Genomic DNA, 47,897 nt, shown 5'->3' with positions numbered 1-47,897 from the left:
CCCCTACCCCCCCCCCCCCCCCCCCCCCCCCCCCCCCCCCCCCCCCCCCCCCCCCCCCCCCCCCCCCCCACGCCTCTTTGCCACAACGAGCGAAAATGCTTGGCTTACCGGCACGGCTTTTGTATTGAGTTCAGCCAGTGGTCCCGTAGCTCAGCAGGATAGAGCATCAGATTCCTAATCTGAGGGTCACGCGTTCGAATCGCGTCGGGATCACCATCTTCGGCACAATCGCTGTTCAATGGCGTCCGGAACCGGGCCTGGCAAAAGCGGCAAGGGTTTCAAGATCCTGCTGGTATCGGCGACGGTCGCTACCCGCCATCTCCGCCTGCCACAGATTATCTTCGAGATCTGCCTGCTTGACGGCAGACGAGAGCGGATTGCCGGCGGCACGGCGTAGGAACTCCTCTTCCGCCTCACCAGGGCGACGCGTCAAAGCATCGACGGCGGCCACGATCGCCGCCGCGAAACCCTCCTCCCTCAGCCGGTCAAGCGTCCAGCCCCGCCCTTTCTCACAAGTGTCGTGCAGGTAGGCCACGATCTTCGGCTCCTCCCCGGACACCGCGCCGGCGACCCGCTGGCAGTGCTCGAAATAGGGCCGGCCGAGTTTGTCCATCTGACCTTCATGGGCGCCGGCAGCGACGTCGATCGCATGCTGGAGGTGTGCGGTCTTCTGCATGGCAGTTTTCCCAGATTGCGTTCTCTTCCGAGCCTGAACGGCCGCCCCGTCGGGTGCTCCGCTGCCGGCACGCGGCCCGGGAGAGGTAACCGCCGGACGGGGGTCCGGGTTCCGAACAGGATCGATGGAACGGCAAGACCATCCGGACGTTCCCCAATTCCAACTATGGAGGATATCATGATCGAGAAGGAAGAACTGCAGATCTATCGTCTGTTGCCGTCCGCGCCGCTCACCGACCCCAACTGGCAGAATGTATCGCTTCAGGGTGAAGTCGTCGTGCGCGCCCGCTCGACCGGTGACGCGCGCCTTGTGGCGAGTGAGGCGGAGACGGACTTTCGCGACATCGGCGCCAAACCAGCGGAAGACGTATCGACGAGCTTCGCCAGCGCTTTCCGCAATGAGAAACTCTACGCCGTGGTACTCGATACCAGCGGACGATATCCCGCCGACGGCGAGCGAGGTATCGTTGCCGGGCACCCCCTGCAGAATGCGATTGCTCCGCTGCAGCGATGAATGGCGGGGAAAGGTGTCAGACTTTCTTGCGTCTGGCGTTCAGCGCGCGCTGAACCTGGCTTGCCAGCCTCGCCATCTCGTACGGAACGGCGGTACGCTGCAGTTCGGCATACAGCCGATCGAGTCTGGATCTGAGATCGTCGTTTCGGGGATCATGCTTTCTTCCACCTGCCACCGCGTCGCCTTTCTTCTCAAGTCGCCATCATCTTGTCCGAGCATTGCGCGCCGGCCTCACTAAGATCGGGCGCACCTACTTTTTGTCGGCTTCCAACACCAACGGAAGGCCTGATGTTCCAAAAGGACCAAAAAAGACTCTGGAACATCGTGCAACCCAGCGGCCCGAAGGCAAAGGTAGCCAGCTACCTTTGCGCTCGAACATGTCGCCACTCGGCATCCACGAAGAACACGCAGTGGCTGCGAACCGGGGGAACCATGCAACGACAGCTGCGTTTACGAGCTGTTGTTCACGCGCCAACGATGATGGAGGTGAGGTCTTGCCGACCATGAACCCCGAACATGTGACGCAGTCGGAAGTGGTCGATCTCATCCCCGCGCTCCGAGCATTCGCCCGCACTTTCTGCCCCAAGCCGGAAGAGGCGGACGATCTCGTGCAGGAGACACTCACCAAGGCGCTCGCCCATATCGATCTTTTCGAACCGGGCACGCGACTGAAGTCCTGGATGTTCACCATCATGCGCAACACCTTCTGCACGCGTTTCAAGCGACGTGGCCGAGAGACGGTTGGGCTTCCGGACGGGATAGCCGATCGGTTGAGCGTGGAGCCGAACCAGGACTGGATCATGCAGGCCGACGATGTACGCCGCGCGCTATACCGCCTGCCGCATCATCACCGGGAAATGCTGATCCTGATCGTCATGCTGGGCGAACGCTACGAGGACGCCGCCGAGATCTGCGGCTGCAAGATCGGCACCGTGAAGAGCCGCCTCAACCGCGCACGACGCCAGTTGCGGCGCGAGCTCGGCGAAACTTTCGGCGAACTGAAAGACTGACGACCGCGTCAGCTGACCGTCGCCTGGTCAGAGGAGCATCACCCGGTTTCGTCCGTGGCGCTTCGCTTCGTAGAGCGCCGCATCGGCCCGCGAGATCAGCGGCGACAGGGACTTTTCCTTGCGGTTCAATCCAGTCACGCCCGCGCTTACCGTCACCTTTACCGGAGCGCCGTCGGCCGGCAGCAGACACTGCTCCTCGACGTCTTGCCGAACCGCCTCGGCAATCTCCGCCGCCCGGTCGAGCGACGTGTTGGCCACCACGGCGACGAATTCCTCGCCTCCCCAGCGGCCGACGAGATCATATCCCTCCATCACCTTGCGCACGGTGCAGGCAAAGTTGCGAATGACATCGTCGCCGGCGTCATGGCCGAAGGTATCGTTGATCATCTTGAAGTTGTCGATGTCGAACAAAATGGCCGAGACATCGTGCTCTTGGCTGAGGCTCTGGGCGATTTCGTGCTCGGCTTTCGACTTGAAGGCGCGCCGGTTGAGAAGTCCGGTCAGCGGATCGGTATCCGCAAGCCGCTGAAGTTCGCTCTGGTAGCGCCGGACCTCGGTGATGTCGCGAACCACTGCGACCATCATCGTACCGGCCTCCGTCTGCGTCCTGAGGATCGTGATGCCGAGATTGATCTCGCTCCCATCGGCGCGCCGGCCAATCGTGTTGGCGAGGCGCTGCCCCATGTAGCGGGCATCGACCGCTCCCGACTGGAAATCAGCAATGTGATGATGATGGTGCGGCCGAACCTTTTCCGGCAACAGCACATCGAGCGGGCGGCCGATGAGTTCACCCGGCTGCCATCCGAACATGACCTCTGCGGAGGGATTGCATAGGCTGATGATGCCGTTTTCGTCGATCCCGACAATACCGTCGGCGACCTCGTAGAATATCTTGCGGTAGATGTCATCCGACTGGACTTCACAGGACTGGACGGCATGCGCAGCAAACATAGGCTGCAATCCCCAAATAATGACAATACTTATAAAAAACAAACGTAATTGAGAATTGTTAATTAATCTTTCTCCCCACGACGAGCCCGCCGTCGGAGGGGAAGCCGAACCGAGCATAGCGAGCGGAGCTGTAGCGCGGAAAGAAAAACGCCAGGGACGTCGCCCGGAAATTCCGGCAACGCCCTTGGCGCATGATCATCCGATCAAGGGCTGTGTCACGCAGCCTTCTTCTCGGTCGCGGCCGTATTGACGGCCGAAACGGCAATCTTCGACAGAGCTTCGTCAGTCTTGGTTTCTTCTGCAAGTGTCTCGTCGAGAAGCTTCGCGGCGTCCTTCAGCCCGAGCTGCTTGGCCCAGGCACTGAGGGTGCCGTAACGGCTGATCTCGTAGTGTTCGACCGCTTGGGCGGCGGCAAGCAGGCCGGCATCGAGCGCCGCCGTGCCCTTGAATTCCTCCAGGATTTCCTCGCCCTCTTCGACGATGCCGTCGATTGCCGGGCAGGTCTTCGCGCGGGGGCGCTTGCCGATGATCTCGAACACCTGCTGCAGGCGCTCGATCTGGCCCTCGGTTTCTTCCCTGTGCTTTTCGAAGGCCGCCTGGAGCTTCGGATCCTGAGCACCGCGCGCCATCTTGGGCAGGGTCTTCAGGATCTTGCGCTCGGCATAGTAGATGTCCTTGAGCGTTTCATGGAAAAGGTCGTCCAGAGTCTTCTGTGCCATTTCAGGTGTCTCCTGGTTTGAAAGCATTTGCACCGGTCAAACCACTACACCCGGGCTTTTGTTCCTGATCAGCGACCAATTCCGCCGCTCGGCAGTCCTTCTGCTGCCCTCGCCTCCCCAGTGGGTACGCTCAAGGCCCGCAACGCATTGAGGATCACGGCCACATCGATCACCTCCTGCAGGACGGCACCCTCGACGGGCGGCAGGTAGCCGAGTGCCGCCGCGACCATCGCGACGATCGAAAGACCCAATCCGACGGCCACGCTCTGGAATGCGATGTGGCGCGTTCGACGGGCAATCGAAAGGGCCGCGGGCAATCTCCCCAGGTGATCGACGAGCAGCACGACGTCGGCTGATTCGGAAGAGGCTGCAGCGCCCCGCGCACCCATGGCGACCCCGACATCGGCTGCGGCAAGGGCAGGTGCGTCGTTGACGCCGTCACCGATCATCATCACCGGGGCATCGCGTCGTTCGGCGATCACCACCTCGACCTTTTCGCTCGGCTGGAGGGCGCCACGGGCCAGGTCGACCCCGAGCAGCGCCCCGGTTGCCTGCACGGCATCGGCCTGGTCGCCTGAGGCAAGGACGAAGCGACGGATCCCGGCACGGCGAAAGGCCGCAATGGCGGCGCGGGCATCGTCGCGCAGCCGGTCGGAAAGCAGGATGATGCCGGCGACCACGCCATCGATCCCGACCGCCACGACAGCCGTTCCGGGCGGCAGATCCCGGCCGAGATCACGCGGATCACCGGACAGACAGCGCCCGCGGACGAAATCGCTGCCGCCGACGGCCAGCCGATTGCCGTCGACCTTGCCCTCGATGCCACTTCCCGGTGCCTCGACGATATCGGACGGGTAGGAGAGCACCATGCCACGCTCGTGCGCCGACTGGACCAGAGCCTCGGCGCTGACATGGTTGGAGGCCTGGTCGAGCGATGCGGCAAGCCGCAATACCTCATCCGGCTCCACGCCGTCGGCGGTGCGGATCTCGACCACGCCGGCCTTGCCGCTGGTCATCGTACCCGTCTTGTCGAGCACGGCGGTCCGCACCCGGGCGAGCGTTTCGAACGCTCCGCCACTCTTCACCAACACGCCGAGCGAGGCGGCCCGCGACATGCCGGAGATGATGGCGACCGGAACCGCGAGGATCAGCGGACAGGGCGTTGCGACGACCAGAACCGCCAACGCCCTCAGCGGATCCGACGTCATCCACCAGGCGGCCCCGGCGATCGAGACGGTGAACAGCAGGAACCAGAGGGCGAAGCGGTCGGCAATCCGCACCATCGGCGCCTTGCTCGCCTGGGCACTTTCGACGAGCCGCACAATGCCGGCATAGGTGCTTTCCGCAGCCGTGCGCGAGACTTCGAGATCGAAGACGGCGCCGATCGACGTGCCGCCACTCGGAATGTCGTCATCCTGTCCAAAACGCGCCGGCAGGGACTCTCCCGTGAGGGCCGAGAGGTCGATATCCGCCCGTGCCGCGAGCAGCCTTCCGTCGACCGGCACCACTTCGCCGCGGCGGATCAGGATGCGGTCTCCGGGCGCCAGCACTTCGATCGGCACCTCCTCGAGCGCACTACCGGCGTGGCGCACGGCCGTGCGCGCCGTGCGTCCGAGCAAGGCCGTCATTTCGCGCCGGGCACGGCCTTCCGCAAAGTTTTCGAGCTGCTGTCCGCCCGCATACATCAGGGCGACGATGTTGCCGGCGAGCGGTTCGCCGAAGGCAAGGGCCGCGCCCATGGAGAGCCCCGCGATGATGTCGAGGCCGAACTGCCCTCGCGCCAGCGACCGGACGATCTCGATGAGAAGCGCGACAAGAACCAGCGCGGTGCCTGTCGACCACAGCCGATAGGCCCAGGCCACCTGATCGGAAAAGGACGCCAGACCGCCGCCGGCAAGCGTCATCAAGGCAAGAAGCGCCAGAACCGGCAAACCAAAACGGCGCAGGCTCTCGTATTCACCGACCATGGGACCTCCAGACAGTCTCCTGATGCGGCATGCGGTCACCGAATGGGAAGCTTGCCGCCTTCAGCAATCCCTTGTAGACGCATCTGCAGATGAAGCAATCTTCCGGACAGCCCGTATGACCATCGAAAAGCAACAGCCGCGCCGCCTGACGATCCTCGGCTCGACCGGCTCGATCGGGGTCAACACGCTCGACGTTGTCCGGCAACTCGGTGGCCGCGACGCGTTCGAAATCGGTGCGCTGACCGGCAACGGCAATATCGAGCTTCTCGCCGAGCAGGCCCGCGCCACCGGCGCGAAACTGGCCGTCACCGCGGACGAGAGCCAGTACATGACCCTGAAGGACGCCCTTTCGGGCAGCGGCATCGACGTCGCGGCCGGCCGATCCGGCCTCCAGGAGGCGGCAAGCTTGGAGGCCGACTGGGTGATGGCGGCAATCGTCGGCACGGCGGGACTTGGCCCCACCCTGACAGCCGCCGCACGCGGCGCCGACATCGCGCTCGCCAACAAGGAATGCCTCGTCTCGGCGGGCGAGTTGTTCGTCGAGGCGGTCAAGGCAGGCGGCGGGCGCCTGATCCCGGTCGACAGCGAACACAGCGCGATCTTCCAGTGCCTCGACAACGGCCAGCGCCACGCGCTGGAACGCATCATCCTGACGGCCTCCGGAGGTCCGTTCCGCACGTTCACCCGTGAGCAGATGGCCGGCGTGACGGTGCAGACGGCACGCACCCATCCGAACTGGTCGATGGGCCTGAAGATCTCGGTCGGCAGCGCCTCGATGTTCAACAAGGCGCTCGAAATGGTCGAGGCCAAGCATCTCTTCGGTGTCGCGCCGGAACAGATCGAGGTGGTGGTTCACCCGCAGTCGATCATTCATTCGATGGTCGGCTACAGCGACGGCTCGGTGATCGCCCAGCTCGGCGCTCCCGACATGAGGACCGCAATCGGCTACGCGCTCACCTATCCGAAGCGGCCGTCGCTCAACGTCGATCGCCTCGACTTCGCCAAGCTCGCCCGCCTCGACTTCGAGGCACCGGACGAGGTGCGCTTCCCGGCCATCCGCCTTGCCCGCACGGCGCTGACCCGCGGTGGCCTTCAGGCGGCGATCATGAACGCCGCCGAGGAAACGGCCTTCGACGCCTTCGTCGAGGAAAAGATCGGCTTTCTCGATATGGCCGATATCGTCGAGGCGACCATGGATCGCCTCATCGACTGCGGATCGGCGGGCAGCATAGATGCCGTCTTCGAGGCCGACGTCGAGGCGCGCCAGATGGCGTCCGCGATCATCGAGCACGAAAAAACCGCCTGAAGGACAGGCGGCTTCTTCAATCTCTGACGATTTCGATGGGAGACCGCCGACTCAGGCGACCGCGCGAGCCAGTGCGCAACGCGACCACAGCTGGTGCAGCGCGCCGACCAGATGCTCCATGTCGCCGTCCGAATGCAGCGGCGTCGGCGTGATGCGCAGGCGCTCGGTCTTCTTCGGAACGGTCGGATAGTTGATCGGCTGGACATAGATGCCGAAATTGTCGAGCAGCAGGTCGGAGATCCACTTGCACTTGGCCGCATCGCCGACCATGACCGGCACGATATGGCTCGGGTTCGGCATGTGCGGAATGCCGCGGGCGTCGAGCATCGACCGGAGGCGGCGCACGCGTTCCTGATGGGCGAAACGTTCGATCTGGCTGGACTTCAGGTGGCGGATCGAGGCGACCGCACCGGCAGCCAGCGCCGGCGGAAGCGCCGTCGTGAAGATGAAGCCAGAGGCAAACGAACGGACGAAGTCGCAGAGTGCGGTAGAGCCGGTGATATAGCCGCCCATGACACCGAATGCCTTGCCGAGCGTGCCTTCGATGACCGTCAGGCGGTCCATCAGGCCCTCGCGCTCGGCGATACCGCCGCCGTGCGCGCCATACATGCCGACGGCATGCACTTCATCGAGATAGGTCATCGCGCCATACTTATCGGCGAGATCACAGATTTCCTTGATCGGCGCGATGTCGCCATCCATCGAGTAGACTGATTCGAAGGCGATCAGCTTCGGCGCCTTCGGATCGGCGGCTGCGAGCTTGGCTTCGAGGTCCTTGACGTCGTTGTGCTTCCAGATGACCCGCTCGCACTTTGCGTAGCGGATACCCTCGATCATCGAGGCATGGTTCAGCGCATCGGAGAAGATGATGAGGCCCGGGATCTTCTGGCCGAGCGTTCCGAGCGTCGCCCAGTTCGAGATATAGCCCGAGGTGAAGATCAGCGCCGATTCCTTGCCGTGCAGGTCGGCCAGTTCGCGCTCGAGAAGGACGTGATAGTGGTTGGTGCCGGAAATGTTACGGGTGCCACCGGCACCCGCACCACAGTGATCGATGGCGTTCTTCATCGCCGCGATCACCTCGGCATTCTGGCCCATGCCGAGATAGTCGTTCGAGCACCAGACGGTGACATCCTGCTGGCCGTTGTCGGTGTATCGCGTGGCGCGGGGGAAATTGCCCCTCTGTCGCTCAAGATCGGCGAAGATCCGGTATCGGCCTTCTTCGTGAAGACCTTCCAACTCGCCCTTGAAAAACGCCTCGAAATCCATCGTCCAACTCCAGTCCGTTCCGTCCCTTTTGAGATCCAACGCGTTTGCGGTCAACCCCGGCACAGTAAATTCATTCTAAACTGCGACAAAAGGCGCAATTCAAGAATCTTTCCAGAAAATTGCTAACCGATTGCCCACGATGCAAACTTGATCTGCGTCAAGCTGAATCGAAAAAGGACGGCCGCGGCCGCCCTTTCCCGGAACAGGCGGTCAGCCCGCGATCACGAGGCCGCAACGGCCCGCTTGGCCATCACTTTCACGAGATTGGCGCGATACTCGGCCGTCGCATGCAGATCGGACATCAGGTCCGTCGGATCGACGTTGACCCCGGCCAGAGCCCCGGGCGACCAGTCGCCGGCAAGTGCCGCTTCAAGGCCTTCATGGCGGAAAACACCGCCCGAACCCGCCCCCGTCACGGCAACCCGAACGCCCGCAGCCCCCTTGGACACGAAGACACCCGTCATCGCGAATCGCGAGGCCGGGTTGGCGAACTTCGCATAGCCAGCCCTTTCCGGCGCGGTAAAGCGCACGGCGGTGATGATCTCGTCTTCGTCGAGCGCCGTCTCGAACAGGCCGACGAAGAAATCGTCAGCCGCGATCTCGCGGCGGTCGGTGACGATCGTCGCCCCGAGGCCGAGCATGGCGGCCGGATAATCGGCGGCCGGATCGTCATTGGCGATCGAACCGCCGATCGTGCCGAGATGGCGGACATGCGGATCGCCGATCAGCGAGGCGAGATGGCAGATCGCCGGGCAGACCGCACGGATAGCAGCCGAGCCGGCAACCTCCGCATGGGTGACCGCGGCACCGATCGTCACGGTGCGGCCTTCGACCGAGATGGTCTTGAGGGCCGGAACATGACGCAGGTCGATGAGGTCGGAGGGCTGGGCGAGACGCTGTTTCAGCGTTGCGATCAGCGTCTGGCCGCCGGCGACATACTTGCCGTCGGCAGCACCCGACAGCAGCTTGCCGGCATCTTCCACCGAGGATGCACGATGATAGGTGGTCGAATAGGGATACATGGTCGTCCTCCCGTTACTCGGCGGCCTGCATTGCCGACCAGACGGCAAGCGGGGTGGCTGGCATATTGAGGTTGTTGTTGCCGATGGCGTCGGTGATGGCATTGATCAGCGCCGGCGGAGAGCCGATGGCACCGGCCTCGCCGCAGCCCTTGATGCCGAGCGGGTTGCCCGGGCAGGGTGTGTTCTGGTGCGACACCTGGAAGGACGGCAGATCGTCGGCGCGCGGCATGGCATAATCCATGTAGCTCGCCGTCAGCAGCTGACCGTTGGAGGGATCGTAGCGCACCCCTTCGAGCAGCGCCTGGCCGATGCCCTGGGCGATGCCGCCGTGAACCTGGCCCTCGACGATCATCGGATTGATGATGTTGCCGAAGTCGTCGGCCGCGACGAACTGGATGATGTCGGTCTTGCCGGTCTCCGGATCGACCTCCACTTCGCAGATGTAGCAGCCGGCGGGGAAGGTGAAGTTGGACGGGTCGTAGAAGGCCCCTTCCTTCAGCCCCGGTTCCATGCCGCCCGGCAGGTTGTGGGCGGTGTAGGCGGCAAGGGCAACCTGGAACCACGGCACCGTCTTGTCGGTGCCGGCGACCTTCAGCTCGCCGTTTTCGATGACGATGTCGCTCTCGTCCGCTTCCATCAGATGCGCGGCGATCTTCTTCGCCTTGGCCTCGACCTTGTCGAGCGCCTTGACGATCGCCGACATGCCAACGGCGCCGGAACGGGACCCGTAAGTGCCCATACCCATCTGCACCTTGTCGGTGTCGCCATGGACGATCGAGACATTGTCGATCGGCACGCCGAGGCGGTCCGATACCAGCTGGGCGAAGGTGGTCTCGTGGCCCTGGCCATGGCTGTGCGAGCCGGTCAGAACCTCGACTGTGCCCACGGCATTGACCCGGACCTCGGCCGATTCCCAGAGACCTACCCCGGCACCGAGCGAACCGACCGCCGCCGACGGAGCAATACCGCAGGCCTCGATGTAGCAGCTCATGCCGATCCCGCGCTTGCGGCCGCGAGCGGCCGCTTCCGCCTTGCGCGCGGCAAAGCCCTGCCAGTCGGCCGCCGACATCGCCGCCTCGAGCGAAGCGTCGTAATTGCCGGCGTCGTAGCACATGATGACCGGCGTCTGGTACGGGAAGGAGCGGATGAAGTTCTGGCGCCGCAACTCGGCCGGCGACACACCGAGTTCGCGCGCCGCAGTCTCCATGGTTCGCTCAAGGAGATAGGTGGCTTCCGGACGCCCCGCACCGCGATAGGCATCGACCGGCACCGTATTGGTGTAGACCGTGCGGACGTTGCAATGGATGGCCGGGATCGCATACTGGCCGGATAGCAGCGTCGCATAGAGATAGGTCGGGACCGACGACGAGAAGAGCGACATGTAGGCGCCGAGATTGGCGATGGTGTCGACCTTCAGCCCGATGACATTGTTGTCCTTGTCGAAGGCCATCTTCACCTTCGACACGTGATCACGGCCATGGGCGTCGGTGAGGAAGGCTTCGGTGCGGTCGGAGGTCCACTTGACGGGCACGCCCGTCTTCTTCGAGGCCCACAGGCAGACGATCTCTTCGGGGTAGATGTAGATCTTCGAGCCGAAGCCGCCACCGACATCCGGTGCGATGACACGCAGCTTGTTTTCCGGCGCGACATTGTAGAAGGCGCTCATCACCAGCCGCGCAACATGCGGATTCTGCGACGTGGTATAGCAGGTGTAGTGATCCTCGGCCGCGTCGTAGATGCCGAGCGTGGCGCGCGGCTCCATCGGGTTGGGCGAAAGGCGGTTGTTGTGGATCTCGATTTCGGTGACGTGCGCGGCAGAGGCAATCGCCCGGTCGGCAGCGGAACTGTCGCCGATCTCCCAGTCGAAGATCAGGTTGCCCGGTGCCTCGGGATGGATCTGCGGCGCGCCAGACTTGAGAGCCTCGGTCGCCTGCGTCACGACCGGCAGTTCCTCATAGTCGACCACCACCGCTTCAGCGGCATCGCGCGCTTCGCCGACGCTGTCGGCGACGACGATTGCCACCGCATCGCCGACATAGCGGACGGTGTCGTGCGCCAGCGGACGCCAGGCACCCATCTTCATCGGCGTACCGTCCTTGGAATGGATCATCCAGCCGCAGATGATGTTGCCGATCCCGTCGGCCAGCAGCTGCTTGCCCTCGAGCACGTCGATCACGCCGGGCATGGCCTTGGCGGCGGAGATGTCGACATTCTTGATCTTGGCGTGCGCATAGGGCGACCGCACGAAGTAGGCGAATTTCATGCCCGGAACGACCATGTCGTCCGTATACCGGCCCTTGCCGGTCAGGAAGCGCTTGTCTTCCTTGCGCGTGACGCGCGCACCGATTCCTTCAACACCCATGATTTCCTCCCGATGGGGTTTCGGTCCAGCATCCAGTCGCAACAAGTCCTCTGTCGCGACGTCAAGCCGGAGGACGACTGGTTATTCGGCAGCCTGGCGTCCGCCATGCATCTCGGCATTGGCGGAAAGGACGGCCTTGACGATGTTGTGATAGCCGGTGCAACGACAGATGTTGCCTTCGAGCTCGTGGCGCACGGTGGCTTCGTCGAGATGTCCGCCGTGACGGTTAATCATGTCGACCGCCGCCATGACCATGCCGGGCGTGCAGAAGCCGCACTGCAGGCCGTGATGTTCCTTGAACGCCGCCTGGACCGGGTGCAGCTCGCCATTACTGGCAAGCCCTTCGATCGTGGTGATCGCCGAGCCGGACGCCTGGACGGCCAGGATCGAACAGCTCTTCACGGATTTGCCGTCCATGTGCACGACGCAGGAACCGCATTGCGTGGTATCGCAACCGACGTGGGTTCCGGTCAGTCCAAGCTTTTCGCGAATGAAATGGACGAGCAGGGTACGATCCTCGCACTCTCCGCTCACTGTCCGGCCGTTCACCGTCAGCGTTACTTTTGCCATATTGTTCCTCCTCGTGTCTCTCCCGGACACATGAGCTATCATTTGACTTTTTCACTGCACGATCAACCGGTACTTTGGGGTCGGACGGAATTTTTATCTTTCGCGCCGCAGCATAGATTCCGCCTCTACTGTGACGCAGCGCACAGTCCTTTCTGGAGCGGCGCATTCGACTTTCAATTCCGTGGACTTTCCCGAATTGCCGGCTATTCTGGGCGCGCGACCGCCCAGTGGAGACGCACCCGGCGTCCTGGCGGAGAAAACATGGACCGGCGAACCCGGCCGCGTAAAACAGTGGAGAGAAAAATCATGAAGAAAGCTCTTGTGCTCGCTCTGATCGGCCTGTCGGTCGCCGGCTGCACCCAGACCGAAAAAGGCGCCGCGATCGGCGCCGCTTCGGGCGCGATCATCGGCGGCGCCATCACCGGCGACGTCCGCGGTGCGGCTGTCGGCGCGGCAATCGGCGGCGTCTCCGGCGCCGTGATCGGCAACGTCGCCGACCAGCCCGGCCAGTGCTACTACCGCGACCGCTACGGCCGCCGTTACGTCGACAGCTGCCCGCGCGGCTACTGATTTCCGGCCGAAATACGGTCCCGGCGTTCGCGCCGGGACTCGTTTCGCGAGCATCTTTCTAAATAAAGATATCCCTTTTGGCGCGTTTGCGTTTAAACTCGGTCCAGCTGGCGGGATGCCCTGCCGAGCTACCGATTGCAACGAGCCAAGCTGCGCATGCCGTGTAAACCGATAGCACCGAAGATCAGTACTGCGTTTCGGCGATCCGGCACCGCACTCGGGCTCGGCCTCGCGCTCGCATTGTCCCCCGCCCTCGCCCATCAGGCCTTCGCCTTCAAGATTTTCGGCATCACGCTCTTCGGCGAAGACGAGACGGCGAACGACATCATTGACCCCGTCCGATACGATGTCATCCTCGACACCGACGGCGCCGACAAGGATCTCGCCGAGGCGCTCGAACGGACTTCGCTGCTTGTCCAGGGAGAGGAAGCCCCGGTCTCCGGCGATCTCGGCCTCGTAATCAAGGCACGCGACGATCGCGACCGGCTGATCGCCACGCTCTACGAAAACGCACGCTATGCCGGCGTCGTCCGGGTGCTCGTCGACGGTCGCGATATCGACAATCTTCCGCCCAACCCGACCTTTCCCCGCTCCGGCCCGATCCCGGTGACGGTTCGCGTCGACCCCGGCCCCGCCTTCACGCTCGGCAAGGTGACGCTCGAAGGCGATGCGGCGGGCATCGATCCCGGCACCTACGATCTCGCGCCCGGCTACCCTGCAGGTTCGCTGGTGATCCTCAAGGCGGGCGGCAGGATCGTCGACGACCTGAAAGCGGAGGGGCGTCCGCTTGCCGAACTGACACGGCGCGATGTAGTTGCCGATCACGAGACGAACACGGTCGACGTCGTGCTCGCGGTCGACGCAGGCCCGGTCGCCCCGATCGGCGAGGTGACGGTCAAGGGCGCTCGCAAGGTCGACGCCGAATTCATCCGTCGCTATTCCCGCCTGCGTGAAGGACAGCCCTACTCCACGGAACAATTGAAGAAGGCAGCCGAACGCCTCCGCGCGCTCGGCGTCTTTTCCAGCGTGACGATCAACGAGGCAGACGCCCTCTCGGCCAACGGGGACCTGCCACTCGGCATCGTGGTGGCGGAAGGCAAGCAGCGCTATTTCGGCATCGGCGCCAGCGTCTCCTCGATCGACGGACTGGGCCTCGAGGGCTATTGGGGCCACCGCAATCTCTTCGGCCAGGCGGAATCGCTGCGGCTGGAAGGCAAGGTCGGCGGGTTGGGTGATTTCAGCAGCGTCCAGGATCTCGACTATTCGGCAGGTGTCACTTTCATCAAGCCGGGCGCCTTCTTCCCGTCTGCGACCCTGGAAGCGAGCATCAAGGGCGCGACGCTCACCACCGATTCCTATGATGCCGCATCCGTGATCGGCAAGGTGGCCCTCGCCTACGAGATCACCGACTATGACAAGGTCAGCGCGGGCGTGTCACTCTCCTACGATGACATCGACGACGCCTTCGGCAACAACAATTACTTAACCTTTGGCCTGCCGATCACCTATGCGCGGGACACCCGCGACAACAAACTCAATCCGACCGAAGGCCTGAACGCGACGCTCAGCGCCATCCCGAGCTACGAGATCCTCGGCGAGACCTTTTTCTCCTCCTTCGAGGGATCGGTCTCCGGCTATTACGGGATCGGCACCGAGGACCGCATCGTTCTCGCCGCCAAGGTTTCCGCCGGGGTGCTCGTCGGTGCGGGCGATCTCGAGGCCCTGCCCGCAACTCGCCGGTTCTTTGCCGGCGGCGGCGGCTCCGTGCGTGGCTATGCCTATCAGGAAATCTCGCCCTACAACGCGGCCGGCGACGCGACGGGCGGACGCGCCTATGCGCTCGGCTCCTTCGAGGCGCGCATCGCCGTCACCGACAAGATCGGCATCGTGCCCTTCCTCGACATTGGCTCGGTGACTGCCGCGAATTATCCCGATTTCTCGGATATGCGCATGGGCGCGGGCCTCGGCCTGCGATACCAGACGCCGTTCGGCCCGCTGCGCCTTGATGTCGCCATGCCGCTCGACCGCTACGAAGGCGGCAGCACCTATGGCATCTATGCCGGCATTGGCCAGAGCTTCTGAGCGTAGACCGGAAAGACGACGGGAGCCCGCATGCAGCTGCTGAAACGCCTCATCAAACATGCCTTGCGCATTGTCGCCCTGGTGTTCGGCGGCGCGCTGTTTGTTGGCGTAGCGGTATTCCTGATTGCCGGCTTTACGGCGGCCGGCGGCAATTTCGTCGCCCGCCAGGTGGCCGCCGTGCTGTCGACCCCCGACCGCCGCATCACCATCGAGAACGCCGGGCCGCTGCTCGGCGGCGAACTGCGCGTCGGTGCGATCGCGCTCGCTGATACCGAGGGGCGCTACGCGGAAATCCGCGACCTGGCCATGGACTGGTCACCCCTCGACCTACTGGACGGCCGCCTGACGGCGTCACGCTTTGCCGCCGCTTCCGTCCGGATCGATCGCCCTCCCGTCACGACCGCCGTACCGGCCGAGACGGATGGAAGCGGCTTCTCGTTACCGGTCGAACTGGACATCGGCGCAATCGACCTGCCGCGCGTCGAATTGAGCGCTGCTCTCGCCACCCGCGATATGCTGCTGTCCGTGACAGGTGCAGGCCAAGCCGTGAGCGAACGCATCGCGGCGCAGATCGCCATCAAGCGCGCCGATGCACCGGAAGCCGGAGTGACCGCGGATCTCGTCTATGCCCCGGCGGACAACCGCCTTCGGCTAACCGGTGAACTGAACGAACCGCAGGGCGGCATGGTCGCCGGTCTTCTCAAGCTGCCCGGCGCACCTGCACTTCGTATCGGCGTCGATGGCGACGGTCAGCTGAACGACTGGAAGGGCACGGTGACGGCCGACGTCGGTGGTCAGCCGACCCTTGCCGTCGAAGCAACCCACCGCCTCGCCGCCGGGCTTCGCAGCATCACCGCAAGAGGCGGCGGCCGCTTCGACGCGCTGCTACCGCCGACCGTTCGCTCGCTCTTCGACGGAGAAACCCTCATCGATCTCGCCGCGAGCATCGACCGCAACGGCGCGGTGACGATCGAGACCGGCAACGTCGCGACCGCGGCGCTCGATCTTGCGGCGTCGGGACGGTACGATCCGAAGGGCAACAACGACCTTAAGGCCCGTCTCGTCGCCAAGACGGAACCGCTGCCTATCAGCTGGAAGAGCGGCGAAAACACGATTTCCGCCGCCATCGAAAGCCTCTCGCTCGCGATTAGCGGCCCGGCCAGGTCGGCGGCCCTTGACCTGAAGGCACGGCTTGCCACGCTGGCGCATCCGCAGGGCGAGCTTTCGGGTGTCAACGTCGCGGTGGCAAGCAACACCTTCGACCTCTCGACTCGAACCGGTCCCCTCGCAGCGACCATCGCGATTGCCGGTGGAGCACTTGCCAATCCCGAACTCGATCGAATCGTCAAGGCTCCACTGACGGTCAAGGCGCCCCTGTCGATCGCCAGCGACAGCCTTGCCTTCGACGGCGCCACCATCGAAAGCCCGACCATCGGCGGCACGGCGAGCGGCCGTTACGGGCTGGAGACAAAGGCTCTCGAAACCACGTTCGAGTTGTTTGCCGTACCGGCGGTGCTGCCGGACAGCCTGGCTGCCAAGTTCGAGGGCATGATCGGCCTTTCCGGCAAACTCGACTACGCGTTGCCGCGCCAGATAGCGCTCAGCAACCTCAAGATCACGACCGGCCTCGGCGACGTTACCGGATCCGCAAACCTCGCGGCCGACGACACGCTGGTCGCCGACCTGAAGGGTCACATCGTCAAGCTGGAAGCTCTTGCCGCCAATATCTCGGGCAGCGCCGATTTTGCCCTCACGGCGACCGGTCCGCTCGACGCACTGGCGGCCAAGCTCTTCCTTCGTTCGGAGAACGCCGTTGCGGCAGGGCGCAAGCTTGAAGATCTGTCTGTCGAAATCGCAGGAACCGCAGACAGGACTGCGCCGAAGGGTACCCTCCGCATGTCCGGTAAGCTTGACGGCCAGCCGATCGAAGGCACTGCGGACCTCGTCGCGGAAGGCGGCCGTTCGGCCATTCCTGCGCTGACGATTGCTGTCGGAACAAACCGGATCGAAGGCGCCCTTGCCTTTTCACCGGCCTTCCTGCCGAGCGGAAAGCTCACCTTCGACCTGCCCGAGGTCGGCCTCCTTGCCGCCCTTGTGGGCCAGACTGCGGCAGGCGACCTGAAGGGCGACATCTTGCTCACCGAATCCGACGGCAGGCTTTCCGCCGATGTGAAAGCGAGCGGCTCGGCCCTGACGCGCGACACCCTGTCCGTCATCGAGCCGAAGATCGGCCTTTCAATCTCGGACCTCGCCCGTTTTTCCGCCGAAGGAACGATCACGGCCTCCGCCGTTTCGGTCGGGAACAACCGCGTCGAAGCCCTGAAACTCGGCTTCACGCGCGAGGGTTCGAACACGGCTTTTTCCCTTGACGGACGTTATGACGGAGCACCGCTCGTCGCGAGGGGACGGTTGGAGCAGGATGCCGGCGCGATGCGGATTGCGCTCGACCAGCTTTCGGCCGCTCCCCGCCGCATTCCCCTGAAGCTCGCCAAGCCCGCCGCGGTCAGGGTCGCAAACGGCAAGGTGGACGTCGAGACAGCAACGATCACGGCTGGGTCGGGCACGGTCGACATCAAGGGCGGCGCCGGCGAGACCCTGGACCTCGTCGCGACGCTACGAAACCTACCGGCATCGCTGGCCTCCGCCGTCGCACCGTCCATCGCGCCCGAAGGCGCGATCTCAGGCGATATCACCATCAAAGGCACGCCCGCGGCTCCCGTTGTCACCTACAATCTCGACTGGGCGAACGCCGCTGCCGCACCGACCCGCTCGGCAGGGTTGGAGGCTTTCTCGATCACGGCCAAGGGCGATTTCCGCGACGGCAGGCTTTCGCTCGACGGGCGCGCCAGCGGACAATCGGGTCTGGCGCTCTCCGGCGGGGGGACGCTTGCCCTCTCTGGCGATCGACCGATCGCGATGAAATTCTCCGGAAACCTGCCATTCGCGGCGCTGAACGGGCTCCTGGGCCGACAGGGTTTCGTGCTCGAAGGCAAGGCCAATGCCGATGTCACCCTATCGGGCGGGCTCGGCAAGCCGCAGATCACCGGCACCGTGCGCACCGCAGGAGCACGCCTCATCGACGTGCGCCGCAACCTCGCAATCGAGGAATTGACCGCGACGGTAACGCTCGAGGGCAACCGCGCCTCGGTCACGGGACTGGCCGGCAAACTCGCTAGCGGCGGACGGATTTCCGGCGGCGGAACGATTGACATCCTCTCGCCGGGCATGCCGGCAGACATTGCGATCACGCTGGACAAGGCCGTCTATGTCGACGGCACGATGGTCGCCAGCACCGCCGACGGCCAACTGACCTTGAAAGGCCCCCTCTTGTCGGCACCCGTGCTTGCCGGCACGGTAAACTTGTCCAAGACGGCGATCACCATTCCCGAACGCCTGCCGACGAGCCTCTCGGAACTCGACATCAAGCACCGGAACGCTCCCGGCAAGGTGCGAACCCAGATGGCCAGGATCACCAAGACCGAGCGCCACGGCAGTCAGTCGACGATCGGCCTGGACCTGACCGTATCGTCGCCGACCCAGATCTTCGTGCGCGGCCGAGGTATCGATGCGGAGCTGGGCGGGACTGTCAGCGTCACGGGCAATGCCCAGTCGCCGAACGTCGCCGGCGCGTTCCAGCTGAGACGCGGCCGCCTCTCGGTCCTGACCAAGCGCATGCAGTTCACCAGCGGCACGATCACCTTCGGCGGCGGCCTGATTCCGATCCTCGACATGGAAGCAACGACGACCTCGGGCTCGGCGACGATCACCATCACCATCTCGGGCTTCGCAAATGATCCGACGGTTTCCTTCTCCTCCTCGCCCGCGCTGCCTCAGGACGAAATCCTCGCACAGCTGATCTTCGGCCAGTCGATGTCGCGTCTGTCGGCACTGCAGATCGCCCAGCTCGCCGACGCCGCAGCCCAGCTCGCCGGCGGCCGTTCGACGTCGCTGTTCGAGGCCCTGCGCTCGACGCTCGGCGTCGACGACCTCGACATCTCGACCGACGAGACCGGCCAGGCCAAGGTGAGCGCCGGCAAGTATCTCAACGACCGCACCTATATAGAGCTGCAGCAGGGTGGAACCGGCCAGACGAAGGCGGTGATCAACCTCGACATCGGCCGCGGCGTGAAGCTCAAGGGCGAGGCCGGCGCCGAAGGGGCCGGCGGCGGGATCTTCTACGAGAAGGAATACTGAGCCCCGCCAGCGGGCTCCGCTGATCATCAGCTGACCTTGCTGGTCTTCAGCAGAATGCTGGACTCCGTCGTATTGATCCCCTCGATCAGGCGAATGCGCCGCAGCGTCTCGTCGAAGGCCGCGAGATCGCGATCCTCAAGCTCGGCAATGAAGTCCCAGCGCCCGTTGGTGCTGTGCAGTGCCCTCACCTGCGGCAGGCCGCGCAGCTGGTGGGCGACGCGGTCGGCGAATTTGCCCACCACCTCGATCATCACGATGGCCTTGACCCCTGCGGGGCGAATCTCGCTGCCGGTGCGGATGGTGAAGGCGGCAATCGTTCCGTCGGCCACCATCCGCTCGATGCGTGCGGCAATCGTCGCGCGTGAGGCGCCGGTCATCGCTGCGAGCGAGGAGGCGGGAATGCGCGCATTGTGGCGCAGGGCACTGAGGATATCGCGGTCCAGATCGTCCATATCTACACTTCGTCAGAACATGCCGGCGTTTTGCGCAATTTAGCTGACTTTCCGATTATTTTCCATCTTTTTGCAGACGCGTGCTTTGAAGATGATCCTCGCTCATGCACGAGGAGATCTTGATGAAAGAGAAGACGAAGGCCGCCACCCTGATCGGCGTTCCGCTGGAAGAGGGCTCCGGCCGCGGTGGATGCGCCATGGGTCCGGCAGCCCTGCGCATTGCGGGCATCGGTCAGGCACTCGGCGAACTGGGTTATCGCGTCTCCGACGCCGGCGACCTGCGCCCCGCGCCGGCCACCGACCTCGAACAAAACCCCAAAGCCCATCATCTTCCGATCGTCGGCGCCTTTACCCGCGCGATCGAAGAAGAAACCTATCGCGCGGCAAGCGGCGGTTCGATGCCGGTATTACTCGGCGGGGACCACAGCCTGTCGATGGGCAGTGTATCCGGAATGGCGCGCCACGCCCAAGACCTTGGCCGACCGCTCTTCGTCTTGTGGCTTGACGCCCATGCCGACTTCAACACCCCGGTGACGTCGCCCTCCGGCAACATTCACGGCATGCCTGTCGCGTTCTACTGCGGCAAGGCGGAATTTGCGCCCATCCTGCCGGCCGACCGGCCCTTCGTCGACCCCCGCCACGTCTACCAGGTCGGCATTCGCTCGGTGGACGAAGAGGAGCGTCAGGCAATCGCCGAGAACGGCGTCAACGTCTTCGACATGCGCGCTATCGACGAGGACGGCATGGGCGCGATCATGCGGCGGATCATCGCCGACGTCTCCCGGGTCAACGGCCTGCTGCATGTCAGCCTCGACGTCGATTTCCTCGATCCGGATGTCGCGCCCGGCGTCGGCACCACCGTGCCTGGAGGCGCGACCTTCCGCGAGGCGCACCTGATCATGGAAATGCTGCATGACAGCGGCCTTGTGTCGTCGCTCGATCTCGTCGAACTCAACCCCTTCCTGGACGACCGCGGCAAGAGCGCCCGCGTCATCGTCGAGCTGGCCGCGAGCCTCTTCGGTCGCCGCATTCTCGACCGCCCCACCCGCGCCGCCTGAAACAACCGAGGATCAAACGATGTCGAACGCAGCAGACCTCATCGCCACCGAACAGCGCCTCGGCGCCCACAACTACAAGCCTCTCGACGTCGTCCTGACCCGTGGTCAGGGCGTCCATGTCTGGGACAGCGAGGGCAAGCAGTATCTCGACTGCCTGTCAGCCTATTCCGCCGTCAACCAGGGGCATTGTCATCCGCGCATCCTGGCCGCAATGACCGAGCAGGCATCCAAGCTGACGCTCACCTCCCGCGCCTTCCGCAACGACCAGCTCGCGCTGCTCTACGAGGAACTGGCGGCGCTGACGGGCTCGCACAAGATCCTGCCGATGAATTCCGGCGCGGAGGCGGTCGAAACCGCCATCAAGGCCGTGCGCAAATGGGGTTACGAGACGAAGGGCGTGCCGGAAGGCAAGGCCGAGATCATCGTCTGCTCCGGCAACTTTCACGGCCGCACGCTGAGCATCGTCTCCTTCTCGACCGATCCTGATGCGCGCGGCGGCTTCGGCCCCTTCACGCCCGGCTTCCGCACCGTGCCCTTCGGCGATGCTAAGGCCTTCGAGGAAGCGATCAACGAGAACACGGTCGCGGCACTCATCGAGCCGATCCAGGGCGAAGCCGGCGTCGTCATTCCGCCGGCCGGCTATCTGCGGCGCGTCCGCGAACTGTGCACGGAAAAGAACATCACGCTAATCCTCGACGAGATCCAGACCGGTCTCGGCCGCACCGGCAAGCTGCTCGCCGAAGAGCATGAAGGCATCGAGGCCGACGTGACGCTGATCGGCAAGGCCCTGTCCGGCGGCTTCTATCCGGTCTCGGCGGTGCTTTCGAATTCGGAGGTTCTCGGCGTGCTGAAGCCGGGCCAGCACGGCTCGACCTTCGGCGGCAACCCGCTCGCCTGCGCGATCGCCCGCGAGGCCCTGAAGGTCCTGGTCGAGGAGAAGATGGTCGAGAATTCCGCGGAAATGGGCGCTTATTTCCTGGAAGGGCTGAAATCAATCCGTTCGAACATCATTCGCGATGTCCGCGGCCGCGGCCTGATGCTGGCCGTAGAACTCGACCCACAAGCCGGCGGGGCGCGCCAGTACTGCTATGCACTGAAAGATGCCGGCCTGCTCGCCAAGGACACCCATGTCGACACGATCCGCCTCGCTCCGCCGCTGGTGATCACCCGCGACCAGGTCGACTGGGCGCTGGAACGGATCGACACGGTGCTGGCGAAGGGCCCTGCGACACATTGATGCGACGCTTGCCATCGATCACTTGATAAGAGGCCGGCACCGGCCGGCCTTAAATCCCCAGAGAATCGGCGTTGTATTCACTATTGCTTTAGGCTGAACTGTGAAAGTACTTCGCGCTATAAGACGCAGAAATGCGTTTCTTCAATATCGTTTATGACCCCTTAACTCTTCCCCCCTAAATTTGGGGGGAAGCAAGCGCTCTAGACCGTTTCGGCAAAACGACGCTCGGCTTTGCGAAGATTTGGCAACGAACGGCGCGGGTATCGCTTCGAGAACCGAGCGCAAATTTGGGGGTGAACGTGAGCATGACACTATTTGGCTCGGATGCAAAGGCGATCTTGGCCGCTATGAGCAAATCACAAGCAATTATCGAGTTCGATCTGAGCGGCAATATTCTGACCGCCAATGAGAATTTCTGTCGTGCGCTGGGTTATGAACTGTCAGAGATCAAAGGCAAGCATCACCGGATGTTCTGCGATCCTGCCTATACTGCGACGCAAGAATACAAGGATTTTTGGGCCTCGCTGGCCGCCGGCCAGTTCGACGCCCGCGAGTACAAGCGGATTACCAAGACCGGCAAGGACGTCTGGATCCAGGCCTCCTACAACCCGGTCTTCAGCGGGGGAAAACCTTACAAGGTTATCAAGTTCGCAACCGACATCACCGCGGCTAAACTCAAGGCGGCCGAGGATGCGGGTAAGCTCGCCGCAGTGTCCAGAGCTCAAGCCGTGATCGAGTTCACCACGACGGGCGAGGTCCTGACGGCGAACGACAATTTCCTCAATACGCTCGGCTACAGCCTCGGGGAGATCCAAGGCAAGCATCATGCTATGTTCTGCGAACCGGCCTACACACAGAGCGCCGACTACCAGCGCTTCTGGCAGAAACTCGCCGGCGGCGAATTCGTCGCTGAGGAATTCAAGCGCATCGGCAAGGGTGGCAAGGTGGTCTGGATCCAGGCTTCCTACAATCCGATCTTTGACATGAATGGCAAGGTCTTCAAGGTCGTGAAGTTCGCCACCGATGTCACCGAGCGCGTCCGCTCGGTCGATGATGTGGCGGTCGGCCTCACCGCGCTTGCAGACGGCGACCTCACGGTTCGGATCGATCACCCGCTCCTGCCGGGCCTGGATCGCCTGCGCATCGACTTCAACAACTCGCTGGACAAGCTCCAGGCGACGATGAGCACGGTCGGCGACAATACCAATGCGATCGCCGCCGGTTCGCGAGAAATCCAGTCAGCCTCCGACGACCTGGCCAAGCGCACCGAGCAGCAGGCCGCAGCCGTGGAAGAAACCGCAGCCGCACTGGAAGAGATCACCCAGACGGTCAGCGACAGCTCCAAGCGCGCGGAGGAAGCAGGCTCGCTCGTGGCGAGAACCAAGGCCGGTGCGGAGAAATCCGGGGAAGTGGTCAAGAGCGCAATCGACGCCATGGGCCAGATCGAAGCGTCCTCCCGCGAGATATCCAACATCATCGGCGTGATCGACGACATTGCCTTCCAGACCAACCTGCTGGCGCTGAATGCCGGTGTCGAAGCCGCCCGCGCTGGAGAAGCCGGCAAGGGCTTTGCCGTCGTCGCCCAGGAGGTTCGCGAACTGGCCCAGCGGTCCGCCAATGCGGCGAAGGAAATCAAGGCGCTGATCACCACGTCCGGCGAACAGGTTCGCAACGGCGTCACCCTGGTCGGCCAGACCGGCAAGGCGCTCGAGCAGATCGTCACAGAAGTTAAGGACATCAACCTTAACGTCATCGCCATCGTCGAAGCGTCCCGTGAGCAGGCGACCGGCCTGCAGGAGATCAACAAGGCGGTCAACGCCATGGACCAAAACACGCAGCACAATGCCGCGATGGTCGAGGAGACGACCGCTGCCAGCCACAGCCTTGCCAGGGAAGCCGAAACCCTTCGCAATCTCCTCGCCCAGTTTAGATTTGGGCAACACTCTTCGAATACAATGACTGTAGCGCGTCCTGATGCCAGACCTGTCGCATCCCCGGCACGCAAACTCATGGCAAAGGTCGCTCGCGCCGCTACCGGTGGCGCTGCAACCGCTCAGGCACAGGAAAGTTGGGAAGAATTTTAATGGCGACGACGATCAACTCGACAAGCTTCAACGGTGAAACCCTCGAAATCATCGCTTTCCGGCTGCATGATCAGGAGTTCTGCGTAAAGACCACGACCATCCGCGAAATCCGCGGCTGGGCACCGTCCACGCCGATCCCGCACGCACCTGCCGACGTCATCGGCGTGATGAACCTGCGCGGTTCGGTGATCCCGATCATCGACCTGGCCTACAAGCTCGGCATGAAGAGCACGGTCGCCAATGAACGCTCCGCGATCGTCGTTGCCGAAGTGCACAACATGGTCATCGGCATGCTGGTCGACCGCGTCTCGGACATCCTGACGATCCCTTCGAGCCAGGTTCAGCCGGTTCCCGAAATCTCGGCCTCCTTCGACAAGTCCTTCTCCGAAGGTATCATCGCCAACGAACACGGCATGATCTGCTTCCTGAACCTCGCCAAGATGTTCAAGGGAACGGAGATTGAGGACCTGGCGGCCTGACGCTCGTCCCTCCGGATCTCGGCAAGGATTGAAAACCCCCCGCACCGCCGGGGGGTTTTTCGTTTCTGCAAATTTTTGCTTTTTAGAAAATACAAAAATTCACCAGCAAAATTAGACGATTGTTAAGCCTGCGGTTGCCATCATTGCGTGTATTCGCTTCTCTCCTGACCGGATGAACCGGCAGAAGCGCGATGATGGCGGGGAAGGCACCGGTCGGTGAGATCGGGCCAAAGGGTGAGACAATGGGACTGTTTGCAGGCAAGGACCACAAGAACGTACACGCTGCGCTTTCCAAGTCGCAGGCTTTCATCGAATTCGATCTGAACGGAAAGATTCTCGATGCGAACGAGAACTTCTGCACCGCGCTTGGCTACCGGCGCGAGGAAATCATTGGCCAGCATCACCGCATGTTCTGTGAACAGGCCTACGCGGAATCCGCCGAATACAAGCAGTTCTGGAATGACCTCGCCGCCGGCAAGTTCGACGCCCGCGAATACAAGCGCCTCGGCAAGGGCGGCAAGGAAATCTGGATCCAGGCGTCCTACAACCCGGTCTTTTCCGGCGGCAAGCCCTACAAGGTCGTCAAGATCGCCACCGACATCACGGAAGCCAAGCGGCGTGCACTCGAAGACGCCAACAAGATAAGCGCGATCTCGCGCTCGCAAGCCGTCATCGAGTTCACCCCGACGGGCGAAATCCTGTCCGCCAACGAGAATTTCTGCCAGGCCACGGGTTATGCCCTGTCCGAGATTGTCGGCCGTCATCACAGCATGTTCTGCGAACCGGAATATGTGGCGTCCCCGGCCTACAAGGCTTTCTGGGGTGATCTCGCCCAGGGCCGCTTCCTTGCCAACGAATTCGTCCGCTACGGCAAGGGTGGCCGCGAGGTCTGGATCCAGGCGACCTACAATCCGATCCACGACCTTTCCGGAAAGGTCTACAAGGTGGTGAAGTTCGCGACCGACGTCACCCCCCGCATGAGCGCCATCAACGCGCTCGGGGAAGCCCTGACCGCAGTAGCCGACGGCGACCTCACACAGTGCCTGGAGCAGGCCTTCGTTCCGACGATGGAGAAGGTCCGTGCCGACTTCAACTCGGCGATCGCCAAGTTGCGCGCAGCCATGCAGACGGTGGCGGGAAATGCGGAAGGCATCGCCTCGGCCGCCGCTGAAGTTCGCGAGGCCTCCGACGATCTCGCCAAGCGTACGGAACGCCAGGCGGCAGCGCTCGAGGAGGCTGCCGCAGCACTGGAGGAAATCACCACCACCGTCGCCGATGCGAGCCAGCGGGCCGACGAGGCCGGTCGCCTGGTCGGCGAGACGCGCAGAAGCGCTCAGTCTTCGGGTGAAATCGTCGAGCAGGCGATCGAAGCGATGAGCCGGATCGAGCAGTCCTCAGGCCAGATCACCAGCATCATCGGCGTGATCGACGACATCGCCTTCCAGACCAATCTCCTCGCTCTCAACGCAGGCGTCGAGGCGGCCCGTGCCGGTGAAGCGGGCAAGGGCTTCGCTGTCGTGGCACAGGAGGTTCGCGAGCTCGCGCAACGCTCGGCCGGCGCGGCCAAGGAAATCAAGACACTGATCCACACCTCGGGCGAACAGGTGTCATCAGGCGTTTCACTCGTCGGCAAGACGGGTGCGGCGCTGAGCGAGATCGTCTCGCGCGTCGGCGAGATCGACTTGAACGTCAACGCCATCATGGGTGCCGCCCGCGAACAGGCCGCTAGCCTTCGCGAGATCAGCCACTCGGTCAATCAGATGGACCAGGCAACGCAGAAGAATGCCGCCATGGTCGAGGAAACGACGGCAGCCAGCCACGGACTGGCACGGGAGGCCGACAGCCTGCACGGTCTGCTGCGGGAATTTCGTATCGACGCCGCGGGGCACAAACGCCGGATCGTCGCGGCCGCCTGAGCACGCTCGGGCACGATGAAAAAGGCGGCTCACGCCGCCTTTTTCCCTTTCAGGTTGGAAGTCGGCCCTCAACCGAAGAGCACGAAGGTCTTCTGCAGGGTGATGCAGACACCCCAGAGGATCGGCAGGCAGAACGAAGCCCAACCTCGCGTCACGTTTGTCAGAGCCGGCCATGAAAACCAGAACTATCGGGAGCGTTCGACGCCTTAGGCTGCAACCGGGCGGTTGACCACCTTCGAGGCCTCAATGACCAGCGGCAACAGGCCTTCGCCACCCTTGTCTATATGCTCGAACAGCTGGCGGCGCATCCGGGGTTCCCAGAACTTGTTGATATGGTTCGCCACCCCGTCCACGCGCACCGCTTCGGGTTGCGACAGGAAGAACGTGGCGATCTGGTTCGCCATGCGGACTATTTTTTCGTGGGTGTCATGCGACATTGGCAACTGCTCCAGCGACGATACGCTCCGGTCGTGTGAAAATCTCGAATTCCTCTCCGCGGGCAATGCCGACAAGCGTCATTCCGGCAGCCTCCGCGGTGCGGATCGCCAGCGCCGTCGGTGCCGAAATGGCCACCAGCATGGCCGATCCGAGAGCGGCGGCTTTCTGCACCATTTCCACGGACAGCCGGCTGGTCACAACCACCGCCCCGGACGAACCGTCAATATTCAAGTTCAGCACCGCACCCGCCAACTTGTCGAGCGCATTGTGACGGCCGACATCCTCCCGAAGGGCGGTGAGGCCGCGGCCCGGCACATAGAAGCCGGCGCCGTGAACGGCGCGCGTCTCGCGATTGAGCCGCTGGCCCTCGTCGATCAGGCGGACGGCCTCGGCGATCTGTGCCGGCGTGATGGTAAAGGCCGAATGTTCGACAGACGGAACCTGCCGGGTCGCCTGCTCGATCGATTCGATGCCGCAGAGGCCGCAACCGACGGGCCCCGCCATGTGCCGCCTCCGCGTCGTCAGCGCCGCCGCCGTCCGGTCGGCCAGCACGATCTGCAGGTCGATGCCGTCACCGGCATCGACGACCTCCAGCGAAACAATGTCGGCGCGATCGGAAATGATGGCCTCGGTCAGCGAGAAACCGAACGCGAAATCCTCAAGATCTGCCGGCGTTGCCATCATCACGGCATGCGTCGACCCTCCATAGGAAAAGGCAATCGGCACCTCTTCCGGAACGACGCGGCTTGCCGTGGCAAGCGCGCCGTCGCGGAACTGCAATTCGCGGACGAAAGTGGAGGTCTTCATGGCGTGTCGGCCCCACCCATTGGCATGTCCTACTCCGCCGCCTCGAGCTTGCCGGCAATACGTCGCGACTGGCGCGACAGGTCTTCGTAATCCTGCTGCCATTCGGACGGACCGTTCGACGGCGAGACCTGCACGGCCGTCACCTTGTATTCCGGGCAATTGGTCGCCCAGTCGGAGAAATCCGTGGTGATGACATTGGCCTGAGTCTCGGGATGATGGAAGGTCGTGTAGACGACCCCCGGCGAAACCCGATCGGTGATCAGCGCACGAAGCGTCGTTTCGCCGGCGCGGCTGGCGAGCCGGACCCAGTCACCCTCCTTGATGCCCCGTTGTTCGGCATCATGCGGATGGATCTCCAGCCGGTCCTCCGCATGCCAGGTGACGTTTTCGGTCCGGCGGGTCTGGGCGCCGACATTGTACTGCGACAGGATGCGGCCAGTGGTCAGCAGCAGCGGGAAGCGCGGGCCCGTGCGTTCATCGGTCGCGACATATTCGGTGCGGATGAACTTGCCCTTGCCACGCACGAAGCCGTTGACGTGCATGATCGGCGAGCCTTCCGGATATTTTTCGTTGCAGGGCCACTGCACCGAACCCATCTTTTCCAGATAGTCGTAGGAGACATTGGCAAAGCTCGGCGTCGTAGCCGCGATCTCGTCCATGATCTCGGACGGATGGCTGTAGTTCCACGGCAGCCCCATGGCCTGCGCCAACTTCTGCGTAACCTCCCAGTCGCCGAGGCCGTTCTTCGGCGTCATCACCTTGCGGACGCGGTTGATGCGGCGTTCGGCGTTGGTGAACGTGCCGTCCTTTTCGAGGAAGGTTGAACCCGGCAGGAAGACATGGGCGTAATTCGCCGTCTCGTTGAGGAAGAGGTCGTGCACGACGACGCATTCCATGGCAGCGAGACCGGCCGATACATGCTTCGTGTCCGGATCCGATTGCAGAATGTCCTCGCCCTGGATGTAGATGCCCTTGAATGTGCCGTCGACGGCCGCATCCAGCATGTTCGGGATGCGCAGCCCCGGCTCGTTGTTGAGGGTGACGCCCCACAGTTTCTCGAAGGTCTCGCGCGTCGCGTCGTCGGAGATATGGCGATAACCGGGAAGCTCATGCGGGAAGGAGCCCATGTCGCAGGAACCCTGGACATTGTTCTGGCCGCGAAGCGGGTTAACGCCGACGCCCGGACGTCCGATATTGCCGGTTGCCATCGCAAGGTTGGCGATCGCCATGACGGTCGTCGAACCCTGGCTGTGTTCGGTGACGCCGAGACCGTAATAGATCGCGCCATTGCCGCCCTTGGCATAGAGGCGGGCCGCCCCGCGCACGAGATCGGCGGGAACGCCGGTGAAGGCCTCCGTCTCCTCGGGGCTGTGCTGCGGCTCCGACACGAAGGCGGCCCAGTCCTCGAATTCGGACCAGTCGCACCGCTCGCGAATGAAGGTTTCGGCGAAAAGGCCCTCGGTGACGATGACATGGGCGAGAGCGGTCACGACCGCGACATTGGTGCCCGGTTTGAGCGGCAGGTGGAAATCGGCCTTGGCATGCACGGAATTCACGGTCTCGGTCACGCGCGGGTCGAGCACGATGAGCTTGGCACCCTGGCGGATGCGCTTCTTCATGCGCGAGGCAAAGACCGGATGGGCCGCGGAGGGGTTGGCGCCGATCACCATGATGACATCGGAGTATTCGACCGAATCGAAATCCTGCGTGCCGGCCGAAGTGCCGAAGGCCTGGCCGAGGCCGTAGCCGGTCGGCGAATGACAGACGCGGGCGCAGGTATCGACGTTGTTGTTGCCGAAGCCAGCCCGGATCAGCTTCTGGACGAGGAAGGTTTCCTCGTTCGTGCAGCGGGACGAGGTGATCCCGCCGATCGATTCCCGGCCATACTGGTACTGGATGCGACGGAACTCGGAAGCAACATGCGCGAAAGCTTCCTCCCAGGTGACTTCACGCCACGGATCGGAGATCTTCTCGCGGATCATCGGATTGAGAATGCGATCCTTATGGGTCGCGTAGCCATAGGCAAAGCGGCCCTTCACGCAGGAATGGCCGCGATTGGCCTTGCCGTCCTTCCACGGCACCATGCGCACCAGTTCCTCGCCCCGCATCTCCGCCTTGAACGAGCAGCCGACGCCGCAATAGGCGCAGGTGGTGACGGCCGAGTGCTCCGGCTGGCCGATCTCGATCACGGACTTTTCCGTCAGCGTCGCGGTCGGGCAGGCCTGTACGCAGGCGCCGCAGGACACGCATTCCGATTCCAGGAAATGCTCGTGCGCACCCGGAGACACGCGGCTGTCGAAACCGCGCCCCTCGATCGTCAGCGCAAACGTGCCCTGCACTTCCTCACAGGCACGGACGCAACGCGAGCACACGATGCATTTCGACGGATCATAGGTGAAATAGGGATTGCTCTCGTCCTTCGGCATCCAGCGTAGATTGGCCTCGCCGTTCTGCCGTGCCTTGACGTGGTTCTCGCCTTCGTAGCCGTAGCGCACGTCACGCAGGCCCACGGCACCCGCCATGTCCTGCAGCTCGCAGTCGCCGTTCGCCGCACAGGTCAGGCAGTCGAGCGGATGGTCGGAGATATAGAGTTCCATCACGCCCTTGCGGAGCTGCTTCAGCCGCTCTGTCTGGGTGTGGACCACCATGCCAGGAGCGCAAGGGGTGGTGCAGGAAGCCGGTGTGCCATTGCGGCCCTCGACCTCGACAAGACAGAGGCGGCAGGAGCCGAAGGCATCCACCATGTCGGTGGCACACAGCTTGGGCACCTGGATGCCGGCCTCCATCGAGGCGCGCATCACGGACGTTCCGGCCGCAACGGTGACCTGGCGGCCGTCGATGGTGAGCGTCACCGTCTCGGTGGATCGGGACGCGGGCGTGCCGTAGTCGATTTCAGAAACGAGGGACATGGGAACCTCCGGGTAAATCATTCCGCCACGCTGCGAGGCCGGGCGGTGAAACTTCAACTCTGCTTATGACTTGCGCTCGGCCAGCGTCGCGGCGACCAGCGCATTGGCATGACCATGGCCGAGACCGTGGGTTTCCTTGAGGAAGGCCACGATCTGCATATGCGCCTTGCCGTCCTGGGCCCGGATGATGTCCTGCCAGTGCGCGATCGGCTTGCCATAGGTCTTCTCGATCGACGGGAAGTAAGAAGCCGGGCCTTTCACTTTCTCCGTCCCGCTCATTCGGCTGCCTCCACCAACGGTACCGGCGCGAAATCATCGGGGAAATGATGAAGCGCGCTCATCACCGGATAGGGCGTGAACCCGCCAAGCGCGCACAACGAACCGAACTTCATCGTGTTGCAGAGATCGGTGAGCAGCGCCCTGTTCTTTTCCGGTTCGATGCCCCGGGCGATCAGATCGACCGTCTCGACACCGCGCGTTGAACCGATACGGCAGGGAGTGCACTTGCCGCAGCTCTCGACGGCGCAGAACTCCATGGCGAAACGCGCCTGTTTCAGCATGTCCGCGGTGTCGTCGAACACCACGATGCCGGCATGGCCGATAAGCCCATCACGGGCGGCAAACGCCTCGTAGTCGAAGACGGTATCGAACAGCGACGGCGGGAAATAGGCCCCGAGCGGACCGCCCACCTGTACCGCCTTAACCGGACGGCCGCTCGCCGTGCCGCCACCGATGTCATAGATGAGCTCGCCGAGCGTCAGGCCGAAAGCCGTCTCGTAGAGACCGCCATGCTTGATGTTGCCCGCCAGCTGGATCGGGATCGTTCCGTGAGAACGGCCGACGCCGTAGTCGCGATAGAAGGTGGCACCACGGTCGAGAATGACCGGAACCGAGGCGAGCGAGATCACGTTGTTGACCACCGTCGGCCGACCGAAGAGGCCCTGAAGCGCCGGCAGCGGCGGCTTGGCGCGAACGATGCCGCGCTTGCCTTCGAGCGAGTTGAGGAGTGAGGTTTCCTCACCGCAGACATAGGCTCCGGCACCCATCCGGACTTCCATGTCGAAGGCGTAGGAAGATCCCATAACGGACGGGCCAAGGATGCCGGCCGCACGGGCGATGTCCACCGCGGCCCGCATGGTGCGAATGGCATGCGGATATTCGGAACGGGTATAGATGTAGCCCTTGGTCGCGCCGGTGGCGATGCCGGCGATCACCATGCCTTCGATCAGCACGAAGGGATCGCCCTCCATGATCATCCGGTCGGAGAAGGTGCCGCTGTCGCCCTCGTCGGCATTGCAAACGATGTATTTTTGCGGACCGGCGGCATCGGCGACGGTCTTCCATTTGATGCCGGTCGGGAAGCCTGCGCCGCCGCGTCCGCGCAAGCCGCTGTCCGTGACGGACTTGACGATCGCCGCAGGCCCCATGGCAATCGCCTTTTCGAGCCCCTTCAGACCCTCGTAGTGGCGATAATCGGCAAGCGACAACGGATCGGTCACGCCGCAGCGGGAAAAGGTGAGCCGCGTCTGGCGCGCGAGATAAGGAATATCCTTGGTCAGCCCGTGACAGAGCGGGTGATGACCACCGCCCAGGAAATCGGCATCGAACAGGCCGGCAACGTCGGCAACGGTCACCGGACCATAGGAGACACGACCATGTCCTGTGCGAACTTCCACGAATGGCTCGAGCCAGAGCAGCCCGCGGGAACCGTTGCGGACGACGGTCACGTCGAGACCACGGGCGAGCGCCTCGGCCTCGATGGCGGCAGCCACCTTGTCGGCACCCACGGCGACGGACGCAGCATCACGCGGAACGAAGATCGTAACGCTCATCGGCGCGCCTCCCCGACCAGCGCCTCGAGACAGTCGGCATCCAGCCGTCCGTGAAGCTCCTCATCGAGCATGGCTGCCGGCGCACAGGCGCACAGGCCGAGGCAATAGACAGGCTCCAGCGTCACGGCGCCGTCCGGCGTGGTCTCGTGGAAATCGATGCCGAGCAACGCACGGGCGCGATCGGCCAGCGCATCGCCGCCCCGCGACTGGCAGGCCTCGGCACGACAGAGCTTCAGAACATGACGGCCCGAGGGATGCGTCCGGAAATCGTGATAGAAGGAGATGACACCATGGACTTCGGCGCGCGAGAGGTTCAGCGCTTCGGCAAGCACGGGCTTCACTTCGTCCGGTACATAGCCGAAGCTTTCCTGGATCGAATGCAGGATCGGCAGAAGCGGTCCTTCCAGACCTTTCAATTCCGCCACGATCGCTTGCGTGCGGGAAACCAAATCATCCGCAGATGATCGTATATTCATGATCAGCCCTCCCAAACCGACACGAACATCGCCAACCAGAGGAGCCAATGAGAAGCGAATGTCAGCCGGTTTTCAATGTTTACGCGCTGGCGAAGTCCGCTTTCCTGCAGAACTCTTTGACATTGTGACAGAATGCGCCCGCGAGCCGGGCGCGGTCAATAAAGCAGTCACGTGAATTGATAGAAGATTTCTATTGAAATGCCTGCAGGTCGGAAAGCCGCCGCGCCTCGTGCAACAAGGCCGACACCAGCGGCGTAAAGGGCTCGCGATATTGCGCGACTAAGCCGACCGAATGCGCAGCGTCCGGTTCGGTGATCGGGATCATCATGATCTCTTCGGAAAAGCCGAAGGATTCCGCCACATTGCGCGGCATGATCGAGGCCCAGCGGCCGGTGCGTATGTGCGAAAAGAGCACGATCATCGAGTTCGATTCGAGCGTCGGCTTCGGCGAGGCTCCAGCCTCGGCCATATGCTGGTTGATGATGCGACGGTTCTGCATGTCGGCCGTCAATAGACAAAGCCGAAGATCGGCGACCTCCCGCCAGGTCACTTCACCGCGATCGCTGAGCGGCGTGCCGGCGGCGGTGATGAGATGATAGCGCTCCTCGTAGAGCGGCACGGACGTCACGCGGCCGAGCGGCTCGTTGTTGAGATAGGTGATACCGGCGTCGACCTCGAGATTTTCAAGAAGGCTCAAGACCTGCAGCGAGGTGCGGGAACTGACCGAAAAGGTCACGTCCGGATGCTTTTCCTGGAAGGGGCCGGTGATGCGCGGCACCATCGAAAGGGCCGTCGGGATTACCGCGATGCGGATGTGGCCCGCAAGACCCCGCCGCGCCGCGCGCATCTCCTCGCGCATGGTGCGGGCGTCGCCGACGATCCGGCGCGCCCATTCAAGCACGCGCTGCCCCTCGGGCGTCAGGCCCTGATAACGGGATCCGCGCTGCACCAGCATGACGCCGAGTTGATCCTCTAGCTGCCGGATCGCCGCCGAAAGCGTCGGCTGCGTGATGCCGCACTCCTCCGCCGCCCGGCCGAAATGCTGGGCGCGCGCCAGCGCGATGAAGAATTCAAGCTTGTCGATCATCGGCTCTCCTCGGCCGTGACACTAGGGCCGAAGCGATCCGGGCGCAAATGGCGCGGTGACGGGATGCCATGGAGAGATCGGAGGTCCGTCGCCTAGAACCGGGTTCAGTCGTCGGCAGATGCGACCGGAGCAAAGGGCACGACCGTGCGCGGCTCGCAATACATGCTGTAGAGGACCGAAATCAGCTCGTTGAGTGCGGGATCGGCGATCATGTAGTAGATGAGCCGGCCCTCGCGGCGCGTCTGAACGATCTGTTCCAGCCGGAGACGCGCGAGCTGTTGCGACACCACCGCCTGCTGCAGGCCCAGGATCCCTTCGATCTCGCCGACCGTCTTCTCTCCCTGGCTCAGGATGCAGAGGATCAGCAGGCGCGTTTCGTGGGACAGCGCCTTGAGGAGAGTGCTGGCAGCACGGGCTTTCGACATGAAGCCTTCGAGCTGTTCCTTTTCCATCCCGGCCTTGATCTGCGGTAAGTTCATGAAGCGGTCCGACCTCGTGAGATATATACGCAATCGCCTATACGATATCGCGCCGCGCACGAAAATGCCAATAATGCAGGTTTGTGTCGAAGCTTGGTCCGAAAGGTCCATGGCACACCGGTTTCGCCCGGCTCATGCGTCACGCGACCCGGACGGACTCGGCACGTTCCTTGAGGATCGAGGCGCTGCGATTGAGCGACTGATACTCCCCGTCATCGAGATCGGGAAAGAGATCGGCAATCACGCCCCCGGCGCCTATCACCCGCGGGATGGACAGGGCCACGTCTTCGATGTCGGCGACCTTCGCGGTCACGATGGAAACCGAAAGAACGTCGCGCTGGTCCTGGGCAATCGCCTTGACGATCCGCGCCAGACCCGCCCCGATCCCGTAATAGGTCGATCCCTTGCCGTTGATGATCTTGTAGGCCGCATTGCGCACGCCGTCATCGATCGATCGCCGGACGTCCTCGGTCAGCGGCTTGCCCACCTGATCGGCAAACGAGCCGAGCGCGATCGAACCGGCCCGCGCACTGGACCAGGCCAGAACCTCGCTGTCTCCATGCTCCCCGAGCACATAGGCATGCACCGACTGCGGCGAGATCCCGAGATGACGGCCGACCAGACTGCGGAACCGTGCCGTATCGAGGATGGTGCCCGAACCGATGACCCGCTGCGGCGGCAGGCCGGAAAGGCGGGTGGCGATCTGGGTCATGATGTCAACCGGATTGGAGGCGATCAGCAGGATCGCATCGGGCGCCACCCTGAGCACGGCTGCGACCACATCGCGAAACACCGCGGCATTGCGCTCCAGAAGTTCCAGACGGCCCTCGCCGGGTTTCTGGCTGACGCCGGCCGCGATGATCACCACGCGTGCCCCGGCCAGCGCATCGTAGTCCCCGGCAATGACCGTGGTCGCCGAGACGAAGGGCACGGCATGGGAGATGTCCTCCGCCTGAGCAAGGGCGAGGGCGGCATTCTTGTCGACCAGCACGAGGTCGCTGGCAATGCCCATCAGAGCAAGGGCGTAGCCCGCCGAACTTCCGACCATGCCCGCCCCGACGATACCGACTTTCATGATCCCGGATCTCCCTCGTTCAATTCCGTTGGCCGAAACGACCATGCCGTCCGGCGCGCGCTGATCCTAGTCGAAGACTTGCGCGACAGAAAGCTGGAGGCGAAACTGCATGACGTCGTTACGCTTCCTTTGTTTGAATGATGTGACGACACCTAGCGATCCGCGGACGAGATGGGACAATCATGCGAAAATTGCCGGCTCTTTCAGCCATGAAGGTCTTTGAGGTGGTGGGCCAGACCCGCAGCTTCACCCGCGCCGCCGACCGGCTGAACCTGACCCAGAGCGCCGTCAGCCGCCAGGTACGTAATCTGGAGGAGCAGCTCGGCGAAACGCTGGTCATCCGTCGCCACCACCATCTCGAATTGACGCCCTCGGGCGTCGAGTTGCTGGAAGCGTTGCAGCAGGCATTCCACGGCGTGGAACTCGTCGTCCGCAACATCATGGAAAAGAGCAACCACCACCGGCTGCGCATCAACGTTCCACCGACATTCGCCAAGCGCTGGCTCATGCCGCGCCTCGGCAGCCTGCGCGCCTTTCTGCCGGACATCGAGATCAGCATCACCACCGACCTGCAGGACAGCCTGACGGAGCGTAGCATTCTCGACTGCGCGATCCGCTTCGGCGACGGCGAATGGCCCTTGCTGCAGTCGCAGCTGCTGATGACCGAACGCCATATCGCCGTTTGCGCCCCGCAACTGCTGGCCGGCCGGACCTCGGGTCAGCCGATAGATCTCTCCGGGCTGACCTTCCTGCATGTGCTCGCCTCTTCCGACCAGCGTTACCTGACCTGGCAGCACTGGCTCGACGCCGCTAACCTCAGCAACACGGACACGCGCGGCGGTCTCGAATTCGATCTGCTCGACATGGCGATCGAGGCAGCCTGCAACGGGCTCGGCGTCACGGTCGCGGACCGCTCCATGGTCGCTCCGCTGATGGAGAGCGGCCGCCTGGTGCAGGTTCTCGACGTGGAAGTCGAGGGACATGAATCCTATTGGCTCGTGACCCGCACGGAACAGCCCGAAACGGCCAATGTCACCGCCTTCCGCCGGTGGCTCGGCACGGAGCTCGCCGGTGAGGAACCCGCGACCAGGAAGACGGCCTCTCTCTGAAACATTCCTTTTTGGAATGATGAACCCGAGAATATCTCGCTTGCACCGGACGGCGTAGCGGATCCTACTTGGCGGATGATCCGCTGCGGGAGGAAACGCCGATGAACATCCATCGCAACTTCATAGGTGGGCGCTTAATCGAAGGTGGCGCGCGCCCGTCGATCGAGGTCGTCAACCCGGCAATCGGCAAGCATTTTGCCCATGTCACGATGGCAAGCGAAGCCGATGTGATCGAAGCCGTCGATCTGGCGAAAGCCGCCCAGAGAAGCTGGGCGAAGCTGCCGGCCATCGAGCGGGCCGACGCACTTCGGCGTCTCGCTGACGCGGTCGAACGCAGGGCCGACCGGATCGGTGAGACACTGGCCCGCGAATCCGGAAAGAGCCACGCGGACGCTGTGGCGGAAACCAGCTATGCAGTCGTCCTAATGCGCTATCATGCCGAATGGGCGCGACGCATAGAAGGCGAGGTCATCGAGAGCGACACGCCCGACGAAACGCTGATGCTGGTGCGCGCGCCGATCGGCGTCGTCGCCTGCCTGATCCCCTTCAACTTCCCGATCTACACGCTGGTCCGCAAGATCGCGCCCGCGCTCATCACCGGCAACGCGGTGGTCGTCCGGCCGAGCAACAACACGCCCACGTCGGCCATGGTGTTCGCCGAAGCGATCGAGGAGGCGGGGCTTCCCTCCGGCCTAGTCAGCATCATGGCAATGTCCCACGAAACGGCAGGCGTCATGTGCACCCGCCCCGAGGTCGGCATGATCGCGCTGACAGGCAGCGTCGCGGCTGGCCAGACCGTTCTCGAATACTGCAAGGCCAATATCGCCAAGCCCTCGCTCGAACTCGGCGGCAAGACGCCCGTCATCGTCGAGCCGGACGCCGACCTCGATGAGGTGACACGCATGGTCCTTGCCGCGAAGACGGCGCATTGCGGGCAGGTCTGCACCTCCGTCGAGCGGCTCTACGTGCACCAGTCGGTCTACGGGGCTCTCCTTCAGAAGCTGCGCGAGGCCTTTTCGGCGCGAACCTTCGGCGACCGCAGCGCTGTGCCTGAGCACATGGGCCCGCTCGCCAACGCCGCAGCGCGTCTGCGCGTCCACCATATGGTCGAACGGGCGAAGGATGACGGCGCGAAGGTCGAGGCCGGGGGCTTCATTCCGCCGGGCGAGGGCTATTTCTACCCGCCGACGCTTCTGTCCCATTGCCGGCAGGACATGGAGATCGTCCGGGAGGAGATTTTCGGTCCGGTGCTGGCCGTCATGCCCTATGGCGATTTCGATGAGGCGCTGGCGTTGGCCAGCGACCATCAGTTCGGCCTCGCCTCCGTGGTGTTCACAGAGAACTACCGCAAGGTGATGAAGGCCGCGACGGAGATCGAGGCAGGCGAACTCTACGTGAACCGTTTCCCCGCCGATCCCTACCAGGGCTACCACGCCGGTTGGAAACGGTCCGGCCTCGGCGGCGACGACGGCAAGCACGGCATGCTGGAATTCACCCAGACCCGGCTCGTCATCCTGAAGCACTAATCGACGGGCCTCATGAGGCCTCACTACCCAACACGACAAACAGATTGCCCCGGGGAACAACCATGAAGATTGCATCGCTCAAGACCCATGTCGTCGCCGTTCCGCCGCCGCATGTCGGCGGCATGTACTGGATCTTCGTCGAACTGGAGACAACCTGCGGCATCAAGGGCGTCGGCGAACTCTACGACAGCGCCTTCCATCCTTCCGGGCTGGTGCCACTGATCGAGGACGTCTTCGAGCGTTATCTCCTGGGCCACGACCCGCACCGGATTGAACGCTTCTGGCGCGCCGCCTATTCGAGCGGCTTCACGCAGCGACCCGACCCGACCATGATGGGCATTGTCTCCGGCCTCGAAATCGCCTGCTGGGACATCATCGGCAAGGCTGCCGGCCGGCCGGTCGCAGACCTGCTCGGCGGCACGGTGCATGAGAGGCTCAGGGCCTACACCTATCTCTACCCGAAGAATGCGGCCGGTGAATACGACTACAACGATCCCGACCTTGCCGCGGAGGAGGCGGTCCGTATGGTCGAGATGGGCTTCACAGCGGTGAAGTTCGATCCGGCCGGCCCCTATACCAACTATTCCGGACACCAGCTTTCGCTCGGCGTCATGGATCGCTGCGAAGAATTCTGCCGAAAGATTCGCGACGCGATCGGCAACCGCGCCGACATCCTGTTTGGAACCCACGGGCAGATGGTTCCGTCCTCGGCGATAAGGCTCGCCAAGCGACTGGAAAAATATGACCCGCTTTGGTTGGAGGAGCCGGTACCGCCGGGTCAGGAGGCCGCGATGGCCGAGGTGGCTCGGGCAACATCCATTCCGGTCTCGACCGGCGAGCGGCTCACCACCAAATACGAGTTCCAGCGCGTTCTCCAGACCGGGGCTGCCTCGATCCTGCAGATGAATGTCGCGCGCGTCGGCGGCCTGCTGGAAGCCAAGAAGATCGCCGGCATGGCCGAGGCTTTCTATGCCCAGATCGCTCCGCATCTTTACAACGGCCCGGTCGGCGCGGCTGCCAGCATCCAGCTTTCGGCGACCACACCCAACTTCCTGATCCACGAAGCGATCATCGATTTCGGCGGGTTCCACGCAGACGTGCTGAAGACCAAGTTGCAGTTCGACGACGGCTACCTGATCCCCTCGCGGGAGCCGGGCCTCGGGATCGAACTCGACCTGGAGGTCGTGCAGCGACATAGCCCCTATACCGGCGAGCGTCTCCACCTGCAGATGGGAGCAGAGCCGGTCGACGTCAAAGCCTTCCAGCCGGCAAAGGGCTGAACCGTCGGCCATGACATACGACTTCATCATCATCGGCGCGGGTTCGGCCGGCTGTATCCTCGCCAGCCGGCTGACCGAGAACGGGCGCTACAGCGTCTTGCTCGTTGAGGCAGGCGGGAGCGACGATTCGTTCTGGTTCAAGATCCCCGTCGGCTATGCGAAGAGCTACTACAATCCCAGGGTCAACTGGATGTACTCGACAGAGCCCGAGCCCGAGCTCGCCAACCGGCGCCTTTACGTGCCGCGCGGCAAGGTGCAGGGCGGTTCTGGTTCGATCAACGCGATGGTCTTCGTCCGCGGAGCGGTTCAGGATTTTGACGACTGGCGGGCGGCAGGCAATCCCGGCTGGGGCGCTGAAGACGTGCTCCCCTACTTCAAGAAGCTGGAAACCCACGCCCGTGGCGCGTCGGAGTGGCACGGCGACCAGGGGCCGATCCATGTGACGCCGATGCGCGGCATGACCCACCCTGTCAGCGATGCGTTTCTCGCTGCCTGCGCCGAACTCGGCCTTCCGGCGAACATGGACTTCAATGGTCCGACGATCGAGGGTGCCGGCGTCTATGACATCAACACGCGCCGCGGACAGCGATCCCATTCCAGCGCCGAGTATCTCAGGCCCGCGCTGAAGCGCAGCAATCTTGCCATCGAACGAAACGCCGTCGCACAACGCCTTCTATTCGCAGCAAACGGACGCACTGAGGGTGTCGAGGTCGTCCAGGAGGGACGGCGTCGGAGATTCGCCGCCCGTCGGGAGGTGATCCTTGCCGCCGGCGCAGTGGATACCCCCAAGCTGCTACAGCTCTCCGGGGTCGGTGACGGGTCCCGGCTGTCATCCGCGGGCATCGAAACACGGCACCACCTGCCGGCCGTCGGCAGGAACCTGCAGGACCATCTCTGCGCCAGCTTCTACTATCGTGCGAATCGGCCGACGCTGAACGGCAGCTTTGCAAGCCTGTTTGGACAAGCAGCATTCGGGCTGCAGTATCTGCTGGCCGGCAAGGGTCCGTTCGCGATGAGCGTCAATCAGGCCGGCGGCTTCTTCCGTGGCAGTCCGGACGCCACAAGGCCCAATATCCAGCTGTACTTCAATCCGCTGTCCTATCGCATCCCGAACGATCCCGGCGCCGGGCTTCGTCCGGAGCCCTATCCCGGCTTCCTGATAGCGTTCAATCCGTGCAGGCCGACAAGCCGTGGCGACATCCTCCTCGCTTCGTCGGATCCGTCCGCGGCGCCTCTGATTCGCCCGAACTTCCTATCCACCGAACATGATGTCGCGGAGGCCCTTGAGGGCAGCCACCTTATTCGCAGAATTGCGGCGGCACCCGCCCTGGCCGGCATCATCGAGGAAGAGATTTCCCCCTCGCCCTCAGCGAGCAGCGACGACCAGCTCCTCGACTATTTTCGACAGAACAGCGGCTCGATCTATCACCTCTGCGGCACCTGCGCGATGGGTCCAGATGCACAGCGCGCCGTCGTTGACCATCGCCTGCGGGTGCACGGCCTTGCAGGTCTCAGGATCGTTGACGCCTCCATCTTCCCCAACGTGACGGCCGGCAACATCAACGCACCGACCATGATGGTCGCGGAAAAGGGCGCCGAGTTGATCCTCGAGGACGCCAGGTAGACGGAAAACGAAAAAGCCGGACCCAAGGCCCGGCTCTTTTAATCTCGTTATCTGGCCCGCTAAGGCCGATCTGCGATCAGGCGGCGATCAGGATGCCGTTCAGATGGGTAAGCTCATCGAGATACTGCTCGAGGCGGGTACGATGCTCATGGCTCTCGGTCGCCTTGAGTTCCGCACGGGCGTCTTCGATCCGCTTGCTGAGCGTCTCGCGGTTGAGATCGGTGAGTGCGACAGCCGATTCGGCAAGCAGCGTGCAGCCGGTCGGAACGATGTCGGCAAAACCGCCGAAAACCACATACTTGGTCACCTGACCCGAGACCAGCTTGACCGAAACCACGCCCGGCTTGATCGTCGTCATCGTCGGCGCGTGATTGGCCATGACGGTCATTTCGCCTTCGGTTGCCGGAATGACAACTTCGCTCACCTTTTCGGAAAGCAGCAGGCGCTCGGGCGAAACGAGTTCAAAATTGAAATTGTCAGCCATGGTTGTTCACTTCTTCGATAGAGGCGGGAACGGCGCGCGCCGGAAAAGCGCGCGCCAAGTCCGTTATCAGGCAGCTTCAGCAGCCAGCTTCTTGGCCTTTTCGATCGCCTCGTCCATCGAGCCGACCATGTAGAAGGCAGCTTCCGGCAGGTGGTCATACTCGCCGTTGACGAGCCCCTTGAAGCCCTTGATCGTGTCTTCGAGAGCAACCAGCTTGCCCGGCGAACCGGTGAAGACTTCGGCAACGAAGAACGGCTGCGACAGGAAGCGCTCGATCTTGCGGGCGCGGGCAACGGCCAGACGGTCGTCTTCGGACAGTTCATCCATGCCGAGGATGGCGATGATGTCCTGGAGAGCCTTGTAGCGCTGCAGGGTCGACTGAACCTTACGAGCCACTTCGTAGTGCTCTTCGCCGACAACCATCGGGTCGAGCATGCGCGAGGTGGAGTCGAGCGGGTCAACGGCCGGGTAAATGCCCTTTTCGGCGATCGAACGCGACAGAACCGTCGTTGCGTCCAAGTGGGCGAACGAGGTGGCCGGAGCCGGGTCGGTCAAGTCGTCGGCCGGCACGTAAATGGCCTGAACCGAGGTGATCGAACCCTTGGTCGTGGTGGTGATGCGTTCCTGCATGGCGCCCATGTCGGTTGCCAGCGTCGGCTGATAGCCCACGGCCGAAGGAATACGGCCGAGCAGAGCCGACACTTCGGAACCTGCCTGGGTGAAGCGGAAGATGTTGTCGACGAAGAACAGAACGTCCTGGCCCTTGTCGCGGAAGTCTTCAGCGATCGTCAGACCGGTCAGAGCGACGCGAGCGCGGGCGCCCGGCGGTTCGTTCATCTGACCGTAAACGAGAGCGGCCTTGGAACCTTCGCCGCCGCCGTGCTTGTTAACGCCCGACTCGATCATTTCGTGATAGAGGTCGTTGCCTTCGCGGGTACGTTCACCCACGCCTGCGAACACCGAGTAACCACCGTGCGCCTTGGCGACGTTGTTGATCAGTTCCATGATGAGAACGGTCTTGCCAACGCCTGCGCCGCCGAACAGGCCGATCTTGCCGCCCTTTGCATAAGGAGCGAGAAGGTCGACGACCTTGATGCCGGTAACCAGGATCTGCGCTTCCGTCGACTGCTCGATGTAGGCCGGGGCTTCCTGGTGGATGGCGCGCTTGCCGGAGGTGGTGAGCGGGCCGGCTTCATCGACGGGTTCGCCGATGACGTTCATGATGCGGCCGAGGGTCTCGGGACCGACCGGAACGGTGATCGGAGCGCCGGTATCCTTGACCGGCTGACCGCGAACCAGACCTTCGGTCGAGTCCATGGCGATCGTGCGAACCTGGTTTTCGCCGAGGTGCTGGGCAACTTCGAGAACGAGGCGGTTGCCACCGTTGTCGGTTTCCAGCGCGTTCAGGATCGCAGGCAGCTCGCCGTCGAACGCAACGTCAACAACAGCGCCGATGACCTGAGTAACCCGGCCTGCGGAGCCGGCTGCGGCCTTCGCCGCGGTAGATTTCGGGGTAGCTGCCTTAGCCATGTTTCTTACCCTCTTTCCTTAACCTCAGAGCGCTTCCGCGCCCGAAATGATTTCAATGAGTTCCTTGGTGATCTGGGCCTGGCGCTGACGGTTGTACGAAAGCGTGAGCTTGTTGATCATCTCACCAGCATTGCGCGTCGCATTGTCCATCGCGCTCATCTTGGCGCCCATTTCACCGGCGACGTTTTCGAGCAGGGCCCGGAAGATCTGCACCGAGATATTGCGCGGGATGAGATCCTCGAGGATCGCGCCGGCATCGGGCTCATATTCGTAGACGGCGGCAGCACCGGTCGTGGCAACCGCTTCCGGAGCGGCAGCCGGGATCAGCTGCTGCGCGGTCGGCACCTGGCTGATGACCGACTTGAATTCCGAATAGAACAACGTCGCGACGTCGAACTCGCCCTTATCGAACATCGAGATGACCTTGCGGCCAATCGTATCGGCATTCTCAAAACCGACGCGCTTGACTTCGCGCAGATCGGTGCGCTCGACGATGTTGGCGGAGAATTCGCGACGCAGGCTGTCGTAGCCCTTCTTGCCGACGCAGAAGATCTTGACGGTCTTGCCGGCCGACAGGAGCTTGCGGGCGTGGTCGCGGGCAAAGCGCGCGATCTGCGAGTTGAAACCGCCGCAAAGACCACGCTCGGCCGTGCAGACGATGAGCAGATGCACATCGTCCCTGCCGGTCCCGGTCATCAGCTTCGGCGCACCGTCATCGCTGCCGACCGCCTGAGCGATGTTGGCAAGGACGGCACCCATGCGCTGGGAATAGGGACGTGCGGCCTCGGCCGCCTCCTGCGCACGACGCAGCTTCGCCGCGGCGACCATTTTCATCGCCTTGGTGATTTTCTGCGTCGCCTTAACGGAGGCGATCCGGTTTTTCAGATCCTTAAGTGAAGGCATCCGTTATCCGTCCTTGGCTTGAGCCCCGATTACGCGAAAGACTTGGCGAACGAGTCGAGAGCAGCCTTGAGCTTGCCCTTGGTGTCGTCGCTGATGGCCTTGTCGCTACGGATGGCGTCGAGAATGCCCTTGCCTTCGGAACGAAGGTAGGAGAGCAGACCCTGCTCGAACTTGCCAACCTGGTTGACGGCGATCTTGTCGAGGTAGCCGTTGACGCCGGCGAAGATCACGGCAACCTGCTCTTCCGTCTTCAACGGCGAGAACTGCGGCTGCTTCAGGAGTTCGGTCAGGCGTGCACCGCGGTTCAGCAGGCGCTGGGTTGCAGCGTCAAGGTCCGAACCGAACTGGGCGAAGGCGGCCATTTCGCGATACTGGGCGAGTTCGCCCTTGATCGAGCCGGCAACCTGCTTCATCGCCTTGATCTGAGCCGACGAACCGACGCGCGAAACCGACAGACCAACGTTAACGGCCGGGCGGATACCCTGGTAGAACAGGTCGGTTTCGAGGAAGATCTGGCCGTCGGTGATCGAGATCACGTTGGTCGGAATGAACGCCGAAACGTCGTTGCCCTGGGTTTCGATGACCGGCAGAGCGGTCAGCGAGCCGGCGCCCTTTTCGTCCGAAAGCTTGGCAGCGCGCTCGAGGAGACGCGAGTGCAGGTAGAAAACGTCGCCCGGATAAGCTTCGCGGCCCGGCGGGCGGCGCAGCAGAAGCGACATCTGACGGTAAGCAACGGCCTGCTTGGAAAGGTCGTCGTAGCCGATCAGGGCGTGCTGGCCGTTGTCACGGAAGAATTCGCCCATGGCGCAACCCGCAAACGGAGCGAGGTACTGCATCGGAGCCGGGTCCGAAGCGGTAGCGGCAACGATGATCGAGTACTTGAGAGCGCCACGCTCTTCGAGAACCTTCACGAACTGGGCAACCGTCGAACGCTTCTGGCCAATAGCGACGTAGACGCAGAACAGCTTGTCGCCGTCCGGACCATTGTCGTGGATGGCCTTCTGGTTCAGGATCGTGTCGAGAATGATGGCAGTCTTGCCGGTCTGGCGGTCACCGATGACCAGCTCGCGCTGGCCGCGGCCGACCGGGATCAGGGCGTCGATGGCCTTGAGGCCGGTCGACATCGGCTCATGAACCGACTTGCGCGGAATGATGCCCGGAGCCTTGACGTCGACGCGAGCGCGACGGGTGGCGTTGATCGGGCCCTTGCCGTCGATCGGGTTGCCGAGCGCATCGACAACGCGGCCGAGCAGTTCCGGACCAACCGGAACGTCCACGATGGCGCCGGTCCGCTTGACGGTGTCGCCTTCCTTGATGTCACGGTCCGAACCGAAGATAACGACACCGACGTTGTCGGCCTCGAGGTTCAGCGCCATGCCGCGGATGCCGCCGGGGAACTCGACCATTTCGCCGGCCTGGACGTTGTCGAGACCGTAGACGCGGGCAATACCGTCACCGACGGAGAGCACCTGGCCGACTTCGGAGACTTCCGCCTCTTTGCCGAAGTTTTTGATTTGATCTTTAAGAATTGCGGAAATTTCCGCGGCGCGGATATCCATCAGCCAACCTCTTTCAGTGCAAGCTTAAGGGTGGAAAGTTTGGTGCGAAGAGACGTGTCGATCTGGCGCGAGCCGACCTTGACGATCAGACCACCGAGAATGGACGGATCGATCGTGACTGCGATCGTTACGTCCTTGCCGGTGACGCTCTTCAGCGCCGCCTTCAATTCGTTTTCCTGCTCGGAAGACAGGGCATGAGCCGACTTCACGTCAGCCGTGATTTCGCCACGATGACGAGCGGTGATCTGCCGGAAGGCGGCGATCATGCCCGAAACGGCGAAGAGACGGCGATTGCCGGCAACAACCTTCAGGAAGTTTGCGACAAGACCACCGAGACCGGCCTTCTCGCAGATGGCGACGATAGCCTTGGTCTGGTCTTCGGCCGAAAACACCGGCGAGACGACCAGCCGCTTCAGGTCATCGCTCGAGTCGATCATGGCCTGGAAACGATTGAGATCGGCGCCGACCGCGTCGAGCGAGCCAGCCTCGAGGGCCAACTCAAAAAGGGACGTCGCATAGCGCTCCGCCACACCTGAAATGACTTGGGATGTGTCTGCCACGGGCAAAATATTCCCTGATTTTGACCCAGGTCCTTTTCGCATCGACAGCCGAAGCGATATTTCCCTGAAATCGTTAGGTTTTTCCTGAAAAACACAAAGGTCGCCCGCTTGCGTTTTCCGAATTTCGCGGTCCGTCTAGCATAGGAAGTTTGGACTCGCAACACGCGTATTAACGGAATAAGCCTTTAGGACAAGGCCTTGGCTGCAATTTTGTCGAATTCTGCGTCAAATTGGCAAAACCGCGACCTGACCTGCCGCTCGCTCCCGTCAGACCAGTCCGAACACGTAAACGATCGGCAACGCTGCAAGAACAACCTCCACTACCAGAAGTAGAAAATTGCGAACGGTCGCGCCACGATCGGACATGATCGACAGAATGCGTCCGAAGGCAGCGAGCGCGAGCGCGGCACCGAACGCGAGATAGACCATCGGCTGGGCCAGAAGCAGGGCCGTTGCGGAAATTCCGGTGATCAGCCCGCCTGCCGAGCGAACCGCGCCGTAGCCGTCCGGGCGCATGTCGCGCGGTTCGAGCGCGAAGAACCTCAGCGTCAGCCCAGGTGCGAACATGACCAGCAAGCCGATCACCCCCGCGATTGCGGCGGCACCGAAAGCCAGCTGCTCGCCGAATTCCGTCGGAAAATAGAATTCCATCGTCAGTCCCCGTCTTCAAGCAAATCGAGAGACGCGCTTATCGCACAAGATTGACGGGCGAGGTATCGGCCCGGCGGCATTTTTCTCGGCTTTTGCGCAACGCCGGTACCGGCCAGACGCTAGAGGAAGCTCTGCGGATCGACGTCGACCTGGACCTGGATCGACTTCCGCTCCTTGGGACCGTTCGCCAGCATCTGCCGGACGAAGCCCTGCATGTCGCTGTGGCGCCGTCCATGCACCAGGAGGCGGAACCGGTGACGCCCGCGGATCAGTGCGAGCGGCGCCTCCGCCGGACCGAGGATGGCGATGTCACGCTCGATGGGCGCCGACTGCCGGAGCTGACGAGCATGCGTCTCGGCCTCTGGCCGCGTATCGGCCGAGACAATGATGGAGACCAGACGGCCGAAGGGCGGCAGAGCCGCCCGCTCCCGTTCGGCGATCTCCCGCTCGTAGAAGGCGGTCGCATCCCCCGACACCAGCGCCTGCATCACCGGATGCATCGGTTGGAAGGTCTGCAGCAGCCCGTGGCTCTTGCGTCCGGTTCGCCCGGCTCGCCCGGTCACCTGGGAGAGGAGCTGGAAGGTGCGTTCGGCCGCCCTCGGATCACCATTGGCAAGCCCGATGTCGGCGTCGACGATGCCGACCAGCGTCATCAACGGGAAATTGTGCCCCTTGGCGACCAGCTGCGTGCCTATGACGATATCCGCCTCCCCGTTGGCGATGGCCTCCAGTTCGAGCCGCAGCCGCTTGACCCCGCCGAGGTCTGAGGAGAGCACGAGCGTGCGCGCGTCGGGAAAGTGCCGTTCCACCTCTTCCGCAATCCGCTCGACGCCGGGACCGCATGCAACGAGATGATCGAGCGTTCCGCATTCGGGACATGCCTGCGGGGTCGGCTCGGCATAGCCGCACTGATGGCACTGTATCTGGCCGCGAAAACGGTGTTCGACCAACCAGCTGGAGCATTGCGGGCACTGGAAGCGATGACCGCACACGCGGCAGAGCGTCAGCGGCGCATAACCCCGCCGGTTGAGGAACAGCAGCGCCTGTTCCTGGCGCTCGACCGTCTTGCCGATCGCCTTCAACAGGACGGGCGACAGGAAGCCGCCGCGCTCCGGCGGATGGCGGCGCATGTCG

The 47,897-nt window shown here is 63.1% G+C and carries 40 protein-coding genes and 1 tRNA gene (1 of these 41 only partly in view); 16 read left to right on the top strand and 25 right to left on the bottom strand.

Translation table 11 applies throughout. The features are described from left to right. The first annotated feature begins 139 nt into the window (after positions 1-139). A tRNA-Arg gene (locus ACX93L_RS18475) sits at positions 140-216 on the top strand. A 19-nt stretch (positions 217-235) separates the two neighbouring features. On the opposite strand, the gene ACX93L_RS18470 is transcribed toward ACX93L_RS18475, so the two are convergent. Then, entirely contained in the window at positions 236-676 is a 441-nt protein-coding gene (locus ACX93L_RS18470) for an HD domain-containing protein (RefSeq protein WP_459406164.1), read from the bottom strand. Positions 677-853: 177 nt separating this feature from the next. On the opposite strand from ACX93L_RS18470, the gene ACX93L_RS18465 reads away from it, so the two are divergent. Both ACX93L_RS18465 and ACX93L_RS18460 read left to right on the top strand, forming a co-directional pair. Next, positions 854-1,189, top strand: coding sequence for a hypothetical protein (locus ACX93L_RS18465; protein ID WP_459406163.1), 336 nt, complete (start codon positions 854-856; stop codon positions 1,187-1,189). Between the two features lie 503 nt (positions 1,190-1,692). After that, a complete protein-coding gene (locus ACX93L_RS18460) occupies positions 1,693-2,199 on the top strand; it encodes a sigma-70 family RNA polymerase sigma factor (RefSeq protein WP_459406259.1) in 507 nt (168 codons plus the stop codon). A 27-nt stretch (positions 2,200-2,226) separates the two neighbouring features. On the opposite strand, the gene ACX93L_RS18455 is transcribed toward ACX93L_RS18460, so the two are convergent. From ACX93L_RS18455 to ACX93L_RS18445, 3 genes are all read right to left on the bottom strand, one after another. Beyond that, positions 2,227-3,150, bottom strand: coding sequence for a GGDEF domain-containing protein (locus tag ACX93L_RS18455; RefSeq protein ID WP_459406162.1), 924 nt, complete (start codon positions 3,148-3,150; stop codon positions 2,227-2,229). Positions 3,151-3,365: 215 nt separating this feature from the next. Further along, a complete protein-coding gene (locus ACX93L_RS18450) occupies positions 3,366-3,869 on the bottom strand; it encodes a YciE/YciF ferroxidase family protein (RefSeq protein WP_459406161.1) in 504 nt (167 codons plus the stop codon). Positions 3,870-3,937: 68 nt separating this feature from the next. Then, complete coding sequence (locus ACX93L_RS18445) at positions 3,938-5,836, bottom strand: heavy metal translocating P-type ATPase (protein WP_459406160.1); 1,899 nt, start codon at positions 5,834-5,836, stop codon at positions 3,938-3,940. Between the two features lie 115 nt (positions 5,837-5,951). Between ACX93L_RS18445 and dxr the strand changes: the two genes are divergently transcribed. Further along, positions 5,952-7,142, top strand: coding sequence for a 1-deoxy-D-xylulose-5-phosphate reductoisomerase (dxr, locus tag ACX93L_RS18440; RefSeq protein ID WP_459406159.1), 1,191 nt, complete (start codon positions 5,952-5,954; stop codon positions 7,140-7,142). A gap of 51 nt (positions 7,143-7,193) precedes the next feature. Here the strand turns inward: dxr and hemA are convergent, their stop codons facing one another. The 4 genes from hemA to ACX93L_RS18420 all read right to left on the bottom strand — a co-directional run bounded on the left by hemA (position 7,194) and on the right by ACX93L_RS18420 (position 12,362). Next, positions 7,194-8,408, bottom strand: a complete 1,215-nt coding sequence (hemA, locus tag ACX93L_RS18435) for a 5-aminolevulinate synthase (RefSeq protein ID WP_459406158.1) — start codon at positions 8,406-8,408, stop codon at positions 7,194-7,196. Between the two features lie 221 nt (positions 8,409-8,629). After that, positions 8,630-9,430, bottom strand: coding sequence for an FAD binding domain-containing protein (locus ACX93L_RS18430; RefSeq protein WP_459406157.1), 801 nt, complete (start codon positions 9,428-9,430; stop codon positions 8,630-8,632). Between the two features lie 13 nt (positions 9,431-9,443). Beyond that, positions 9,444-11,792 carry a xanthine dehydrogenase family protein molybdopterin-binding subunit gene (locus ACX93L_RS18425; RefSeq protein WP_459406156.1) on the bottom strand — a complete coding sequence of 783 codons (2,349 nt, stop codon included), beginning with the start codon at positions 11,790-11,792 and terminating at the stop codon, positions 9,444-9,446. An 81-nt stretch (positions 11,793-11,873) separates the two neighbouring features. Then, positions 11,874-12,362, bottom strand: coding sequence for a (2Fe-2S)-binding protein (locus ACX93L_RS18420; RefSeq protein WP_459406155.1), 489 nt, complete (start codon positions 12,360-12,362; stop codon positions 11,874-11,876). A gap of 306 nt (positions 12,363-12,668) precedes the next feature. Here ACX93L_RS18420 and ACX93L_RS18415 point away from each other — a divergent pair, with 306 nt between their 5' ends. The 3 genes from ACX93L_RS18415 (at position 12,669) to ACX93L_RS18405 (ending at position 19,208) form a co-directional block, all read left to right on the top strand. After that, positions 12,669-12,932: a YMGG-like glycine zipper-containing protein gene (locus ACX93L_RS18415; RefSeq protein ID WP_169593816.1), complete on the top strand. Its 264-nt coding sequence runs from the start codon at positions 12,669-12,671 to the stop codon at positions 12,930-12,932. 156 nt (positions 12,933-13,088) lie between these two features. Next, entirely contained in the window at positions 13,089-15,014 is a 1,926-nt protein-coding gene (locus ACX93L_RS18410; protein ID WP_459406154.1) for an autotransporter assembly complex protein TamA, read from the top strand. A 30-nt stretch (positions 15,015-15,044) separates the two neighbouring features. Beyond that, the gene (locus ACX93L_RS18405) at positions 15,045-19,208 is read left to right on the top strand and encodes a translocation/assembly module TamB domain-containing protein (protein WP_459406153.1); all 4,164 of its coding nucleotides are present in this window, start codon (positions 15,045-15,047) and stop codon (positions 19,206-19,208) included. A gap of 26 nt (positions 19,209-19,234) precedes the next feature. On the opposite strand, the gene ACX93L_RS18400 is transcribed toward ACX93L_RS18405, so the two are convergent. Continuing rightward, positions 19,235-19,660 carry an Lrp/AsnC family transcriptional regulator gene (locus ACX93L_RS18400; protein ID WP_459406152.1) on the bottom strand — a complete coding sequence of 142 codons (426 nt, stop codon included), beginning with the start codon at positions 19,658-19,660 and terminating at the stop codon, positions 19,235-19,237. A gap of 122 nt (positions 19,661-19,782) precedes the next feature. Between ACX93L_RS18400 and rocF the strand changes: the two genes are divergently transcribed. The 5 genes from rocF to ACX93L_RS18375 all read left to right on the top strand — a co-directional run bounded on the left by rocF (position 19,783) and on the right by ACX93L_RS18375 (position 26,434). Continuing rightward, on the top strand, positions 19,783-20,718 hold the full coding sequence (gene rocF, locus ACX93L_RS18395) for an arginase (protein ID WP_459406151.1): 936 nt from the start codon (positions 19,783-19,785) through the stop codon (positions 20,716-20,718). Between the two features lie 19 nt (positions 20,719-20,737). Next, positions 20,738-21,955 (top strand): ornithine--oxo-acid transaminase, encoded by a 1,218-nt coding sequence (gene rocD / locus ACX93L_RS18390; protein ID WP_459406150.1) that lies wholly within the window; start codon positions 20,738-20,740, stop codon positions 21,953-21,955. Between the two features lie 305 nt (positions 21,956-22,260). After that, positions 22,261-24,039 (top strand): methyl-accepting chemotaxis protein, encoded by a 1,779-nt coding sequence (locus ACX93L_RS18385; protein WP_459406149.1) that lies wholly within the window; start codon positions 22,261-22,263, stop codon positions 24,037-24,039. Next, positions 24,039-24,518 (top strand): chemotaxis protein CheW, encoded by a 480-nt coding sequence (locus tag ACX93L_RS18380; RefSeq protein ID WP_169593802.1) that lies wholly within the window; start codon positions 24,039-24,041, stop codon positions 24,516-24,518. Before ACX93L_RS18385 ends, ACX93L_RS18380 begins: the two co-directional genes overlap by 1 nt. Positions 24,519-24,760: 242 nt before the next feature. Then, positions 24,761-26,434: a methyl-accepting chemotaxis protein gene (locus ACX93L_RS18375; RefSeq protein ID WP_459406148.1), complete on the top strand. Its 1,674-nt coding sequence runs from the start codon at positions 24,761-24,763 to the stop codon at positions 26,432-26,434. 206 nt (positions 26,435-26,640) lie between these two features. Here ACX93L_RS18375 and ACX93L_RS18370 read toward each other — a convergent pair whose 3' ends face one another. The 9 genes from ACX93L_RS18370 to ACX93L_RS18330 all read right to left on the bottom strand — a co-directional run bounded on the left by ACX93L_RS18370 (position 26,641) and on the right by ACX93L_RS18330 (position 35,537). Further along, on the bottom strand, positions 26,641-26,871 hold the full coding sequence (locus ACX93L_RS18370; protein ID WP_459406147.1) for a formate dehydrogenase subunit delta: 231 nt from the start codon (positions 26,869-26,871) through the stop codon (positions 26,641-26,643). Then, positions 26,861-27,679, bottom strand: a complete 819-nt coding sequence (fdhD, locus tag ACX93L_RS18365; protein ID WP_459406146.1) for a formate dehydrogenase accessory sulfurtransferase FdhD — start codon at positions 27,677-27,679, stop codon at positions 26,861-26,863. Before fdhD ends, ACX93L_RS18370 begins: the two co-directional genes overlap by 11 nt. Positions 27,680-27,708: 29 nt before the next feature. Further along, the gene (fdhF, locus tag ACX93L_RS18360; RefSeq protein ID WP_459406145.1) at positions 27,709-30,588 is read right to left on the bottom strand and encodes a formate dehydrogenase subunit alpha; all 2,880 of its coding nucleotides are present in this window, start codon (positions 30,586-30,588) and stop codon (positions 27,709-27,711) included. 63 nt (positions 30,589-30,651) lie between these two features. Continuing rightward, positions 30,652-30,867, bottom strand: coding sequence for a DUF4287 domain-containing protein (locus tag ACX93L_RS18355; RefSeq protein ID WP_459406144.1), 216 nt, complete (start codon positions 30,865-30,867; stop codon positions 30,652-30,654). Continuing rightward, a complete protein-coding gene (locus tag ACX93L_RS18350; RefSeq protein WP_459406143.1) occupies positions 30,864-32,420 on the bottom strand; it encodes a formate dehydrogenase beta subunit in 1,557 nt (518 codons plus the stop codon). Before ACX93L_RS18350 ends, ACX93L_RS18355 begins: the two co-directional genes overlap by 4 nt. After that, positions 32,417-32,896 carry a formate dehydrogenase subunit gamma gene (locus ACX93L_RS18345; protein ID WP_459406142.1) on the bottom strand — a complete coding sequence of 160 codons (480 nt, stop codon included), beginning with the start codon at positions 32,894-32,896 and terminating at the stop codon, positions 32,417-32,419. The genes ACX93L_RS18350 and ACX93L_RS18345 overlap by 4 nt, the downstream gene beginning before the upstream one ends. A 190-nt stretch (positions 32,897-33,086) precedes the next feature. Beyond that, on the bottom strand, positions 33,087-33,983 hold the full coding sequence (locus ACX93L_RS18340) for a LysR family transcriptional regulator (RefSeq protein WP_459406141.1): 897 nt from the start codon (positions 33,981-33,983) through the stop codon (positions 33,087-33,089). 104 nt (positions 33,984-34,087) lie between these two features. Then, entirely contained in the window at positions 34,088-34,462 is a 375-nt protein-coding gene (locus tag ACX93L_RS18335; RefSeq protein WP_169593780.1) for an ArsR/SmtB family transcription factor, read from the bottom strand. Between the two features lie 139 nt (positions 34,463-34,601). Beyond that, the gene (locus ACX93L_RS18330; protein ID WP_459406140.1) at positions 34,602-35,537 is read right to left on the bottom strand and encodes an L-lactate dehydrogenase; all 936 of its coding nucleotides are present in this window, start codon (positions 35,535-35,537) and stop codon (positions 34,602-34,604) included. Between the two features lie 209 nt (positions 35,538-35,746). Here ACX93L_RS18330 and ACX93L_RS18325 point away from each other — a divergent pair, with 209 nt between their 5' ends. From ACX93L_RS18325 to ACX93L_RS18310, 4 genes are all read left to right on the top strand, one after another. Next, on the top strand, positions 35,747-36,646 hold the full coding sequence (locus tag ACX93L_RS18325; protein WP_459406139.1) for a LysR substrate-binding domain-containing protein: 900 nt from the start codon (positions 35,747-35,749) through the stop codon (positions 36,644-36,646). A gap of 101 nt (positions 36,647-36,747) precedes the next feature. Continuing rightward, entirely contained in the window at positions 36,748-38,172 is a 1,425-nt protein-coding gene (locus tag ACX93L_RS18320) for an aldehyde dehydrogenase family protein (protein WP_459406138.1), read from the top strand. 62 nt (positions 38,173-38,234) lie between these two features. Beyond that, positions 38,235-39,452 (top strand): mandelate racemase/muconate lactonizing enzyme family protein, encoded by a 1,218-nt coding sequence (locus tag ACX93L_RS18315; RefSeq protein ID WP_459406137.1) that lies wholly within the window; start codon positions 38,235-38,237, stop codon positions 39,450-39,452. 10 nt (positions 39,453-39,462) lie between these two features. After that, positions 39,463-41,076: a GMC family oxidoreductase gene (locus ACX93L_RS18310; protein WP_459406136.1), complete on the top strand. Its 1,614-nt coding sequence runs from the start codon at positions 39,463-39,465 to the stop codon at positions 41,074-41,076. Positions 41,077-41,152: 76 nt separating this feature from the next. Here ACX93L_RS18310 and ACX93L_RS18305 read toward each other — a convergent pair whose 3' ends face one another. From ACX93L_RS18305 to ACX93L_RS18275, 7 genes are all read right to left on the bottom strand, one after another. Continuing rightward, on the bottom strand, positions 41,153-41,560 hold the full coding sequence (locus ACX93L_RS18305; RefSeq protein ID WP_459406135.1) for a F0F1 ATP synthase subunit epsilon: 408 nt from the start codon (positions 41,558-41,560) through the stop codon (positions 41,153-41,155). A gap of 66 nt (positions 41,561-41,626) precedes the next feature. Beyond that, positions 41,627-43,090, bottom strand: coding sequence for a F0F1 ATP synthase subunit beta (atpD, locus tag ACX93L_RS18300; RefSeq protein WP_169593768.1), 1,464 nt, complete (start codon positions 43,088-43,090; stop codon positions 41,627-41,629). Positions 43,091-43,114: 24 nt separating this feature from the next. Further along, positions 43,115-43,993 (bottom strand): F0F1 ATP synthase subunit gamma, encoded by an 879-nt coding sequence (locus ACX93L_RS18295; RefSeq protein WP_459406134.1) that lies wholly within the window; start codon positions 43,991-43,993, stop codon positions 43,115-43,117. A 29-nt stretch (positions 43,994-44,022) separates the two neighbouring features. Next, a complete protein-coding gene (gene atpA / locus ACX93L_RS18290) occupies positions 44,023-45,552 on the bottom strand; it encodes a F0F1 ATP synthase subunit alpha (RefSeq protein ID WP_459406133.1) in 1,530 nt (509 codons plus the stop codon). Next, positions 45,552-46,118, bottom strand: a complete 567-nt coding sequence (locus ACX93L_RS18285) for a F0F1 ATP synthase subunit delta (protein ID WP_459406132.1) — start codon at positions 46,116-46,118, stop codon at positions 45,552-45,554. The genes atpA and ACX93L_RS18285 overlap by 1 nt, the downstream gene beginning before the upstream one ends. Before the next feature lie 261 nt (positions 46,119-46,379). Continuing rightward, positions 46,380-46,763, bottom strand: coding sequence for an AGROH133_08824 family phage infection protein (locus ACX93L_RS18280; protein WP_459406131.1), 384 nt, complete (start codon positions 46,761-46,763; stop codon positions 46,380-46,382). Between the two features lie 119 nt (positions 46,764-46,882). Then, a protein-coding gene (locus ACX93L_RS18275; RefSeq protein WP_459406130.1) for a primosomal protein N' crosses the window boundary here: on the bottom strand, positions 46,883-47,897 show its 3' end. Its footprint extends 1,190 nt past the window's final position; 1,015 of the gene's 2,205 nt are visible here — the last part of the coding sequence; its start codon lies off the right edge, out of view; it ends in the stop codon at positions 46,883-46,885.

It is taken from the genome of Rhizobium sp. CAU 1783 (assembly GCF_054551725.1).
Note: the sequence above shows the minus strand (reverse complement) of the source record. Positions and strands in the feature narration are given on the sequence as shown.

Coding starts and splice junctions, on each gene's coding strand:
- ACX93L_RS18470 (WP_459406164.1), bottom strand. CDS start 676: ATGCAGAAGACCGCACACCTCCAGCATGCGATCGACGTCGCTGCCGGC.
- ACX93L_RS18465 (WP_459406163.1), top strand. CDS start 854: ATGATCGAGAAGGAAGAACTGCAGATCTATCGTCTGTTGCCGTCCGCG.
- ACX93L_RS18460 (WP_459406259.1), top strand. CDS start 1,693: ATGAACCCCGAACATGTGACGCAGTCGGAAGTGGTCGATCTCATCCCC.
- ACX93L_RS18455 (WP_459406162.1), bottom strand. CDS start 3,150: ATGTTTGCTGCGCATGCCGTCCAGTCCTGTGAAGTCCAGTCGGATGAC.
- ACX93L_RS18450 (WP_459406161.1), bottom strand. CDS start 3,869: ATGGCACAGAAGACTCTGGACGACCTTTTCCATGAAACGCTCAAGGAC.
- ACX93L_RS18445 (WP_459406160.1), bottom strand. CDS start 5,836: ATGGTCGGTGAATACGAGAGCCTGCGCCGTTTTGGTTTGCCGGTTCTG.
- dxr (WP_459406159.1), top strand. CDS start 5,952: ATGACCATCGAAAAGCAACAGCCGCGCCGCCTGACGATCCTCGGCTCG.
- hemA (WP_459406158.1), bottom strand. CDS start 8,408: ATGGATTTCGAGGCGTTTTTCAAGGGCGAGTTGGAAGGTCTTCACGAA.
- ACX93L_RS18430 (WP_459406157.1), bottom strand. CDS start 9,430: ATGTATCCCTATTCGACCACCTATCATCGTGCATCCTCGGTGGAAGAT.
- ACX93L_RS18425 (WP_459406156.1), bottom strand. CDS start 11,792: ATGGGTGTTGAAGGAATCGGTGCGCGCGTCACGCGCAAGGAAGACAAG.
- ACX93L_RS18420 (WP_459406155.1), bottom strand. CDS start 12,362: ATGGCAAAAGTAACGCTGACGGTGAACGGCCGGACAGTGAGCGGAGAG.
- ACX93L_RS18415 (WP_169593816.1), top strand. CDS start 12,669: ATGAAGAAAGCTCTTGTGCTCGCTCTGATCGGCCTGTCGGTCGCCGGC.
- ACX93L_RS18410 (WP_459406154.1), top strand. CDS start 13,089: ATGCCGTGTAAACCGATAGCACCGAAGATCAGTACTGCGTTTCGGCGA.
- ACX93L_RS18405 (WP_459406153.1), top strand. CDS start 15,045: ATGCAGCTGCTGAAACGCCTCATCAAACATGCCTTGCGCATTGTCGCC.
- ACX93L_RS18400 (WP_459406152.1), bottom strand. CDS start 19,660: ATGGACGATCTGGACCGCGATATCCTCAGTGCCCTGCGCCACAATGCG.
- rocF (WP_459406151.1), top strand. CDS start 19,783: ATGAAAGAGAAGACGAAGGCCGCCACCCTGATCGGCGTTCCGCTGGAA.
- rocD (WP_459406150.1), top strand. CDS start 20,738: ATGTCGAACGCAGCAGACCTCATCGCCACCGAACAGCGCCTCGGCGCC.
- ACX93L_RS18385 (WP_459406149.1), top strand. CDS start 22,261: ATGACACTATTTGGCTCGGATGCAAAGGCGATCTTGGCCGCTATGAGC.
- ACX93L_RS18380 (WP_169593802.1), top strand. CDS start 24,039: ATGGCGACGACGATCAACTCGACAAGCTTCAACGGTGAAACCCTCGAA.
- ACX93L_RS18375 (WP_459406148.1), top strand. CDS start 24,761: ATGGGACTGTTTGCAGGCAAGGACCACAAGAACGTACACGCTGCGCTT.
- ACX93L_RS18370 (WP_459406147.1), bottom strand. CDS start 26,871: ATGTCGCATGACACCCACGAAAAAATAGTCCGCATGGCGAACCAGATC.
- fdhD (WP_459406146.1), bottom strand. CDS start 27,679: ATGAAGACCTCCACTTTCGTCCGCGAATTGCAGTTCCGCGACGGCGCG.
- fdhF (WP_459406145.1), bottom strand. CDS start 30,588: ATGTCCCTCGTTTCTGAAATCGACTACGGCACGCCCGCGTCCCGATCC.
- ACX93L_RS18355 (WP_459406144.1), bottom strand. CDS start 30,867: ATGAGCGGGACGGAGAAAGTGAAAGGCCCGGCTTCTTACTTCCCGTCG.
- ACX93L_RS18350 (WP_459406143.1), bottom strand. CDS start 32,420: ATGAGCGTTACGATCTTCGTTCCGCGTGATGCTGCGTCCGTCGCCGTG.
- ACX93L_RS18345 (WP_459406142.1), bottom strand. CDS start 32,896: ATGAATATACGATCATCTGCGGATGATTTGGTTTCCCGCACGCAAGCG.
- ACX93L_RS18340 (WP_459406141.1), bottom strand. CDS start 33,983: ATGATCGACAAGCTTGAATTCTTCATCGCGCTGGCGCGCGCCCAGCAT.
- ACX93L_RS18335 (WP_169593780.1), bottom strand. CDS start 34,462: ATGAACTTACCGCAGATCAAGGCCGGGATGGAAAAGGAACAGCTCGAA.
- ACX93L_RS18330 (WP_459406140.1), bottom strand. CDS start 35,537: ATGAAAGTCGGTATCGTCGGGGCGGGCATGGTCGGAAGTTCGGCGGGC.
- ACX93L_RS18325 (WP_459406139.1), top strand. CDS start 35,747: ATGAAGGTCTTTGAGGTGGTGGGCCAGACCCGCAGCTTCACCCGCGCC.
- ACX93L_RS18320 (WP_459406138.1), top strand. CDS start 36,748: ATGAACATCCATCGCAACTTCATAGGTGGGCGCTTAATCGAAGGTGGC.
- ACX93L_RS18315 (WP_459406137.1), top strand. CDS start 38,235: ATGAAGATTGCATCGCTCAAGACCCATGTCGTCGCCGTTCCGCCGCCG.
- ACX93L_RS18310 (WP_459406136.1), top strand. CDS start 39,463: ATGACATACGACTTCATCATCATCGGCGCGGGTTCGGCCGGCTGTATC.
- ACX93L_RS18305 (WP_459406135.1), bottom strand. CDS start 41,560: ATGGCTGACAATTTCAATTTTGAACTCGTTTCGCCCGAGCGCCTGCTG.
- atpD (WP_169593768.1), bottom strand. CDS start 43,090: ATGGCTAAGGCAGCTACCCCGAAATCTACCGCGGCGAAGGCCGCAGCC.
- ACX93L_RS18295 (WP_459406134.1), bottom strand. CDS start 43,993: ATGCCTTCACTTAAGGATCTGAAAAACCGGATCGCCTCCGTTAAGGCG.
- atpA (WP_459406133.1), bottom strand. CDS start 45,552: ATGGATATCCGCGCCGCGGAAATTTCCGCAATTCTTAAAGATCAAATC.
- ACX93L_RS18280 (WP_459406131.1), bottom strand. CDS start 46,763: ATGGAATTCTATTTTCCGACGGAATTCGGCGAGCAGCTGGCTTTCGGT.